General features: G+C 58.3%; 40 protein-coding genes and 2 pseudogenes (2 of these 42 only partly in view). 22 read left to right on the forward strand and 20 right to left on the reverse strand.

Features of this window, described 5'->3' with window-relative positions; genetic code table 11:
* Positions 1-403: the 5' end (the start) of a LysR family transcriptional regulator gene (locus AC3IX4_RS14545; protein WP_489256157.1), read on the reverse strand. 497 nt of this gene lie to the left of the window's left edge; the window shows 403 of its 900 coding nt (coding positions 1-403); its start codon is at positions 401-403; the stop codon falls past the left edge of the window.
* Between the two features lie 109 nt (positions 404-512).
* Here AC3IX4_RS14545 and AC3IX4_RS14550 point away from each other — a divergent pair, with 109 nt between their 5' ends.
* The 4 genes from AC3IX4_RS14550 to AC3IX4_RS14565 are packed head-to-tail and all read left to right on the forward strand — an operon-like array spanning position 513 to position 3,086.
* Positions 513-1,142 carry an NADPH-dependent F420 reductase gene (locus tag AC3IX4_RS14550; protein ID WP_489256158.1) on the forward strand — a complete coding sequence of 210 codons (630 nt, stop codon included), beginning with the start codon at positions 513-515 and terminating at the stop codon, positions 1,140-1,142.
* 19 nt (positions 1,143-1,161) lie between these two features.
* Positions 1,162-2,004, forward strand: a complete 843-nt coding sequence (locus tag AC3IX4_RS14555) for a DODA-type extradiol aromatic ring-opening family dioxygenase (RefSeq protein ID WP_489256159.1) — start codon at positions 1,162-1,164, stop codon at positions 2,002-2,004.
* Positions 1,997-2,668: an alpha/beta hydrolase gene (locus tag AC3IX4_RS14560; RefSeq protein WP_489256160.1), complete on the forward strand. Its 672-nt coding sequence runs from the start codon at positions 1,997-1,999 to the stop codon at positions 2,666-2,668. The genes AC3IX4_RS14555 and AC3IX4_RS14560 overlap by 8 nt, the downstream gene beginning before the upstream one ends.
* Before the next feature lie 16 nt (positions 2,669-2,684).
* Entirely contained in the window at positions 2,685-3,086 is a 402-nt protein-coding gene (locus AC3IX4_RS14565) for a DoxX family protein (protein ID WP_489256161.1), read from the forward strand.
* Between the two features lie 79 nt (positions 3,087-3,165).
* Here AC3IX4_RS14565 and AC3IX4_RS14570 read toward each other — a convergent pair whose 3' ends face one another.
* The 4 genes from AC3IX4_RS14570 to AC3IX4_RS14585 all read right to left on the reverse strand — a co-directional run bounded on the left by AC3IX4_RS14570 (position 3,166) and on the right by AC3IX4_RS14585 (position 6,734).
* Positions 3,166-3,645, reverse strand: coding sequence for a LysR substrate-binding domain-containing protein (locus tag AC3IX4_RS14570; RefSeq protein ID WP_489256162.1), 480 nt, complete (start codon positions 3,643-3,645; stop codon positions 3,166-3,168).
* Between the two features lies 1 nt (position 3,646).
* The gene (locus AC3IX4_RS14575) at positions 3,647-4,594 is read right to left on the reverse strand and encodes a TerC family protein (RefSeq protein ID WP_489256163.1); all 948 of its coding nucleotides are present in this window, start codon (positions 4,592-4,594) and stop codon (positions 3,647-3,649) included.
* A gap of 221 nt (positions 4,595-4,815) precedes the next feature.
* Complete coding sequence (locus AC3IX4_RS14580; RefSeq protein WP_489256164.1) at positions 4,816-5,136, reverse strand: hypothetical protein; 321 nt, start codon at positions 5,134-5,136, stop codon at positions 4,816-4,818.
* Between the two features lie 293 nt (positions 5,137-5,429).
* Positions 5,430-6,734 (reverse strand): MFS transporter, encoded by a 1,305-nt coding sequence (locus AC3IX4_RS14585; RefSeq protein WP_489256165.1) that lies wholly within the window; start codon positions 6,732-6,734, stop codon positions 5,430-5,432.
* A 219-nt stretch (positions 6,735-6,953) separates the two neighbouring features.
* Between AC3IX4_RS14585 and AC3IX4_RS14590 the strand changes: the two genes are divergently transcribed.
* Together AC3IX4_RS14590 and AC3IX4_RS14595 are read left to right on the forward strand one after the other, a co-directional pair.
* Positions 6,954-9,791 carry an AMP-binding protein gene (locus AC3IX4_RS14590; RefSeq protein WP_489256166.1) on the forward strand — a complete coding sequence of 946 codons (2,838 nt, stop codon included), beginning with the start codon at positions 6,954-6,956 and terminating at the stop codon, positions 9,789-9,791.
* 104 nt (positions 9,792-9,895) lie between these two features.
* Positions 9,896-10,873, forward strand: a complete 978-nt coding sequence (locus AC3IX4_RS14595) for an IS5 family transposase (protein WP_489256167.1) — start codon at positions 9,896-9,898, stop codon at positions 10,871-10,873.
* 653 nt (positions 10,874-11,526) lie between these two features.
* Here AC3IX4_RS14595 and AC3IX4_RS14600 read toward each other — a convergent pair.
* The 7 genes from AC3IX4_RS14600 to AC3IX4_RS14630 form a co-directional block, all read right to left on the reverse strand.
* A complete protein-coding gene (locus tag AC3IX4_RS14600; protein ID WP_489256168.1) occupies positions 11,527-13,134 on the reverse strand; it encodes a glycosyl hydrolase family 18 protein in 1,608 nt (535 codons plus the stop codon).
* Positions 13,135-13,877: 743 nt separating this feature from the next.
* Entirely contained in the window at positions 13,878-14,855 is a 978-nt protein-coding gene (locus AC3IX4_RS14605; protein WP_489256169.1) for an IS5 family transposase, read from the reverse strand.
* Positions 14,856-15,196: 341 nt separating this feature from the next.
* A complete protein-coding gene (gene copD / locus AC3IX4_RS14610) occupies positions 15,197-16,141 on the reverse strand; it encodes a copper homeostasis membrane protein CopD (RefSeq protein ID WP_489256170.1) in 945 nt (314 codons plus the stop codon).
* Positions 16,142-16,144: 3 nt separating this feature from the next.
* On the reverse strand, positions 16,145-16,528 hold the full coding sequence (gene copC, locus AC3IX4_RS14615) for a copper homeostasis periplasmic binding protein CopC (RefSeq protein ID WP_489256171.1): 384 nt from the start codon (positions 16,526-16,528) through the stop codon (positions 16,145-16,147).
* A gap of 360 nt (positions 16,529-16,888) precedes the next feature.
* Positions 16,889-17,164: a phosphoribulokinase gene (locus tag AC3IX4_RS14620; protein WP_489256172.1), complete on the reverse strand. Its 276-nt coding sequence runs from the start codon at positions 17,162-17,164 to the stop codon at positions 16,889-16,891.
* A gap of 8 nt (positions 17,165-17,172) precedes the next feature.
* A complete protein-coding gene (locus tag AC3IX4_RS14625) occupies positions 17,173-18,552 on the reverse strand; it encodes a heavy metal sensor histidine kinase (protein ID WP_489256173.1) in 1,380 nt (459 codons plus the stop codon).
* Positions 18,549-19,232: a heavy metal response regulator transcription factor gene (locus AC3IX4_RS14630; protein WP_489256174.1), complete on the reverse strand. Its 684-nt coding sequence runs from the start codon at positions 19,230-19,232 to the stop codon at positions 18,549-18,551. The genes AC3IX4_RS14625 and AC3IX4_RS14630 overlap by 4 nt, the downstream gene beginning before the upstream one ends.
* Positions 19,233-19,438: 206 nt before the next feature.
* On the opposite strand from AC3IX4_RS14630, the gene AC3IX4_RS14635 reads away from it, so the two are divergent.
* The 14 genes and pseudogenes from AC3IX4_RS14635 (at position 19,439) to AC3IX4_RS14700 (ending at position 47,815) form a co-directional block, all read left to right on the forward strand.
* A complete protein-coding gene (locus AC3IX4_RS14635; RefSeq protein ID WP_489256175.1) occupies positions 19,439-19,798 on the forward strand; it encodes a co-regulatory protein PtrA N-terminal domain-containing protein in 360 nt (119 codons plus the stop codon).
* Positions 19,799-19,959: 161 nt separating this feature from the next.
* Positions 19,960-20,520: a cupredoxin domain-containing protein gene (locus AC3IX4_RS14640; RefSeq protein ID WP_489256176.1), complete on the forward strand. Its 561-nt coding sequence runs from the start codon at positions 19,960-19,962 to the stop codon at positions 20,518-20,520.
* Between the two features lie 145 nt (positions 20,521-20,665).
* Positions 20,666-21,193 carry a cupredoxin domain-containing protein gene (locus AC3IX4_RS14645; RefSeq protein ID WP_489256177.1) on the forward strand — a complete coding sequence of 176 codons (528 nt, stop codon included), beginning with the start codon at positions 20,666-20,668 and terminating at the stop codon, positions 21,191-21,193.
* A 97-nt stretch (positions 21,194-21,290) separates the two neighbouring features.
* Positions 21,291-21,595, forward strand: a pseudogene (locus AC3IX4_RS14650) (DUF2933 domain-containing protein).
* 101 nt (positions 21,596-21,696) lie between these two features.
* Positions 21,697-21,903 carry a co-regulatory protein PtrA N-terminal domain-containing protein gene (locus AC3IX4_RS14655; protein WP_489256178.1) on the forward strand — a complete coding sequence of 69 codons (207 nt, stop codon included), beginning with the start codon at positions 21,697-21,699 and terminating at the stop codon, positions 21,901-21,903.
* Positions 21,904-22,100: 197 nt separating this feature from the next.
* Positions 22,101-23,978 (forward strand): copper resistance system multicopper oxidase, encoded by a 1,878-nt coding sequence (locus AC3IX4_RS14660; protein WP_489256179.1) that lies wholly within the window; start codon positions 22,101-22,103, stop codon positions 23,976-23,978.
* A gap of 12 nt (positions 23,979-23,990) precedes the next feature.
* Positions 23,991-24,299 carry a hypothetical protein gene (locus AC3IX4_RS14665; RefSeq protein ID WP_489256180.1) on the forward strand — a complete coding sequence of 103 codons (309 nt, stop codon included), beginning with the start codon at positions 23,991-23,993 and terminating at the stop codon, positions 24,297-24,299.
* Positions 24,289-25,350 carry a copper resistance protein B gene (locus tag AC3IX4_RS14670; RefSeq protein ID WP_489261290.1) on the forward strand — a complete coding sequence of 354 codons (1,062 nt, stop codon included), beginning with the start codon at positions 24,289-24,291 and terminating at the stop codon, positions 25,348-25,350. Before AC3IX4_RS14665 ends, AC3IX4_RS14670 begins: the two co-directional genes overlap by 11 nt.
* Positions 25,351-25,359: 9 nt before the next feature.
* A complete protein-coding gene (locus AC3IX4_RS14675) occupies positions 25,360-26,193 on the forward strand; it encodes a c-type cytochrome (protein WP_489256181.1) in 834 nt (277 codons plus the stop codon).
* A pseudogene (locus AC3IX4_RS14680) lies at positions 26,183-26,323 on the forward strand (DUF411 domain-containing protein); the annotation flags it as partial. The gene AC3IX4_RS14675 and the pseudogene AC3IX4_RS14680, both read left to right, overlap by 11 nt.
* A gap of 1,013 nt (positions 26,324-27,336) precedes the next feature.
* Complete coding sequence (locus tag AC3IX4_RS14685; RefSeq protein WP_489256182.1) at positions 27,337-35,070, forward strand: SpvB/TcaC N-terminal domain-containing protein; 7,734 nt, start codon at positions 27,337-27,339, stop codon at positions 35,068-35,070.
* A 55-nt stretch (positions 35,071-35,125) separates the two neighbouring features.
* Positions 35,126-45,127 carry a Tc toxin subunit A-related protein gene (locus AC3IX4_RS14690; protein WP_489256183.1) on the forward strand — a complete coding sequence of 3,334 codons (10,002 nt, stop codon included), beginning with the start codon at positions 35,126-35,128 and terminating at the stop codon, positions 45,125-45,127.
* A gap of 168 nt (positions 45,128-45,295) precedes the next feature.
* Positions 45,296-47,134: a Hint domain-containing protein gene (locus AC3IX4_RS14695; RefSeq protein WP_489256184.1), complete on the forward strand. Its 1,839-nt coding sequence runs from the start codon at positions 45,296-45,298 to the stop codon at positions 47,132-47,134.
* Between the two features lie 93 nt (positions 47,135-47,227).
* A complete protein-coding gene (locus AC3IX4_RS14700; protein WP_489256185.1) occupies positions 47,228-47,815 on the forward strand; it encodes a hypothetical protein in 588 nt (195 codons plus the stop codon).
* A 182-nt stretch (positions 47,816-47,997) separates the two neighbouring features.
* Here the strand turns inward: AC3IX4_RS14700 and AC3IX4_RS14705 are convergent, their stop codons facing one another.
* The gene (locus AC3IX4_RS14705; protein ID WP_489256186.1) at positions 47,998-48,624 is read right to left on the reverse strand and encodes a dTMP kinase; all 627 of its coding nucleotides are present in this window, start codon (positions 48,622-48,624) and stop codon (positions 47,998-48,000) included.
* 350 nt (positions 48,625-48,974) lie between these two features.
* Here AC3IX4_RS14705 and AC3IX4_RS14710 point away from each other — a divergent pair, with 350 nt between their 5' ends.
* Both AC3IX4_RS14710 and AC3IX4_RS14715 read left to right on the forward strand, forming a co-directional pair.
* Entirely contained in the window at positions 48,975-50,168 is a 1,194-nt protein-coding gene (locus AC3IX4_RS14710; RefSeq protein WP_489256187.1) for a Fic family protein, read from the forward strand.
* Positions 50,169-50,289: 121 nt separating this feature from the next.
* Positions 50,290-51,156, forward strand: coding sequence for a patatin-like phospholipase family protein (locus AC3IX4_RS14715; protein ID WP_489256188.1), 867 nt, complete (start codon positions 50,290-50,292; stop codon positions 51,154-51,156).
* 74 nt (positions 51,157-51,230) lie between these two features.
* On the opposite strand, the gene AC3IX4_RS14720 is transcribed toward AC3IX4_RS14715, so the two are convergent.
* From AC3IX4_RS14720 to AC3IX4_RS14750, 7 genes are all read right to left on the reverse strand, one after another.
* Positions 51,231-52,535 (reverse strand): IS4 family transposase, encoded by a 1,305-nt coding sequence (locus AC3IX4_RS14720; RefSeq protein ID WP_489261189.1) that lies wholly within the window; start codon positions 52,533-52,535, stop codon positions 51,231-51,233.
* A 115-nt stretch (positions 52,536-52,650) separates the two neighbouring features.
* Entirely contained in the window at positions 52,651-53,238 is a 588-nt protein-coding gene (locus AC3IX4_RS14725) for a TerD family protein (protein ID WP_489256189.1), read from the reverse strand.
* Between the two features lie 29 nt (positions 53,239-53,267).
* Complete coding sequence (locus AC3IX4_RS14730) at positions 53,268-54,227, reverse strand: HpcH/HpaI aldolase/citrate lyase family protein (protein WP_489256190.1); 960 nt, start codon at positions 54,225-54,227, stop codon at positions 53,268-53,270.
* On the reverse strand, positions 54,227-55,321 hold the full coding sequence (locus tag AC3IX4_RS14735; RefSeq protein ID WP_489256191.1) for a cysteine protease StiP family protein: 1,095 nt from the start codon (positions 55,319-55,321) through the stop codon (positions 54,227-54,229). Before AC3IX4_RS14735 ends, AC3IX4_RS14730 begins: the two co-directional genes overlap by 1 nt.
* A complete protein-coding gene (locus tag AC3IX4_RS14740) occupies positions 55,314-56,072 on the reverse strand; it encodes an HAD family hydrolase (protein WP_489256192.1) in 759 nt (252 codons plus the stop codon). The genes AC3IX4_RS14735 and AC3IX4_RS14740 overlap by 8 nt, the downstream gene beginning before the upstream one ends.
* Positions 56,062-57,189: a phosphoribosyltransferase domain-containing protein gene (locus AC3IX4_RS14745; RefSeq protein ID WP_489256193.1), complete on the reverse strand. Its 1,128-nt coding sequence runs from the start codon at positions 57,187-57,189 to the stop codon at positions 56,062-56,064. The genes AC3IX4_RS14740 and AC3IX4_RS14745 overlap by 11 nt, the downstream gene beginning before the upstream one ends.
* Positions 57,190-57,630: 441 nt before the next feature.
* Positions 57,631-57,671 carry the end of a hypothetical protein gene (locus tag AC3IX4_RS14750; RefSeq protein ID WP_489256194.1) on the reverse strand. 394 nt of this gene lie beyond the right edge of the window, so 41 of the gene's 435 nt are visible here — the last part of the coding sequence; its start codon lies beyond the right edge, outside the window; its stop codon occupies positions 57,631-57,633.

Here is a 57,671-nt window from a genome sequence, read left to right on the forward strand (position 1 = left end):
CAAGATCCACCAGTCGGTCGTTCAAGCTGATGTCCAACTCGACGTTGGGGTAGGCCTTCATGAAGTCGCCCCATAGCGGCGCCAGGTGCAGCACACCGAAACTGACCGGTGCATTTACCCTCAAAACGCCACTGGGTTCCGGTGCGGTGGACGATACGGCCTCCTCGGCCTGATCCATGAGCGCCAGCACTTCGCGTGCCTGGTGGTAAAACTGACGCCCCTCCTCCGTCAATGAAAGCCGTCGGGTCGTGCGGTGCAGAAGCCGCGCACCGAGTCGTTCTTCAAGGCCGCTCACGTAGCGTGAGATAGCCGCCTTCGACATTTCCAAGGGTTGTGCCGCCCCGACAAAACTGCCTTTATCGACCACGGTACAGAAGACCTGCATCTCCAACGCTCTGTCCATCATTGTCTCGATAAGTGGAACGGTTAGTCGCATTTGGCCTTATTTATCTCAGAATCTCAATCTATAAACTGAGCCCATCGAAACGCACATCAAGGCAAATGAGGTCGCGATGAAAATTACAGTAGTGGGTACCGGCAACATGGGTTCGGCGTTTGCCAAACAACTGTCCAGTGTCGGCCACATCGTCAGAATCACAGGCCGCGACATCGACAAGGCTAGAACCTTGGCCGCTCAATTTGACACTGTCAGCGCTTATCCGGCTGCCGAGGCACTGGGTGACAGCGACGTCGTTGTTCTTGCAACCGCTTACGAAGACGCCGTCAAAGCCCTGCAAAGCCTGGGCGATCTGACAGGCAAGGTAGTCATCGACATCACCAACCCACTGAGCGCCGACTATATGTCGCTGACCATCGGTCACGTGACAAGCGCAGGCGAGGAAATTGCCAAAGCAGTACCTCAGGCCCACGTCGTCAAAGCGTTCAACACGCTGTTCGCCCAAGTACTCGCCGACGGCCCGGCATTCGCCAATGACCAACGCGGCAGCGTGTTTGTCGCCAGCGACAGCGTTCGGGCCAAACAGACCGCTACCGCCATGGCACAGAGTCTGGGCTGGAACACGGTTGACGCAGGCGCGTTGGTCAATGCCCGTTACCTGGAGCCATTGGCAGGTCTGAATATCTACCTCGGCTACGGCGCTGGTCTGGGCACTTCCATCGCCCCTGTCTGGCTTAACAAGTAATCATTGAGGAGCACTCACCATGAACACTTCGTTCCCCCTGTTGTTTGTGTCTCATGGTGCTCCGATGTTCGCCATCGAGCCTGGTCTGGCGGGTCAACGTCTGGCCGAACTCGGTCGCGAATTACCTCGACCTGATGCCATCGTCATCCTCTCCCCGCACTGGATGACCCGCGGCGAAATCAGCGTTACGGCGAGCACCGCCCCCGAAACCATTCACGATTTCGGTGGGTTTCCCGACGCCTTATACCAGTTGCGCTACCCGGCACCGGGCGCTCCGGCCCTCGCCGCCCATATCGTTGGCCTGCTGCAGAATGCCGGATGGAAGTCCCGGCTTGACGCCCGTCGAGGTCTGGACCACGGCGCCTGGGTGCCGCTGCTGTATCTGGCCCCTGAAGCCGACATCCCCATTGTTCAGGTATCGATGCCTGCCGGTCTCGACACCTACCAGGCCTGGAAATTGGGCAAAGCCCTCACGCCTCTGCGCGATATGAAAGTGCTGATCGTGGCTTCCGGGAGCCTGACCCATAACTTGTATGAGTTTCGGGGTGCTGACAGCCATGGGGCTGACTACGTGAAAGAGTTTGCTGCCTGGACAGCCCAAACCCTGCAGGCAGGGAACACCGACTTACTGCTGGACTATATGCAGCACGCCCCTTCTGCCGAACGTGCACACCCGACTGACGAGCATTTTCTACCGTTGCTCATCGCCCTTGGCGCGGCCGGCGAACACTATGAAACGCGTGTTCTGGAAGGCGGCGTGAGCTACGGGGTGCTGGCGATGGACAGCTACCTGTTTTCCTCGAACCACAAGGATGGATCTGAATCCATTCAACTCAGTCAGGACATTACAGACCATGGGTGACATGACATTTTCTGAAGCGGCTCGCGAGCCGCAAACGGGCCTGTTTTTCCGCAGAGGGGGCAGTACTTCGGCGCCCAAGGGCCGCCTGCTTTTACTGCATGGCGTCGGTTCAAACGAAGCAAATCTCGCCTCATTGGCCGCATCGCTGCCAGAAGAACTGGAAGTGATTCTGCTGCGCGGTCCGCTGCAGGTTGGCCCTCAAGGCTACGCCTGGTACCAGGTGAACTTCACCAGCAATGGCCCTTCATTCAATCAAGAACAAGCTGAATCCAGCCGGCACCTACTGCAGCGTTTCATCGAAGCACTGCCCAAGTTGCCGACCGTGATCGCCGGCTTCAGCCAGGGCGGCATCATGAGCGCGAGCCTTGGGGTCACCGAGCCCGAGCTGGTTGCCGGGTTCGCAATTTTGAGCGGCCGAATGCTGCGTGAACTGGACCCCCGGGTCGCCTCCGCCGATCGGCTCAAGTCCGTCCGCGCGTTCATCGCCCATGGTCAACAGGACAACGTCCTGCCAGTGGCATGGGCGAAAGAAGCAGACGCCTGGCTGGATCGAATAGGCGTCGCCCACGAAACGCACTTTTACGACATGGCCCACGAGATCGTCGCCGAAGAACTGGCGGACTTCTCACAATGGCTGACCCACACGCTGTCACACTCCAAGTAAACAAAGGAACCGCACCATGATCGACTCACGCACCGCTCCGTATGCTGCACTCGTTATGCGCCTGGCCCTCGGCATTATGTTCATTGCTCACGGTCTGACCAAAGTGCTTGTGTTTACCCCGGCAGGCACCGTAGGCTTTTTTGAATCCATCGGTTTCCCGGGCTTCCTGGCCTACCCGGTCATGGCCTTTGAAGTCATCGGCGGCTTGATGCTGGTGCTGGGTGTCTATGCACGCTGGGTAGCTGCTCTGGCAGTGGTTCAGTTGTTCGTTGCCGCGACGGTCCACTTCGGTAATGGCTGGAGCTTCAGCAACGCCAATGGCGGCTGGGAATATCCTGTCTACCTGGCGGCGACAGCACTGGTCGTCGCGTTGCTGGGTGATGGCGCCATGGCGACAAAAGTGTCCAGCAAAGCCTAAGTCACTGCTGGCTCAAAATCTGTCGACGCTCCGGGGGCTCCCAGCGCGTCGGCAAATTTCGTTTGGTAACCGCGACGAATCACGTCAGGCGCGCTGTCATAAAGCTCACGAAGGCCTTTATCTTGGGCAACGGCTGGCGACTGGATGGCCAGAGAATGCTGAAGGTGCGATGGTCGCGAATGTAGCGATCCAATACCGGCACCAATCGTCCATCAGCGATGGCGTCCTCGACAAAAAAATCAGGGAGGCAAGCTATTCCCTGCCCCGCCTCAGCCATCGCCAATAACGGTTCAATCGCGTTGGCGGTTGCCGACTGTCCCAATTCAACACTGGCCTGCCCTTTTTTTGCCACCAGAGGCCAAGGGTCGAGTTTACCGCTGGTGGGGTATCGGTAACGCAGGCAAGCATGGCTGGACAGATCTGTTGGCCGTGTAGGAACACCCCTTAGTGAAAGATACTGTGGAGATGCCACCAGGCGATGACTGTAGCCGTTGAGCTTTCGCATCATCAGCCGCGAGTCTTCAACCTCACCGATACGCTCATCATTCTTCTCCCGCAACTCACGTTTTGCTCTTTGTCAAAGTCAGGCTCAGTATCACCGAAACCAGGATGATGCCGCCGACTATGGCCAGCGACCATTGGATCGGTATGTGGAGCCACGGCGCGGCCAACATCTTGCCACCGATGAACGCCAGCACGATGGCCAAGCCATACTTGAGCAGGTGGAAGCGGTCAGTCATGTCGGCGAACAGGAAGTACAGCGCGCGCAGGCCCATGATGGCGAAGATGTTGGAGGTGAACACGATGAAGGGGTCGGTGGTGATGGCGAAGATGGCCGGGATGCTATCGACCGCGAACACCAGGTCGCTGGCCTCAATCAGCACCACCACCAGGAACAGCGGCGTCGCCCACCACACGCCATTCTGGCGCACGAAGAATTTCTCGCCGTGAAATCCGTCGGTGATGCGCAGGTGGCCGCGCAGCCAGCGCAGCAACCGGTTCTTGTCGAGATCGGGTTTGTGTTTGGCGAAGATCAGCATCTTGATGCCGGTGATGACGAGCAAGGCGCCGAAGACATAGAGCAGCCAATCAAACTCCGACACCAGCCAGACACCGGCGAGAATCATGACGGCACGCATGACGATAGCGCCGAGCACGCCATACAGCAGCACCCGGCGCTGCAATTCCGGTGGTACGGCGAAGTAGCCGAAAATCATGACGAAGACGAACATGTTGTCGACCGACAGCGACTGCTCGATCAGGTAGCCCGTCAGGAACTCAAGCGTCTTGCGCTGGGCGACCTCAGCGTCAAGTGTGCCGTTCAGATACCACCAGAGCAGTACGGCGAAGACCAGCGCCAGGCCGACCCAGGCGATGACCCAGGCCAGAGCCTCCCGGAGCGAAACGCGATGCGACTTGCGCCCGCCGAAGACGAACAGGTCCAGCGCCAACATGGCGATGACGAAGACTATGAAAGCGGCCCACATCCAGGGTTCGCCGATGCTCATGGGGGGCTATTCCACCTCCTTCATAGGGGCATGCTCCAGCGCAGCGGCGGATGCATCATGAACAGCCGCTTGAGTCCGCTGCCACCTCCGGTGCTCCGCCGGATAGCGACCCGATATGAGCGACTGGCCAGGAACTATCTGCTGATGTTGAGCCTCGTGTCTGCCGTCGTCATTTGGCTGGACTGATTGAGAACGCCCTGTAGTAGCACCCCAACAACCGATCAATCATCGCCATCACACTTGACCTCTTTTTTGTACTCATCTCGCTTGGCTTCGATCTTGACCTTGCAACCACGCTCCCAGAATTCGTCTTTCCATTCGCCGCGACGCCAACTGGCGCCGCGGCCATCTGGGCATTTGATCTCTTCCTTGTATTCATCGTCTTTGGATTCGATTTTTACTTTGCATGGCCCGTCCCTGTACTCGTCCTTCCACTCGCCACCCTCGTGTCCGCCTCGCCGGTAATCCGCTGACGCTGGCGTCAACATGACTGAGCCAACCGCAGCCACCACCCACATACCAAGCATAGGTCTCACACTCATCTCACTACCTCTGTAATAGAAAGACACTACGCGGCAGGCCAAGTTTTCCCGTAGCCCACCGTATCAGCGTCTTGATCGTAACGGTGTGCTTGCAGGTGATACGACAATGATTTCCGGCAGGTTTCTCCTTTAACGAGAAGAAACAGCGTACTAATCGTCGGAAAGGAAAGATTATAGGTAGAGGGCTGCAGTTGTGCGGCCCTCCTATGACTTTCGACTTCTGAGAATGGCCGACTTTAGCCGAACTAAGGCAGTTGCGACAGGTGAAAACTGACCGACAGGGATAGTCCCTCTCACTGTTCGAGACTCTCGGCAGGGCTGACAGCTGCCTGCCGCCCGCGTTCGAGGTCGACACCAGCCAGGATCAGCAGGCCAACCACGAAATAGCTGCCGGTAATCAGCATCGCCAGGCGGTGATCGCCGCCGGACAACCAGTTGGTCAGGCCGTAAGTCATGGGGCCGAGGATTGCCGACAGTTTGACCGCCTGCCCCCAGAGGCCGAAAAACTCCGCCAGGCGCGTCGGCGGCGCCAGCAGACCGACTATCGCGCGGCCGGCCGATTGGCTGGCGCCCATGCACAGACCGGCGAGGTTGGCCGCCAGCCAGAACAGCCCGGGGCCGCGCGCGATCCAGACCAGACCGACCATGCCGAGCCAGCCCAGCAGGGTCAGTGCCAGCGTGGCGCGATGGCCGAGGCGATCCTGCAGCCAACCGAACAGCACGGCACCGATGGAGGCCGTGATATTCACCACGAAAATCAGCAGCAGCGTGTCCTGGGTACTGAAGCCCATGACCTGATTGGCATAGATGGCCGCCAGGGTGATCACCGCCGAGATACCGGCCTGGTAGCAGACGGTGCAGGCAAGGAAGCGCAGCAGGTCGCGATAGCGGTCGGCTTCGCGCAGCGTCTGCGCCAAGCGCGCCAGTGCCGCTTGCGCGATAGGCGTGTCGCCGCGCCCTGGCTGCGGCTGGCTGCGTTCGCGCAGGAACAGGAAGGTCGGTACGCTGGCGACGGCGAACAAGGTCGCGGTGATCAGCATGCACACCGGCACGAACTGCGCCGCAGTCTGGCCCTGCGCCTGGGCCCAGCTGACGAAGGCCAGGCAGGCACCCAGGCTGACCAGGCCGCCGATATAGCCGAACCCCCAGCCCCAACCGGACACTTTGCCCAAGGCATCTGCACGGGCGAGTTGGGGCAGGAAGGCGGCGATCAGGTTCTCGCCGCTGCCGAAGCAGAAGTTCGATAGCACGATGAAAAGGATCGCGACACCGAGCTCTCCCGGCCCGGCCAGCGCGAGTCCAGAGGTAAAGGCGACGCAACCGACCGTGCTGAACAGCAGCAGGCGCTTCTTGCAGGCGAAGGCGTCGGCGTAGGCGCCGATCAGCGGCGCGGTCAGGATGATCAGGACATAGGACAGAGCGGTGGCGCTGGTCCAGGCCAGCGTAGCCCAGGCTTCGCCCTCGGCGACCACCGCGACGAAGTAGGCGTTGAACACGGCGGTGATCACCACAGTCGTGTAGCCGGAGTTGGCGAAATCAAACATCGCCCAGGCCCAGATTTCTCGGCGTGTCACTCCGGGGGCAAGGCTGGCTGGCATGGTGATCTCTCTGTAGGCCTGTGGCGAGGGGGCTTGCCCCCTCGCCACAGGTGTGATGTTCGTCTCACAGTCCTTACCTGACTGGCATTGAGCCTAGCCCTGGCTCAGCCATCCTGCGAGCACTCCAGTCCAGGAAGGCATTCCCAGTCGCCGCGATAGGCGCATAATGGCAATGGGCAAGGATCTACACACAGAGTGTTTTGTCATGAGGGGTCGCCGATGTCTCCTCCGCCTCCAGAAACCCGCGCCGCTCCCCGTTCCGATGTGGACGCGGAAAAATTGCTCGAAATTGTCCAGCGCACCGTGGTCGAGTTGCGCCCGCAGGCGGCAGAAGGTTTGCAAGTCACCTTGCACAGTGTGCTGGATCGGGACCTGGGCGTAGATAGCCTGGCCCGGGTCGAGCTCTGGTCACGCATCGAGCACGAGTTCGGTGTGCACTTGCCGGAATCCCTGTTCGCCTCGGCGGACACCCCCGGCGATGTACTGCGCGTGTTGCACGGCAGGCAGGGCGCCGAGACGGTACACCCGCTGCCCTCCAGCGACTCCAGCGAGATCCTGGCAGCAACGGAACAGACGCCGGACGCCGCGCGGACCTTGATCGAGGTGCTGGAGTGGCATGTGCGCCATCAGCCGCAGTACCCCCACGTGCGTCTGCTGGGTGAAAGCGACCAGCCGGAAGACATCAGCTATGGCGCGTTGCACCAGAGAGCCCAGGCCGTTGCCGCGGGGCTGCAACGCATTGGCTTACAGACCGGTCAAACCGTGGCGCTGATGCTGCCCACCGGGCGCGACTTTCTCCATGGCTTTTTCGGCATCTTGTTGGCCGGTGGTGTGCCGGTGCCCATCTACCCACCGCTGCGCCTGTCGCAGATAGAAGATCATCTGCGCCGCCAGGCCGGCATCCTGCGCAACGCCGAAGCCAAAGTGCTGATTACCGTGACGGAGGCAAAGCTGCTCGCCCGGCTGCTCCGGCCGCAGGTCCCGAGCCTGACGCGCATTGCCAGCGTGGCCGAGCTGACAGGCGCGGGGCGCGAGTGCATCACACCGCCGCGGCAACCGGATGACATCGCCTTCCTGCAGTACACTTCGGGCAGCACTGGCCAGCCCAAAGGCGTGATGGTCAGCCACGCCAATCTGCTGGCCAATCTGCGCGCCATGGGTGGGGTGCTGAAAGTGGGGTCGAAGGACGTGTTCGTCAGCTGGCTGCCCATGTACCACGACATGGGCCTGATCGGTGCCTGGTTGGGCAGTCTGTATTACGGCTACAGCCTGGTGCTAATGTCGCCGTTGGCTTTCCTCGCGCGACCGGCGCGGTGGCTATGGGCGATAGACCGCTTTCACGGCACCTTATCGGCGGCGCCTAACTTCGCTTACGAGCTGTGCCTGAGCAAACTCGCTGACGACGACCTCGAAGGCCTGGACCTGAGCAGTTGGCGCATGGCCTTCAACGGTGCCGAGCCGGTCAGCCCGGATACTTTGCAGCGCTTCACCGAACGTTTCGCCAGCTACGGCTTTGCGCCCACCGCGATGGCGCCCGTCTATGGCTTGGCCGAGGCCACGTTAGGCGTGGCCTTTCCTCCCTTGGGCCGAGGGCCGCTGATCGACAGGGTGCAGCGCGAGGCGTTCCAGGTCCGCGGCAATGCACTGCCCGCCGAAGCGGACGCCAGCGCAACGCTGCGCTTCGTCTCCAGCGGCCGGTCGCTGCCGGGCCATCAGATTCGCATCGTCGATGGCCGCGGGGTCGAACTCCCCGAGCGCAGCGAAGGTCACCTGCAATTTCGCGGGTCGTCCACCACCGGTGGCTACTACCGTAACCTCGATGAGACCCGCCGGGTGCTGCGCGATGGCTGGTTCGACTCGCTCGACTTCGCCTACATGGCCGGTGGTGAGGTCTACCTGACCGGCCGCGCCAAGGACCTGATCATCCGTGCAGGACGCAATATCTACCCCTACGATGTCGAAGCGGCGGTCGGCAATGTGCCCGGTCTGCGCAAAGGCTGCATCGCGGTGTTCGGCAGTCCTGACCCGGCCACCGGTACCGAGCGCCTGGTGGTATTGGCGGAAAGCAACGAGAAGGAAGCTGGCGCGCGGCAACGCCTGCAGCAGGAGGTCAACCGCATCGTGGTCGACCTCACCGGGGTGGCGCCCGACGATATCGTACTGGCGCCACCGCATAGCGTATTGAAGACCTCCAGCGGCAAGATTCGCCGTGCCGCCAGCCGCGAACTGTATGAGCGCGGCGAAGTGGGTCGGCCGCACCTCGCCGTGTGGCGCCAGCTACTGCGCCTGGTGCTGCAGGCCGTACGCGGGCATTTCGGCCGCAGCTGGCGAACCTGCCGTGCCGCGCTGTATGCCGCTTACATCTGGCTGTTGTTCTGGCTGGTCACGCCGCTGACCTGGCTGGGCGTCGCGCTCCTGCCGCGCCAGCGTTGGTGCCGCAGCTTTACCCGGGCGGCCGCACGGCTGTTCGTGCGCTTGGCGGGGGTGCCGTTCAGCGTCACCGGGCTGGAGCGCCTGCCTGAGTCAGGGGGCAGCGTGCTGGCCGCAAACCATGCCAGCTACCTCGACGGCGTCATTCTCTGCGCGGCCTTGCCGCCGCGGTTCAACTTCGTTGCCAAGCGCGAACTGGCTGACCAGTGGATCGCCGGCCTGTTCCTGCGCAAGCTCGGCGCCCGCTTCGTCGAACGCTTCGACCTGCAGCGCAGCGCCGCAGACACCGAGCTCCTGGCCGAGGCGCTACAGGCTGGCCAGCCCCTGGTGTTCTTCCCCGAGGGAACCTTCACCCGCGAGCCAGGCTTGCGCACCTTCCACATGGGCGCCTTCGTGCTCGCCGCGCGTGTCGGCGTGCCGCTGCTGCCGGTCGCAATCTGCGGCGCGCGCAGGGTGCTGCGCGACGGTCAGTGGTTCCCGCGCCACGGTGCAATCCACGTCAATGTCTGCCCCCCGCTGGTGGCAGAAGGTCCGGACTGGGTAGAGGCAATCAAGCTGCGGGATGCAACGATAGCGGTGCTGCTGGAGCACCTGGATGAATCTGAACGGGCCCAGCGCACAGGTTAGGCGACTACTTAGGGAGACGCTGCATAAATAGCCAACCGCCCCCGACCCTTGGCACACTGCACACCTTCAGCCAGCCATCCTCTTCGTGAGCCTCGTTACCCGACATGCAGAAGACCTTCTCCGAACTCGAATACGCCGGCAAGAAAAAGCGAACTCGCCGCGATCGTTTCCTGACTGATATCGAGCAGTTGGTGCCCTGGGCGCAATTGGAGGCGCAGGTGGCGCCGTTTTACGGCGACACCACAGGCAGGCGCGGGCGCCCCGCGATTGGGTTGTCGCGCATGCTGCGCATGTATGTCGTGCAGCAGTGTTTCGGTTTCTCCGATGAAGGTACCGAAGATGCTGTTTACGACAGCCAGGCCATTCGTGGATTTATGGGCATTGACCTGGGCCGCGAGTCGGCACCGGACGCCACTACCTTGCTGCGTTTTCGCCGCTTGCTGGAAACCCATCAGCTGACACGGGTGCTGTTTGAAACGATCAACCAGCATCTGGCCAATCGTGGTCTGTTGCTCAAGGAAGGCACCATTGTCGATGCCACCCTGATCGCCGCACCGCCCTCGGTCAAGAACCGAGAAGGCAAGCGCGACCCTGAGATGCATCAGGCCAAAAAAGGCAATCAGTGGCACTTTGGGATGAAGGCCCACGTTGGCGTCGACGCCACGTCGGGGCTGGTGCACAGCCTGGTGGGGACGGCGGCCAACGTGGCCGATGTCACCCAGGTCGACAAGCTGCTACACGGTGCCGAAACCTATGTCTCGGGAGATGCTGGATACACCGGTGCGGACAAGCGAGCGGAGCATGCTGAACGGGACGTTATCTGGTCGATTGCAGCACGGCCAAGCAGCTACCAGCATCACGGCAAAGACAGCGTGCTGTACAGGGCCAAGCGCAAGATCGAATACGCCAAGGCGCAACTGCGTGCCAAGGTAGAGCATCCGTTCCAAGTGATCAAAGTGCGCTTCAATCATCGCAAGGTGCGTTACCGCGGGCTGGAAAAGAACACCGCGCAGTTGTTTAGTCTGTTCGGGTTGGCCAATCTGATGCTGGCCAAGCGGTATTTCCAGCGCATGGCGGGATAAATCCGTCTGAAAGGCGGGGTTGGCCCGCTAATTAGCAAAATGGGGCCTGAAATCGGCCCCAGAAACGTGGAATAAGACCGGTAGGGCGAAAAAACCGGTTTGAAAATGGGGCTCGGTATGAATCGGTGATTTGTTCAGCGTCTCCTTAGCCCACCACACGGGACCGTTAACGAGTGGAACTAATTAGTTTTATCCAGCTTTTAATTCCACTAATGAGTGATTAATTTGTGGAATTAACCGTAAAAACAATAGATTGCAGCGTTCCACTAGTTATCAAATGGTCATAGCTGGCCATCTGTGACCGTTAGCCATAGAAGCTAATCCTGCAATCAAAAGATACACGTAGTCGACTCGGGTACGAATCCTTGAAAGCGCTTCATGATCGATGCGCAGCAGGCTCAAGTACTTCATTTTTTGACGGCTAAATAATTACTAACTCGCTCATCCCCGATGAGTGCATTGAAAGCTAAAACAGCGGCGGTATCGTTTTTTCGGATAATTGTGTCGCTTTGCCATCTATGACTCACCCCACAGTTCAATTTATCGGGGAAGCATCACACCGCCAGCCCTGCAAGCCATGCGGTGTGACTGAAGCAGTCAACCTAATTCTTGGCGCCAAGAGGCCTTTTCATCGGGCGCGCAATTGATCGTAGCTAGTTAGAGCTATCGGAGAGGAAGGCTTTTTTTCCGGAGGTATAAAGATCAGTCATATCCACGACTGGTGGTGCTGCCAGCTCTGCTCCAAGTCCCTCTTTGGCAGCATTTGTGAGCAGGCCATTGTCAAAGTCTATCATCCAAGTAAACATGCCGCCCAAGTTATATTCTTTCACGTACTCGGCCTTGGCCCGTACGCTCCAAGGCGTATCGAGGGACATAAAAACTTTACTACTTTGGTTGTAAAGAAACTCAGCCTTAGAAATATCGTCCCTATATAATTCGAACCCGTTTATGCCATTCAGGTTTTCGTCTAGGTAAAGGCGAAGCAGGTCTGGCCATTCGGTTACACCTGGGCGAAAAGTGCCAATGGTATTATCGTTCTCCGGCTGCTGTGGGTCATAACGTCCTCCCAGAGGCGAGATGCGGCTGACGGTAGCTTGCTGTGCGTTGCGAGTGTAGCCGGCATAGCCGATAAAGATTTTTTTTGAATCTATGCCGCTCCCGAGGAGATAGGTAACAGCATCATTTACGGAGCTCAAGGTGGAGTCATTAGGATCCCGATACAAATTTGTGTGGTGCATTAATTTCTCCGCCCAGGGGGAGCCGAAAAAATCATAAGTCATTACATTAAGGCCTTCTACGCCTGCATCAATAAGCAGAGGGATGTTGGCTTGTTCCAATTTTTCCGGAGCGGCTATTGTAGCAATATTGATTTTAACATTAGGCAACTTGATTTTAATCGCCTTGATAAGCTCTGCGTAATTCTCTGCATCTTCCGGTCCATAGTCGTTGCCTTGAGCTCCTGGAATGCCGGGATACTCCCAATTAAGATCAAGCTCTTTGAACATGGGAAATGCAGCGAAAATATTTAACAAACTATCGGCGAGCTTCTCTCTGGCCAACGGTTCTTTGGCAATATGGTGAAAGGCTTCGCTCATTGTCCATCCACCCAGGCTTAAGCCGATAGACAACTCAGGTGATCTCTGATGGAGCTTAACTAGAGCCCCCAAGACACCTTGAGCGTTTTGGGCATTGAACAGTAGGGGATAGTCGTTGCTCTTCCAGGCGGCAAAGCCGCAGTTGATATAGGCGGCAACGTAAGCCCAAGGATCGGTAAAGGTAGCCTTGCCACGCTGATTAGGAAGGTCTGCTTCCTTGGTGGCAATTTTAAAGTCCAGAGCTGCTTGGTTGATTGCTAGCTCTAGTTCACCTTGATCACCGATGATCGCAGTAAATCCCACGATGATTTTGTCATAAAGCGCTGCCTGCCCAGCGGGGGGAAGTAGGCGCATAATATCTGTTCCACGCCCCCCGACACTGAAGTCCGGTCCTTCATCTCCCGCGAAGTACCCGTATCGACTATCATAAATCCCCCAATCTGACAGATATCCGAATACTTTATACAGAGGGATAGAGTGATAACTATTAAATAAGTTTTTTGCAACCCTGCCAGGTGTGAAAGAGTGTCCACTGCAAGCTGTTTTCGGGTCGAAATTGTTTTTTGTGTAGGTTTTTTCTGCTGCCCCTGCCCCCCAGACAGCCCCTGCCACATTAGTTCCTGGGTCTGGGATATGGACTAAAGAACTTTCATCAAGGTTGTGCATGCTGATTTCCTATGATTATATTTTATTGCATTGATAAACTTATCACACGTTTTCAATGATCAAAGAGCCCCCCGCCTTGTAATAAATAACAAACTCAGAGCCATTGATGAGTGAGTGTCATTGCAAGTGCAATTGTAATATCTTAGTTGTAATAATCAGGTTCTGAGCCCGCCTTGGAAGCTGCGTTTTTTTGGGGGGGGGCAAAAAACTAGAAAGACTGAGTCAGTCTAGACTGAGTGTTATTTAGCTCGGGGACGAGATGTACAGTATAAGCCATCACCATGGCTGCGGGCATGATGCGGGGAGCTAGGAGCTTATGATATGTTCGGAGAGAACATATCATTTTTTGATTTTCTATGAGTGATTGTGTTGTCATAAAACGTCCTTGCAATAAGGTCACATTCAGTGACTTTAGATATCCGCTTTCATGTTGAGCTGCACACTTAATCTAAAGCCTACTTACGTTTCCCTAGCTGAATTACAGTAAGGACGTGTGACAATGGTTTGTCAAAAAATAAATCATAATATTTAGCGTATTATGATATGTGTTTCGTTTTTTTTATTCTAAAATTGCATAGCGGAGTTTCTGTCCCTGCGTGGAGTTATGGGTTCTTTGAATTGGCCCTCCAAATCCCGGGTGGGATGTCTGACGAGTTTGTTAACGAGGGCCATTGTTTCACCCGGCGGCCGATTTCAGGCCTCATTTTGCTAATTAGCGGGCCAACCCCGCCTTTCAGACGGATTTATCCCGCCATGCGCTGGAAATACCGCTTGGCCAGCATCAGATTGGCCAACCCGAACAGACTAAACAACTGTGCCGTGTTCTTTTCCAGCCCGCGGTAACGCACCTTGCGATGATTGAAGCGCACTTTGATCACTTGGAACGGATGCTCTACCTTGGCACGCAGTTGCGCCTTGGCGTATTCGATCTTGCGCTTGGCCCTGTACAGCACGCTGTCTTTACCGTGATGCTGGTAGCTGCTTGGTCGTGCTGCAATCGACCAGATAACGTCCCGTTCAGCATGCTCCGCTCGCTTGGCCGCACCGGTGTATCCAGCATCTCCCGAGACATAGGTTTCGGCACCGTGTAGCAGCTTGTCGACCTGGGTGACATCGGCCACGTTGGCCGCCGTCCCCACCAGGCTGTGCACCAGCCCCGACGTGGCGTCGACGCCAACATGGGCCTTCATCCCGAAGTGCCACTGATTGCCTTTTTTGGCCTGATGCATCTCAGGGTCGCGCTTGCCTTCTCGGTTCTTGACCGAGGGTGGCGCGGCGATCAGGGTGGCATCGACAATGGTGCCTTCCTTAAGCAACAGACCACGACTGGCCAGATGCTGGTTGATCGTTTCAAACAGCACCCGTGTCAGCTGATGGGTTTCCAGCAAGCGGCGAAAACGCAGCAAGGTAGTGGCGTCCGGTGCCGACTCTCGGCCCAGATCGATGCCCATAAAGCCACGAATGGCCTGGCTGTCGTAGACAGCATCTTCGGTACCTTCATCGGAGAAACCGAAACACTGCTGCACGACATACATGCGCAGCATGCGCGACAACCCAATCGCGGGGCGCCCGCGCCTGCCTGTGGTGTCGCCGTAAAACGGCGCCACCTGCGCCTCCAATTGCGCCCAGGGCACCAACTGCTCGATATCAGTCAGGAAACGATCGCGGCGCGTTCGCTTTTTCTTGCCGGCGTATTCGAGTTCGGAGAAGGTCTTCTGCATGTCGGGTAACGAGGCTCACGAAGAGGATGGCTGGCTGAAGGTGTGTAGTGTGCCAAGGGTCGGGGGCGGTTGGCTATTTATGCAGCGTCTCCTTAAGCGGTTAATTGCAGCTTAGGATGGACGAGACCATACGGATTAAGTCGCAGATTATTCAAGAAGAAAATGTCAACCTGACACAACTGCAATGTTGGCCTAAGGTTTCTGATAGGTATGAGCCGTAGCGTTACATCGAGCCTTGAGCTCAGCCCCAAGAATCATCTCTTGATGTGGATTCAACGGGGCAACCAAAAACTCATCCGAGGCGTAGGCGCTTCAGGTATCTGTGGGCATTATGCGAATTATTAACTTTGCACAGTGCTCATATCCATCTCCGGGCTCAGGGTTCCTAGCCAAGCAACAAGGCACACTATGACCACTGCAACGGAGAACTCAAGGGTCATACTACGTCGTAAAGCATTGACGGCGACGGCGTGGTGTCCTTCCTTGATTGAGCGTTCTAACAGTGGACTCAAATGGAAACGATTTAGCGTCGCTAATACAATCATCCCCGCGAAGAGTAAAACCTTAAAAAAGAGAAGCATTCCATAAGTAGTGAGCATCACCTCGTCCAGGGTTGGGCCTACAATGAAAAGGTAATTTACTATTCCAGTAATGCTTAAAATCACAACGATCAGCCCACCAGCTGATTCAAATCCAGTCAGGACTCGGGAGAGAATTCGTACTTCTTGTCTGCCGTTTAGTCTCTTCGCACGCAGCAGTAAAGCGAAGGCGGCCAGAGCTCCCATCCAACCGCCGGCTGCCAAAAGGTGAAAGATATCGCTAATGAAATGTATATAACGACGACTGCCTTCGTCCATAGCGCCATGCCCTGTCCACGCTAGAGTAGCGAGAGCAATAGCACCGAAGACGGTAACCGCCCAAAGACTGAGGGTTGGGAAGCGCTTGTTAAGTGTGGCGGCGATACCTGCCAGCACCAGGGCTGCTATTCGGACCATCCAAGTGATCCCGACATCGGTGCCAGTCAGAACCATTTCGAAGATGTGCAGGTGAAGCTCCATAAACTCTGCAACACCACTCATTGCTTTCGCAAGTAACAACATAGCGGCAAGGGACAGCAGTACACCAACAACGGTCGTACCGAAAAGGAGCGACTCAAAGCTCAAGACAGCGCCGGATACCCGTTCCTTTCCCCTGAGGCTATACAAGCCAAAAATTGCTAATCCAAACAGCAGCATCAGGTCTAAATAAAGAGCGAAGCGAAGGACGATGTTGATTGAGTCGCTCATGAATCATTTCACTTTAAAAGAGAAGTTACCTGTAATGGGGTGGGTGTCGGAAGAGATCGCCCGCCATTCGACCTTATAAGTACCGGTGGTTAGCGGAGCTGCGGGCGTGATAACCATCATTTTCGGGTCGTCGCCGCCTGCGACGGCAGCCTTAACACCCATGGGGGAGTTTGGCATACCCGGCATGTCAGTCATGATCAGTTTAGCTCCCGAGAACTGAGTCGTGAGGTTCTCCGAGAAGTGCAACTCGATCTTGGCAGGAGCCGCGGACGTCGAGCCTTCCGCAGGGGTAGAAGACACCAGCTTTGGATGCGCCTGGGCGATAGTGCTCATGAGCAAACCGGCGGTAAGTGCAACAGCAACGGTAGTCGTTTTAAAGAAGGACATGGAAGACTCCTCACAGCATAAGCTGTTGGTTCGAGGTTTGGTGGGAGATATCTAGCTTTTATTTCTCAATTCCGGTTAAAACCGCAGGCGAATACCAAGCGAATACCACGTACGTGATCCCAGATAACAGATCAGGATGACCGCGTTATAGAGCCAGGACACGATGCCACATGATTGCCGACTGTTCGATTACATTTCAGTAAGCTTTGCGCGTGCTCTCTGGTCCAGAATGGGGGTTGTCATCGTGGCTTTTACTTTCACCACGTACGTTGCCTGTCCTCCCTGACTGGACCTCTCTGAGACTGAGCTCCCGAAAGACCTTGATCTCTATCTTTCCTGCTTCGCCTGACGAAAAGTCAACTATATGGGAGGTCCCGCCGCCAGCATCTTGTCGCGCAGCTCGGCGGCGCGCGCTGGATCGAGTGTGTTGACGAACAGCGCCTTGATTTCGGTGGCCTTGGCGTCGAACTGCTCCCCCAGATCCTTGATGCGATAGCCGTGACGCGTGAGGGTTGGCTCCAGATTACCAAGTTGGCGCGACAACACCGATTCCACCAACTCCGCCGAAACAGGCTTTTCGCCGGTCAGGTAGCCGGCCTCCAGGGCCAGCGCGACTCTTAACTCGTCTTTGGTCATAGCAACTTCTATGAAGGCCGCTGGGGAAATTCCATGTTAAAAGCAGTTAGCCCATTGGCTGACGTGCACCAGATCTGGCCTTTGTGGGCCTCAACGATGGATCGGGTAATGGCCAGGCCGAGCCCCGCATTGCTCAGACTGCCTTCGCGACGGGCGGGATCGACGCGATAGAAGCGGTCGAACAGCTTTTCCAGGTGCTCAGGCTTGATGGCCTCACCAAGGTTCTTAACCGTTAGGGTGACGGCGCTGCCAGTCTGACGGATCGTTACTGAGATCGTCTCCCCTTCGGGGGTATAGCGCAGTGCATTGGACAGCAGATTCGAGATCGCACGATCCAGCATCAACTTGTCACCCAGAACGCAGCCTGAACCGGATACCATGAGATGGATGCCGCGCTCGTCCGCCAGCAGTTGGTAATACTCGAACAGCTTAGCGACCACCTCGCTGAGCGAGATACGCACTAGCTCCGGAATGATCAAGCCGTTGTCCGATTTAGCCAGGAACAGCATGTCATCGATCATCCGTGACATGCGCTTCAGGTCTTCAAGGTTCGAGTAAAGGTTCTCCTCGTAGGCATCGACATCGCGTTTCTTGGTAAGCACCACCTCTGTGTGTGTCATCAGGTTGCTCACTGGTGTACGCAATTCATGAGCGATATCGGCAGAGAAATTCGAGAGTCGAACGAACGCTTCATCTAGCCTGGCAAGCATTGCATTGAACGAGGAGACCAATTGCTGCAGCTCAAGGGGAACCGGCTCCAGTGGGATACGCTCTTTCAGTGATCTGGCGGACATTGACGTAGCCACCTGGGTCACTTGCCGTAAAGGTCTCAGCCCACTGCGAGCGACTATCCAACCTAACGCGGCGCTTATTAGGGCGCTGATGGTCAGCCCGATCCAAAACCATCGCTGCAGCGTCTCAAAGAAGTGCATGTGATTGGTCACGTCGAGGATCAGCACGGCTGTGAGGGACTCGGGTTGATCAGGGCCTGACACCTGCGCAGTCATCCCGCGGTACATATGCCCGCCCTCTTGCCACTCCCACATGTCATGGTCAGGGTTAAGTCGATATTTCGCGGGGATATTGGAAGACCTCGGCTCGGCGAATAGCACTGTGCCGTCATTTGCGAGGATGATTGCCGCTAGGTCTTCATGTGCCCCCAGCAGGGCATTAAGCTGAGGCTGCACCTCAATGATATCTACGCGACCACGTGTGCCGCTCAAGATTTTCTGAGTCGATTCGAGTTTTTCAACCAGTGTTTGCCGGTCGAGCGTTTTGAAGTGATGCCGGCTGAGCTCATTGAAGCTCAGACCTGCTACTGTGAGGACGGCGATTACCGCAAGCATGAACATCAAGCTCATGCGCGCTGTCAGTGACAGATGCTTCATTCCGAATCCGGGGCATCAAGCATATAGCCCATACCTCGGGCTGTATGGATCAATTTCGGTTCAAAGTCATCGTCAATTTTTGCTCGCAAACGTCGGATAGCAACTTCGATCACATTGGTATCACTATCGAAATTCATGTCCCAAACCTGGGAAGCGATCAAAGATTTCGGTAGCACTTCGCCGCGCCGGCGCAGCAGCAATTCGAGCAACGAGAACTCTTTCGCCGTCAGGTCAATCCGCTTTCCACTGCGTACAGCACGACGTTTCAGCAGATCGACTTCAAGATCTGCTATTTTCATGATGGTCTGCGTGGGCGAGCTATTCCCCCGGCGGAGCAGCGTCCTGACCCGGGCTAACAATTCGGAAAAGGCGAATGGCTTGACCAGGTAGTCGTCTGCACCCAACTCCAATCCTTTGACGCGATCTTCGACGCCATCACGTGCCGTCAGAAACAGCACCGGGACATCTTTCCCCGCTGCTCGCACCATCCGCAGTACGTCCCAGCCATCCAGGCCCGGCATCATCACGTCCAGAATCAACAGGTCATACGCTTCGCTCAGCGCATGCTGAAGTGCATCCGTTCCCGTCATGACGCGGTCGACGTTGAACCCAGCCTCAGTGAGGCCTTGCTGCAGGTAAGTGCCTGTTTTCGGCTCGTCTTCAGCTACCAGAAGTTTCATGAGGGCAGTTTCCAAATGTTGTGTGGTCTGAGTGTGCAGCCAAATAGCCCTCCCAACCATAAGCTTACGAAAATGTAATCCTAGCTTCAGGCCTCTGTCAGGGAGCTTTGCTAGGGTTCATGCATGAGCACTAGGTTGTGCTCTCGGCCCTCGCATGAACAACAACCAGAGGTGCCGGCCACAGCTTCTTGTGAGGAGACTCCCTTATGAAATTGCTTAAACATCTGCTTCTCGTTGGTTCGCTCCTGCTGTCCTCAGCTGTCTGGGCAGAATCCGGGGGTGATCGCACCATCGAGCGCATTGAGAAAATGCGGGATAAGGCCGAAGCCGTATTGATCCAGGCGGAGAAGGCTCCCCCTGGCCAGCGCCATGTGCACATGAAGGAGCACATGAAGATGCTCGATGAGATGATGAGCGAGCTTCACAAAGGACACCCAGCTCCCGGTACATCTGCGCAAGAGCATCTCGCTTGGATGGAAAAGCACGACAAATTGGTGGATGACGCCCTCGGGCAGATGATGCGGGAGCACAAGCTAATGATGGCTGACAAAGAGTGCCATCCATAAGAAATCCCCTTCAAGGCCTTCCGTGATTGCTCCTTTGGCCTAGCGGCGCCACAACGGCGCCGCGTTTTTTCAAGCTGACTAATTTGTAGTTTTGGGGTAAGCCCCCCGGCAGGAGCCGGGGAATAGCATGAGATTTCCAACCACCTCAGTGAGGTTTCATCATGAAACGTTCACGTCTCCAACTGTTGATCGCCGGACTTCTCTTCGGAGCTGCAACTCAAGCCTTTGCGCAAACGCCTGGCAATGAAACCAGCATTGGTCGACAGGCCCAAGCAACCCCCGCTACGCGTACCGTTTTCGTCAAGATGGATGACATCAGCTACGGCCAGAAGTCGATCGATGTGAAGCCTGGCGAGACCGTCCGCTTCGTGTTGAAGAACGAAGGGGCACTGATGCACGAATTCAACATTGGCAAAGCCGTATCGCAGCTGGAACACCAACGCGAGATGGCGGCGCTATTCAAAGACGGCACGCTGACGCCGACGGGCAAGGCGAAGTCGATCGTCTGGCGGGAGCACTTCACTTCCCCTAGCGATTCCGATCCTCCGGGATATCCGGAGGTCATTGAGGCAAAACATGACGATCCTAACGCCATCCTCGTAGAGCCTGGGACGACGAAGGAATTCGTCTGGACATTCGCCGATGTGTCCAACCTGAACTTTGCCTGCACCCTGCCGGGACATTATCAGGCAGGGATGGTGGGTGAGTTCGTAATGCGTTGAATCGACGACCAGGTGCCCCGGCGCTGTGTGCCGGGCAGCACCTGATCTCAGCTAACTTCACCGATATGTAATTTTTGCGTAAGTGAGCGGGCAGCTCAGCCTGGCTAGCATCAAGGCGTTTTAAACCACTCCTGCGAGGTTCACCATGAAAGCTAAGTCCGCATTCCTGCTTTTCGTTGCCAGCCTTATGTTTTCAGCGTCTGCAGCGATGGCCAGCCCGAGCCAGGGTAATGTAGACATTGGTCAGCCAGGCGATTCTCAAAAGGTTGATCGCACCATCGAAGTGAAGATGGGCGATAGCTTCTTCGAGCCAAAGAGCATTGATGTCAAACCGGGCGAAACAATCCGCTTCGCGCTCAAAAACGAGGGTACGCTGCTACACGAATTCAACTTGGGTATGGCCGCCGCTCATGCCGCCCACCAGAAGGTAATGGCAGCCATGATACAGAAGGGAACGCTTTCTCCGACTGGCACACACGACATGAGCAACATGGGGCATGCCATGGGCGGGATAGTCGGCAAGGAACACGACAATCCGAACAGCGTTTTGATCGAGCCGGGAGCCACCGAAGAATTGGTGTGGACCTTCACCAAGGCAACCGGGCTTGAGTTCGCTTGCAATATCCCCGGTCATTACCAATCGGGGATGGTCGGCAAAGTGAACATTCGTTGAGCTCGGATTGATAGACGTCAGCAACTGGCTACCAGTAGAGCCTATCTATCTCACTGTGCCAAAAGATATCGCCTCTAACCAACCGAAGGTTCGAATCATGGACCACTCCCATCACCATTCCAGCGCTGAGCCGCCATTCTGGAAAAGTAAGATTGGCATCGCGTTGATCATGCTGGCCGTAATCGGGTTTTATGTGGCCCGAGAACATTACGGCCACATCTCCCAGGCATTGCCTTACTTGATTCTGTTGCTGTGCCCGCTAATGCATATGTTCGCCATAACCAGGGTGGCACTCTCGGCGTTTGTCGGGCAACCACGTCCGGCTACCCGACAAACGCCGGAGGCTCGACAAGAAAGAAATGGCAACCTGACAGAACTGTAATGTTCAACTCAGGTTTATGACAGGTCACTCTGGTTAATCTTACTTCGAGCCTGAAGCTCTACTCCTGATAGCAACCCAAATCGGTTGCCGGGATTATTGAACTGAATCGAGGAATATCCAGATGAAACCGATCAAAGCCCTGTTCGTAGTCGCCGCTCTTACCGCTTCTTCTTTGGCAATGGCCGAAGGTGGCGCTGACCGTACTTTTGCGCGTATGGAGCAGGCCAGCAAAGCATCGATGGAAGCTTATCAAGTGGCTCAGCAGCAAAAAGCAGAGTCGCCGGTTGCAGATCGCAAGGTCAAGTCGGCTGATCACGCTAACTGCTAACAAGTGGCCAACCTTACAGAAATGTAATCACCCAGGCGGTTGGAATATGGCACCTTCTTAAGCTCGCTGTTGAATCTATTTTAAAATAGCGGGCAGCGGGTAAGGCTGATAGGGAAAACCTCCCAGGATGAAGCTGCTCATCACCCGATGTCATGGTTGTACAGCCCTGGTTCCTCTGACTGATTGGACATAACCGCATGCAATGCAAAACCTCAAGGCGAACCTTCGTTAAAGGCCTGGCCGCCACCGGCATCCTCGGAGGCCTAGGCTTGTGGCGTACCCCCGTTTGGGCAGTGACCAGTCCTGGTCAGCTCAACGTGTTGACCGGCTCCGAGTTCGATCTGTTTATTGGTGAGACGCCGGTGAATATCACAGGTGCGGACCGAACCGCGATGACTATCAACGGATCTATTCCTGGACCAATTCTGCGCTGGCGGGAAGGCGATACCGTCACGCTGCGCGTGAAGAACCGTCTGAACGAAGACACCTCCATTCACTGGCACGGTATCCTTTTGCCGGCCAATATGGATGGCGTGCCCGGCCTGAGCTTCCACGGCATCGCGCCCGATGGCATGTACGAGTACAAATTCAAGGTCAAACAAAACGGAACCTATTGGTATCACAGCCACTCTGGATTGCAGGAGCAGATTGGCGTTTACGGTGCCCTGGTCATTGATGCCAAGAAGCCTGAGCCGTTCAGCTATGATCGCGATTATGTGGTGATGCTGTCTGACTGGACCGATGAAGATCCCGCTCGGGTCATGGCCAAGCTCAAGAAGCAGTCGGATTACTACAACTTTCACAAGCGCACTGTGGGCGACTTCATCAACGACGTGAGCGAGAACGGCTGGGCTGCGACAGTTTCGGATCGCAAGATGTGGGCCGAGATGAAGATGAGCCCTACCGACCTCGCCGACGTCAGCGGCTACACCTACACCTACCTCATGAACGGCCAGGCGCCTGACGGGAACTGGACCGGCATCTTCAAACCGGGCGAAAAACTACGTTTGCGCTTCATTAACGGCTCGGCCATGAGCTATTTCGATGTCCGAATTCCGGGTCTTAAAATGACAGTGGTGGCCGCCGACGGTCAGTACGTCAAGCCGGTCAGCGTCGACGAATTCCGTATCGCCGTGGCCGAGACCTACGACGTGATAGTCGAGCTCGCTAATCAGGAGGCCTACACGATTTTTGCCCAGTCCATGGACCGCACCGGCTATGCCCGCGGCACCCTGGCTATCCGTGAAGGTATGAGTGCTCCGGTCCCTGAAGTCGATCCTCGCCCCCTAATCGCCATGGGCGACATGGGTATGGATCATGGAAGCATGGGCGGCATGGATCACGGTAGCATGCAGGGCGGCAAGGCCGACATGGACCACAGCAAGATGGCCGGTATGGGCTCTGGTGGTACGCAAGGTGACAGGGTGGGCATGGACCATAGCAAGATGTCCGGCATGGATCATGGCGCTATGCAGGGCGACATGGCCGACATGGACCACAGCAAGATGGCCGGTATGGACCACTCTGGGATGGCGGGAATGGGCGCAGGCATGCAGTCGCATCCGGCCTCTGAAACCAATAGCCCACTGGTCGACATGCAGACCATGAGCCCGACCCACAAGCTGGACGATCCGGGTATTGGCCTGCGTGACAACGGTCGCCGCGTCCTGACCTATTCCGATCTGAGAAGTACCTTCCTCGACCCGGATGGTCGTGAGCCCAGCCGAACTATCGAGTTGCACCTCACTGGGCACATGGAGAAGTTTTCCTGGTCGTTCGACGGCATCAAGTTCTCTGATGCGCAACCGCTGCGCTTGAAGTACGGCGAGCGGGTTCGAATCACCTTAGTCAACGATACTATGATGACCCATCCCATTCACCTCCACGGCATGTGGAGTGACCTTGAGGATGAGAACGGCAAGTTCATGGTTCGCAAGCACACGATCGATATGCCGCCAGGCTCGAAGCGCAGCTATCGAGTCACCGCCGATGCCCTCGGGCGCTGGGCCTACCACTGCCACCTGCTGCTCCACATGGAAATGGGTATGTTCCGTGAAGTTCGTGTGGACGAGTAAAGGAGATTTCTGATGAGTACATTTCTGAAGCGAAAAGCCCTGATTGGCAGTGCACTCGCGCTTGGTTTGCTGGGTGCAATGCAAATGCCTGCTGTGTTCGCCGGTGAAGGTCAGGGTGAGCACGGGCACTCTTCAGCCGCATCCCATGACTCTGGAAATAAACCGGCAGTTCAGCCGCATGGGCAAACCTCAGATAGCCAGCAGATGAACCACGGCAAAATGGATCACGGCTCGATGGACCATGACGACATGGATCACGACAAGATGAAGCATGAGCACGACGCCAACAAAGCTGAAGCGGATTCGAACCATGACCACTAGGTTTTCATGTCCCACTTTCATCGCGCTGACAGTGTCGTTGTGCGCGATGACTGGCGGTTTGGCCAATGCAGCGGAAACAATGGATCATTCGATGCATCAGCCCCCAGCGGCTAAGAAAGATGCATCCAGTACCGGGAAAATGGATCATTCCGCGATGGACCACGGTTCTATGGATCACAGCCAGATGAACCAGGGCCAAAAGGGCCAAGACAAGCCGGCCGCGATAGACCATAGCAAGATGAATCACGGCGCTATGCAAGGTCAAATGGATTCCATGGATCACAGCACCATGGATCACAGTCAGATGAATCATGGTGGCGCGGAGACACCAAGGGCCACCAGCCGCACCCCCATCCCGGTTCTAACGGACGCGGATCGTAAAGCAGCGTTTCCGCCCTTGCCGGGCCATAAGGTGCACGACAGCGCCATCAACAACTTTTTTCTGCTCGACCAACTCGAATACCAGGATGCCGATGAAGGCAGCACGCTAGCCTGGGATGCGATGGGTTGGATCGGCGGAGACATCAATCGTCTCTGGCTCCGCTCCGAGGGCGAGCGCACCAATGGTGTCACCGAAGATGCTGAGCTGCAGGCCTTGTACGGGCACTCGATCGGTCCTTGGTGGGATGTCGTCGCGGGTGTCCGCCAGGACTTCAAGCCGGAGTCGCCGCAGACCTGGGCCGCCTTCGGCATACAGGGCTTGGCGCTGTATGCCTTCGAGGCCGAGGCTACTGCCTTTGTCGGCGAGAACGGCCAGACGGCAGCACGACTCGAAGGCGATTACGACATTCTGCTGACCAATCGCCTGATTCTACAGCCGACTGCTGAGATGAATTTCTACGGCAAGAACGACCCTGAGCGTGGAGTCGGTTCAGGGCTCGCTAATACCGAACTTGGTCTGCGTCTGCGTTACGAGATCGTTCGCCAGTTCGCGCCCTACATAGGCGTCTCCTGGAGTCGATCCTACGGCAACACCGCCGATTTCGCCAGCGACGAAGGGGAAGATACCAACGAGGCTCGATTTGTAGCCGGTATTCGCATGTGGTTCTAAGGGGCTGACATGAAAAGAACAATTAAGACCTTAGTGGCGGCGGGCGTCGTCGGAAGCGCTGCGGTAGTTGCCGGTGCCTATTTTGGCCTGGTCAATGTTGGTGCCGATGATCCCCACTTCCCAGCCGTGTATGCATTCCTGTCGATGGCCCGTGATCGTTCTATTGAGGTGCGCTCCCAGGACATTCAGGTTCCCAACCTCAATGGCGAGGCCATGATCCGTGCCGGGGCAGGCAACTACAACGCCATGTGTATCGGCTGCCATTTAGCTCCAGGCATTGCCGAGACCGAGCTGAGCCAGAGCCTTTATCCTGCCCCGCCGAATTTGACCAAGGTCGGTGTCGATGGCAATCCGGCTGCAACCTTCTGGGTAATCAAGCACGGCATCAAGGCCACGGGCATGCCGGCCTGGGGCAAGAGCATGGGCGATCAGTACATCTGGGACATGGTGGCATTCTTAAACGAGTTGCCAAAACTTGATGCTGAACAGTATCGAGCCCTGGTTGCATCGAGCGGCGGTCACGAGCATGGGGGCGGCGAAACCCAGATGCACAACCATGAGGGGCAGCATGAAAGCGCCAGTGCCGATCACCATGCTTCGGACAGTTCAGCAGTAAATGCCAATGCCGACCATCACGACGATGCTGCAGACAGTGCGGATCATCACTCCTCAAATACCGCTGAGCCTGCAAACGGTGCAGATCACCATGCTGCAGATAGCCCAAAGGCGAAAAGCGGTGCCGGTCATCATGACACCGGGCATGCCCATGAGGAAAAGGCCCCAGTAGCTGCCCCCAGAACTCACACCCATGCCGACGGCAAAGAGCACATACATGAAAGTTAAAAGCAAAGGGGCACGCCTGGCGGTGCTGGCCGCGTTGTTTATGGCGTCGACCGCTCAAGCAGCGAATGCCCTGACAATCGATGTGCACCGTGATGCCAACTGCGGATGCTGCAAGAAATGGATCTCGCACCCCCGCCAAGTAGCCTCTCTGCTAGATGCCGAGCACTCGACTTCCTCTCTCACGGTCGGGCGCTCGTTGTTGGGCCAGCGCGGCGATTTCGGAGGCACGGTCAACTAGGCGCTGTTCGAGCCCGCTCTTCTCACTGCCCAAACTGGCCTCTCCTGACGGTGCGCGGTGTCCTCCAGTCCCTGGAGCCGCTCATTGGCGGCTGCCAGGGTCCCGGCCAGGTTTTCTTGAGTGCTCCAAGATACGCCCTACTCCGTTCAAAAAAGATTATTTTGTACAAAGCAAGTCATTCAACCTCACCGCCCGAAAGACTAGACACCCACCGTCTAGGGGGCTACTCGCACCTGTGAGCAAGGCACGTAATACTTGTCCCCTGCCTTGCCAGTGAAGTGCCTCGCCCCCTTCTCGCTCCATCGTCGCGCCCCGTTCGTGGTTCAGTCGAATAACTTATGTGTCGCACGGCGTGGTTATTGCGCCAGGAGCAACATGAGCGATAGCTACGACGGCCAGTCCCTGGTCTATTGTTCGATACGGGAAGAGCCACACGCTCAACGCATCGAATACTTGTAAAAAAATCAATCACAATAGCTTCACTTCTTTATATTGCGAAAAAATCTAGACCTGCTTCAAGGCGGGTGATCGTTCCTTAGGAAGCCAACCTTAAAAGTTAGCCTGCTGTTTTGTATCGAAAATGAGAAAAGCCAAAATTCAGTCGTCAAACAGCGAAATGCTGCTGTTAATTGTTCTTTATAAACAAGCAGTTAAAATAGATACCTCCAAACAAAGACATGTCAATCATCGCAGCCTGACGACGACTCGCCGCATTTTATTTCAACTTTAAAGTTCAAAAAAACCACAGTCGAAAACTTGCATTAAATTTCTACTCATCTATAAAAAGCAATGTCTTTTATCAATGCTTGATACTTAACAAGTCGTTCATGGGTCAATCACTTCGTGGCGCTAAGGGTGACAGTGCGCTGTGGGGATTCGCCCCCGAATCAAGGAAGAGGTGGGAAGTGACGAGCATTCAGATGGCGGATATTTCGTTGCCCAAAGGCGGCGGTGCGATACGCGGCCTGGGCTTGGGATTACAAGCGCCTGGTTCCCTTGGCACGGCCACACTGAGCGTGGCAATCAACCTGCCCCAGGCACGTGCTTTGGCTCCCGCCCTCAACCTGGTTTATCACTCCGGAGCAGGCAACGGCCCCTACGGTGCAGGCGTCACCATCGCCCTGCCCTCGATTTCCCGGGCCACCGCAGCCGGTGTGCCCAGCTATACCCAGGCCGACACCCTGGTCTTCAGCGAAGTGGGCATTCTCGTCGCCAAGGGGGTCTGGAACGCCGGTCTCTGGGAACCTGACACACGCACAGAAACCGACGTTGCCGGCGATTCCTGGCTGATTCAGACCTATATCCCGCAACAGGCTGGCTCCCAGCCCCTGATTGAACAATGGACCCGCCTGGCGGACCGTCATTCTTATTGGCGTGTGGTCAGCAGCGACAATGTCGAGTCGCATTTTGGCCTCAGCCCCGCAGCGCGTATTTCAGACCCGGACGATCCCAGCCACATAGTCGAGTGGCTGCTCGAAGAAGTATTCGACGCAAAGGGAAATCGCGCGCAGTACCAGTACAAAAGTGACGACTCGCCTCAGCACGATGCCAAGGACCAAGCCACCGGATCAACCAACCGGTACATCCAGGCCATACGCTACGGCAACTACTTGCCTGGCACCCTGGAGAAGGAAGCCTTTGCCTATGAAGTGGTATTCGATTATGGCGAATACGACCTCGATCATCTGGACCAGCCCGGCGCCAACCCTTATACGCCGACGCGGCCGTGGCTATCCCGGCCCGACGCCTTTTCCAGTTTCCGCAGTGGCTTTGAAATCCGCACCCGCCGTCTTTGCCAAGGCGTACTGACGTTTCTGCATTTCCCCACCGAACTGGGAGCCACCCCTTGCTTGAACGCAGCGATGCGCCTGCACTACACGGAATCGCTGTACCTCTCGACGCTGGATACCCTGAAGTCAATCGGTTATGGCCGCCAGGCGGATGGCGCTTATCAGATACAGAGCCTGCCACCTGTTGCCTGGCGCTTTCGTGAGTTCGCCCCTGCGCCCGTGCCGCGCTTTCAACGCCTTTCAGTACAGCGCGCGGCCCCCCTGCCCGGCTATCTGGCGCCCGGCAGTTATCAGCCTGTGGATTTGGACGGTGCCGGCCTACCGGGCTTTCTGCAAAGCGATGGTGTGTCCACCTGCTATTACGAACCGCTGGGCGATGGCTGTTACAACGCACCGCTCACGCCTGCCGTGTTTCCGGACTGCCGCAATCTCGCCAATTCCAACCTGGCCTTGACCGATCTGGACAGCAACGGCCGCCTGGAATTGCGGGTGACCGCCGGCAGTTCCAGTGGCTATTTCCAGCACAACGACGACGGAGGCTGGTCAGGGCTGCGCTCCTTACCGCAGATTCCCACTGCCTATGGCGGTAACTCCGCCGAGCCGGTCGATCTGAATGGCGACGGCAAAGCCGACCTGCTGCTCACCGGTTTGACTCAACTGCATTACTACCCCTCCCTGGGGCTGGCCGGCTATGGTTCGGCGCATGCCACCAAACGCCCGGATGGTTTTCCTGCTACGAGCGCCAACTCCGAGAGCGTGTCCGTGTCGTTCGCGGACGTCTTCGGTGACGGCCTGTCGCATCGTGTAAGGGTGAGCAATGGTGAGGTAGCCGTTTGGCCCTGCCTGGGCCACGGTCGATATGGCGCGCGACGCGTCCTGGCCAATTCACCACACTTCGCACGGCAAATGTCTGCCGGTCGCCTCAATTTTGCCGATGTGGACGGCGCGGGCACCGTGGACATTGTGTTCGCACTGACCGACCACCTGCTGATCTTCCGGAATCAGAGCGGCAATGGCTTCTCTGAGCCGCTGCGTGTGCCGCTCCCCGTCCGGCTGGGGGAAAACGATCAGATTTCCTTTGCTGACATTCTTGGCAATGGCACCACCTCGATCGTGATCACCCGCATCTCGCCCCAGGTTGAGCATTGGTACTGCGACCTGTGTGCGTCTCAAGCGAGTACCGAGCCTGAAGTCGAGATGGCGCAGGACGCCGGTGGCAAACCCTATCTGCTGACGGCAACCGACAATGGCCTGGGCGCAACCGCGCAAATCCGTTACGCCAGTTCCACGCGGTTTTACCTCGCCGATAAACAAGCCGGTCGCCCTTGGGCCACCCGCCTGCCATTTCCCGTGCAGGTCGTGACGGAGATCGTCAGCAGCGACGCTGTGTCGCAAGTGACGTTCACCCAACGCTTTGCGTATCACGATGGGTATTTTGATCCTGATACACGCATTTTTCGCGGGTTCGGCTACGTCGAAACCTGGGACGCGCAGAGCTACGCGCCCTTCGCTGCCGCACCGGGCACACCCTGGCCTGTAGAGCGCATCGACGCCGAGTTGCAGGTGCCGCCGGTGCACACCAAGACATGGTTCTGCCTGGGCGCGTACTTTCAATCTGCAGAGCTGAGTGCGCAATACGCCAGGGAGTATTTCCAGGGTGATCCCCTCGCCGCCCCACCCTTGAGCAACGTGTTCGACGCTGCGGTTCTTGCCTCGGGTGGCAAGGCGCTGATGCAGGCCCATGCAGCCTTGGCCGGGCGGGTGATCCATGCTGAGGTGTACGCCGACGATGGCGACCCGCTACTGGCCCCCTTCCCCTATACCGTCACCGATACCAATTTCGACGTGCTGTTGATCCAACCGGCTGGGCCCGGCGGCCTGTGCGCGTTTACCGTGCGTGACCGGCAATCGATCCAGTACGACTACGAGCGTGAGCCCGCTGACCCGCGCATTCACCAGACCTTTCTGCTGGCGTCCAGCCAGTTCGATCCCGACGCCGGCAAGACCAGCTATCACGAGCGGCGTTGCATCGTGTTCCTGGGTCGGCGCAACCAGGCCGACGCCGTCGTTTACCCCGAACAACGGAGCATCAAAGCCAACCTGGATGAGTCATGGCTGACACGGGTATTAGCACCGTTTCGCTTGATCGGCGTGCCAATCGAGCAGCACTCTTTCGAAATGGGTGGGCTGACACCACCCACTTCCGGTTATTTCGACTGGGATACCCTGCATCAGCAGATCGACACAGCCCTGGCTGCGCCAATTGCCTACGGCCAACCCTTCACCTCGGGCACGCTGCAAGCGCGGCTCTCGGCGCGCAACCGCCACTACTATTGGAACCTTGCGCAAGATGCCCCCTTGCCATTGGGCCAAGTCTCTGCGAGGGTCCTGTTGCACCATGGCGAAGAAGCCCGCTTCTCGGACTATTGGCGCACCGAGACTTTTGGCTCCCGGCTTGACGACACACTGCTGCAGGATGCCGGCATGGCACCGGACGGCAGCGGTTATTGGATCGCACCCTCCGTCACGACGAGTTATGCGCCGCCTGACCAGTCATCGCTGTACTTCCAGCGTATCGGTGACCTGTGGAGCCAGCCAGGCTCTACGCTCTTTGCCTCGGCATCCGTGACCTACGACACGCCCTATGCGCTGTTCCCGGTAAGCGTTACCGAGTCCATCGACGCGCAGACCTCACTCAGCAGCCAGGCGCTGATCGATTATCAGACCCTGGAACCCTGGCAACTGACCGACGCCAATGGCGTGGTGCAGCAAGTTTTGTACGACGCCCGCGGCAACGTGTTGGCTCAATCGCAGTTCAAACCCGCCAACGGCGGCCTGCCCCGCGTGGGCGACATGGACCTCGCCGACTACATCGTTCGGGCCGACGCGACATTCGATGCCGTACTGGCAGACCCTGCCTATTACCTTCAGGGTGCCAGCGCGTTCTATTTCTATGACGTGACGCCGCGCCAGGACGCCGACTCCCAACCTGCGAGCGCCATAAGCCTGCACCGCACCCGCTTTGTGTCGGATGAGGCACCTGATGCCCCGATCGAATGCAGCATCGAGTTCACCGACGGTTTCGGCCAGGTGGCGGAGGCCAAACGTGAGTGCGAGTCCGGCCCGGCGCTGCTACACGATGCCCGTGGCATGCTGTTGCTGGATACCCTTGGCCAGCCTCGCCGCGAACTGGTCGGTCGGCGCTGGCAGGTGTCGGGACGCACCGTCTACAACAACAAGGGGCTGCCTGCGCAACAGTACCTGCCTTACTACTCCAACATCGCCACCTACGAGAACCAGCAGCTTCTGGTCAACGCCGATGTGACACCACCACCGAGCATCACCCGCTACGATCCCCTCGGTCGCGTTATCCGGGTCGACACGCCCAAGGGTTTTTTCACCCTGACAGTCCATCAGGCCTGGCAGACACTGGACTACGACGAAAACGACACCTTGCCCGACGCGCCGTACTACGTGGACTTCATGGCCAACTATCCGGCCAACCCCACCCCCGCGCAGATCGACGAAAAGAACGTATTGCTGCAAGCACTGCCCTGTTACAACACGCCGGTGGCCAGCGTGATCGACAATCTCGGGGAGAAATGCCGACTTGTGGTCTGCAACCTGGGCGAAGTTGCACCCGACGCGTTTGCCGCAATCGTCGCCGGCGGTACCGTTACCAGCGCTGAACTCTGGGCTGCGTTGGTCACAGCGGGCTACCTTGAAACCCGCGCCGGGCAGCCCGGTACCTGGGTCAGTGCCTTGTTCCAACCCTATACCGCGGGTTTCGTGTTAACACTGCCGGCCCCCTACAGCACCTATGCGCAAGCCACGACCACGCTGTTGGTACAAACCTGCCTGACCAGCTTCATCGCCGCGGATCGTTATGGCCGAGTGCTCGAATGGGTTGACCCGCGCCTCTATCTTGCCAACGTGCAGACCGGATCTGATAACGCCAATTTCCGCTACGCCTACCCAATGGCATCCAGCCAGGCCGCGCGGACGAATAGCGCCGACGCCGGCAACCGCTGGGTCCTGATGTCGGCCCTGGACACACCGGTATACGCCTGGGACACCCTGGGACGCACACAGCAAAAGTGGTTTGACGGTTTGGCACGGCTCCTACGCACCCAGGTAACCGAGGCTGACGGCACGCAACGTACCAGCGAACTCCTGACCTACGGCGAAACCGCGCCGGACGCGGCCGAACGCAATCTCAACGGCCAGCTTTACGTGCTCAAGGACGAGGCCGGAACACTGACTCATGAGCGCTACTCAATGCTCGGCCAGAGCGTGGACAGTACCCGCCAGTTTGCCTTGGACGCACGGCTGCCACCGAACTGGGGCGCCCCCGTAGCGCTGCAACCAGGCGTCTTTCGCACACAGAACAGTTACGACGCCTTGCACCGTAAACTCAGCGAAAAAACGCCGGACAACAGTGTGATCACTTGGTCCTACGCCTTGTCAGGTCGACTGCAAGGCATGACGCTGGCCAGTGGCGGCGTGAGCGGGCCGTTCATCATTGATATTGTCTACAGCGCCAGTGATCAGCGTGAACAAATCTTCTACGGCAATCAGGCCCTTCAGACGCTCGATTACGAAATCACCACCGAGCGTTTGATCTCGATCAGTGCCCAACGTCCCGCCAACGCCAGCAGCGGCATGCCACGGGACCCGACGGTCCAGCAAGTCAGTTACGTCTACGACCCGGTGGGCAATCTGGGGTTGATGCATGACCGCACCGCCGAGCAGGTGTTTTGCGGCGCCAAACAGCCGGAGGCGTTGGGCGCTTATTACTATGATCCGTTGTATCGCCTGATCAGCGCCACCGGGCTGCAACACCCGGATATCCAGGCCGACACCCACGTCAGCGGGTTCATGCAAAGCCTCTATGCCGAGCTCTGCCCGGCCAGCGGCCCACAAGTGACGCTGGAGAACTATCAGGACAATTACGCCTTTGACGACTCCGGCAATTTGCTGCAAACCCGTCATCACGCGGCCAGCGCTTCGTTCGAACGCGACAACCCGGTAACGGCCACCTCCAACCGATTGCTCGGCGTTCCTTATGACGCCAATGGCAATACCCTGCAAACCGAGCTACAAGGCGCCGTGACGCTGGGCTGGGATGAGCGCAACAACCTGGTGCACACCGGCGATATCGAGAAGGCTGACGGCGACGTCGAACGCGTCTGGCTGGCCTACGACTTCACCAATCAGCAGGTCCAGCGCGTCATGGAGCGCGCGTCGGCCGTCGGCGAACCGGCGAGGCTGCGCGAAATCCGGCTCGTTGTGGGGAGCTATGTACAGCGCCAGACCACCGACCTGCTTACCGGCCTGACCGATACCGTCAACTCGTTGCGTATCCAGGACGGTAACAGCGCCCTGCTCGTCAGTAACCAAGGTGGCGTCGGCGCGCAGCGCCGCTACCAATTGGACGACAAACTGGGCTCGGTCAGCGTCGAGCTGGATGAAGACGCGGCGCTGGTGAGCTACGAGGCGTTCTTTCCCTTCGGCGGCACGTCCATCATCGCGGGCCAGGATCAAGCACACGTCGCCGCCAAGTCGCTGCGCTACAGCGGTAAGGAAGTCGACGACAGCACCGGGTTTTACTATTACGGCGCGCGCTACTACCTGAGCTGGCAAGGCCGTTGGCTGAACCCGGATCCGGCCGGCCCGGTGGACGGCGCCAACCTGATGCAGTTCGTCAATAACAACCCGTTGAGCTACGTGGATCATGACGGCCGCGGCAAAACCAAGCCGAACGCGCCCAAACCGCCCACCCCGTACGAGCTGTTTGCGCAAGGGCTGCTCAAGACCTTCATGTTCACCATCTATAACGCGCCGCGCATTGCCTACGTCAATGCGCCCAAGCAACTCATGCAGCGCTTTTCGTTGGACGCAAACGTCAGGCAGGCCACGCGAGAAGCCGCTCTCGATCGGCGTGAAGAAAGCAAGCTGCTCTATTACAACCTGTCCCTTGCCTGGGGCGTGGATCCGGCGAAGTACTTCGATCCGCGCATCATCGACATGATCAAGTCAAACAGGGCGCCCTGGTCCCTGGTGCCGATCCCTTTCATGGGTACGACCTTGCACAGCGAACTGCGGACAAAAACCTCCACTCCCACGTTCTGGGGAAACACGACGGGCGAGTTGCTGGGTAATGTCTTGACCGTAGGCACCTCGCTGGGCTTGAGCCGCCAGCTGTTTCTATCGTCCTTGCCCAGGCCGATGAAACTCCTGCTGTCGCCCTTGCTGGTGGGGCAGATGTTAAGCATGTACGGGCATGCGTATGAGACGGAAAAGGTCTACAGCAAATTCCAGGAAGATCAGAAAAAGCTCTGGTTCTACCAACGCACCAACCGTCCTTGGCTGTCCGGTATTCCGAAGAAGATGGTCTACATGGATCACCAGGCACAGCAGGCCGAAAAGCTCTGGCAGTCCGTCTCCAATGAGCATATCGGACTGGCCGTCGGCGCCTTGGTGCTGGCTCGCCTGTTCGGGCCGATGCTGCTGCGCACAACGATGAAGAACTGGCGCAGTTGGACAAGCGGGTCGGGGTGGAACCCGTGGAACGGTTGGGGCGGTTATTCCGGCACCACAGCCGTTGTTCCTTACAAGCCCATGCCCCGCGACCTGATACTGTTGCCCCGGCGCTCGACCCTGCCTGCCGTGATCAGGCAGCCCGTCAGGGCGCTGACCATCTATCAGCCTGCGCGGCAAAACCTGCCGGTCCGGTTCCAGCGGGCCAACTGGCTCACCCTTTATCGGCCGCCGATGACGGCCCTGATGCCGCTACGGGTCAGGCAAGCCCAGTTGGTGCTGTTTGTCATGAGCAGGATTTTGAAGTAGCCCGCGTTCGTTGTATGCGGCGCCCCCCTAACGCCATCCCTTGCAGGAAGCAATCATGCCCAGAATGTTATCGAGCGATGCCAAACAGGCCCTCAGTGCCGGAGACGCCCAGTTGTTGCGTTTTCATGCGGAGCACCCCGACTTCGACCTGCTGCACTTCGATTTCTACAAGACCACACCGACCACTTCGGCCTGGCTGGAAAAACTCGACTCGGTGCTGCGCGCCCGTTTGCAGCAACAGCAACGGCTGGCACGCATTACCACCGACGGCACCTTGGGCAGCCGCTTGCAAGCCGCCGGATTCGATTCGGCGCATCGCATCGCCGGCATCCCAGAGCACCGCTTCGTGCGTGAGTATGCCCAGTTGTTCGAAGGCAATCTGGACGCGGCCCGGGCATTGCATCGGCGCGCCTGTGGTATCAAAGGCTCGGTCAAACACCTGCACGCCAACCTGCACTCCATGCTCGATTCACCGCATTTTGGCGGGATGGTAGCCAACCAGGTAAACCCGGAAATCGACGGCTACTTCAGCCAGATTCCCAGCTATCAGGACCTGTTCGGCTCGCTCAATTACTGCAAGTGCCGCGAGTGCGTATCGATTTTCGGGCCGGCCGCGTACTTCCTGGACCTGATGAGGATCACCGACGACTACATCACCGATCCCAACAGCACCAAAACCAGCGACAACATCCCGGCCGGCTACCCGTTGGCACAACGCCGCCCCGACCTGTTCGATCTGGAGCTGACGTGCGCCAACACCGATACCCCTGTCGCCACCCTCGACATCGTCAATCAGGTGTTGAGCCGCCAAATCGGCCAAGCCCAGCCCCAGGCGCAGGGCAAGGCCCAGGCGGGTGCGACAACCAGCATTACCCTGGCCGCCAGCGCCTCACCCGACAAAGACCGCTACAGCGGTATGTGGATCCTGCTGACGGCCGGCACCGGGGTTAATCAGTTGCGCGAAATCGCGGCCTACGATGGCGCGACCAAGGTCGCCAATGTCACCCAGCAATGGAGTGTCACGCCAGACGCCACAACGCAATACACCATTGCCAACGACCCCTTCCAGACCCTCGCCGCCGCGCCCTACCCGTTCAACCTGCCGGCCAACCTGCCACTGGCTGAAATCCGCAGCTATCTGAGCGCGTTGAAGACCAGCCTGCCGCAGATCTACGGCGCGCTGACTGCTCCACTGAACCAGGGCCTTGCACAGGCCGCCAGCGCTACCACGTTGACCCTGGCCGCTTCGGCGTCCACCGTCGACAACGCCTACCTGACCCTGACCCTGCAACTGGTGGCGGGCCCGGGTGTGGGCCAAATTCGCCAGATCACCGGTTACACCGGCACATCACGGCTGGCGACGGTTGACCGGCCCTGGCTCGTGCAACCAGACGCCTCGACTCAGTACCTGATCGTCGACGAATTGGCCGCCGACCGCGAAGTGGCCGGCTTGAGTATCGAGCAGTACCGCATCGTCACCACACCGCTGAGTACCCATGCGCAAATCGCGCCGTACTACGGCTACCAGAGTTTCGACCTGGCCCAACTCAGCCGCGTCGCGGTGTTCCAGGCGCGTACCACCTTGAGCTGGGATCAGTTGCAGTTCCTGCTGGTTCAAGGGCTTAGCGCGGATGAGCAAGCAGCGGGCCTGGCCAACGGTTTTTTTATCAATAATACCGGCGAAAACCTGTCGCCGATGGCGATCGTGATCGACGACAGCAACGTCGACGCGCCCTATTACCGAATCAGCAACACCTCCCTGCTGCGCCTGGACCGTCTGAACCGGTTTATCCGCCTGGCCGCTGCCTTGAGCTGGGACTACGCGGCACTGGACTGGGCCATGAAATCCGTAAATGCCCTCGAAATCGACCAGGCGGCCATCAAGGCCATGTCCGGCATCCAGCGCCTGCAAGTGTCGACCGGGCTGGACGTTGTCAGCCTGTGCAGTTTCTGGGCCGATATGAAAAGCATCGGCAAGGGCGACGGCCCTGCCCCGGCAGATCTGTTTGACCGCATGTTTAACAACCCTGCCCTGCTCAACGGTGAAAACCCGTATGCCAGCATCGTACCCACGCCCTTCGATCCAGCGCGTCCGCTGACCTGGACCATTGCCGACAACACCGGGCAAAACGGCACGATACGGGCCCGCCTGGTGGCTGCACTGGCCTGCAATGACGACGACCTGACCCGCCTCGGCCTGTTCGTCAGTGCGCTGCGGGGTGCGCCCACCGGCACCTTGACCCTCAGCCTGAGCGAGCTGACCTGGCTGTACCGGCTGGCCAAGGCCGCGTCCATCTTCGAGCTGACAATCGATGAGTATCTGCTGTTGCAGGGCTTGCTGTACTTCCCCGGCAAGGGCAGCACGCTGCCCGCCAACGGCGTGTTGCAACCGACCGTGAACGCGGCGCTGCAACAAAAGCACATGGTCGACTGGCTCAATGCCTCGCCTTTCACCGTCTATTCCGCGCTGTACGTCCTGAGCGGCGTGGTCTCGCCGTACTTCACGCCCGCGTATCGGCCCGACGATATCGCCCCGTTCGTGCAGAACCTGGCAACGGTGTCAGCCCCTTCGCTGCTCACCCCACAGGCCTTTATCTTTGGCTCGATCGATGCGCCCCGGCTCTACACCAAGCTGGTAGAAACCGGCTTTTTCAGCGCCATCGGTGTGCTGCTTAACCAGGCCTCGGCGTACCAGCAGGCAGCCGCACACTTCCCGTTGAGTGCCCAATCCTTCATCACTGCTGACATCCCGGCCGACCAAGCCAGTGTGGTGTATCAAAACCTGGTGAGCGCCCTGCCGCCGCTCTTGCTGCCGCTGGCAAACGATGCCGACCTGGCCACCGTTTCGCAGAAACTCACCGTGTCCACCGACCTCTCCTTCCTGTTTACCGGCCAGTCCGACGCGCCCAATAAACGTAACCAGGTACTCAGTGTCCTGCTGGCGACCCAAAGCACTATCTACTTCACAGAGTTCGCGTTTGCGCTGCCGATGGGGGGCGACCAATTTGTCTCCAAGAACATCGATCCCGCTGCGTCGGCCCGGTCGTTACGGCTGCTGTCTCAACAAAAGCCAGCCTTGGTTACCTTGGATCCTGCTGCGCAACAACGTCGCGACATCACGGCCTATGACGGCACCACCCACCAGGCCACTATGGCCAGCCCCTGGAACAGCGGAGCAGTACCCGGACCTTCCAGCCTCTATGCGGTCTGGAAAGCAATCACCCAAGGCGTAGCCCAGGGAGGCTCCATCACCACCCTGACGCTGGCAGCCGATAGCGCCAGCGACAATGCGGTCTACGTGGGCATGACGCTACGGTTGACTGCTGGCACGGGCACCGGCCAGCAAGCGCTCATCCTGTCCTACGACGGTGCCACGCACGTCGCGACGGTCGGCCCGGACTGGGTGACGCTGCCCGATGCCACCACCGCCTATTCGATCCAGCAATGCCTGGCCACAGGTGTGGCTGCCTCAGCCACCACCAGCACGATTACCTTGCAGGCCAGTGCCAGTGACACGCCGGACGCCTACAAGGCATGCAGCCTGGAAATCCTGCTGTCGGGTCTGCTGACCTCGTCATTCTCGCCCAGCGTCAAACTGGACTTCCTTTTCATCAGTCAGGGTGCCGGGCAAAACGCGACCATCAGCGCCTACGACGGGCCAACCCGCAGCGTCACGATCGCCGCGCCCTGGGCCACAACGCCCGACGACACCACCTGCTACCAGGTCGTGCAGCCGATTCAACAAGGCAAATCCCTGGCCGCCAGCGGCAACAGCCTCACGCTGGCATCGGACGCATCGGACGTTAATGGTGCCTACAACGGCATGACCCTGCGCCTGACGGGAGGCAGCGGGACCGGCCAGTCCTCCCTGATCTACAGTTATGACGGGGCAACACGCACGGCGACCTTGCAAGCACCCTGGACCAGCGTACCCGACGCCGCCAGCCCTTACGCGGTCGTGCAGATCATCACTCAAGGCACCGCCCGCGGTGGCTCAGCCACCACGCTGGCGCTGGATGCTGCCGCCTCGGCCGAGACCGGTGCCTATCTGGACATGACCCTGGAACTGCTAGCGACACCGGCCGCTGACGCCCGGCGCGGCGAGGTCAAGCAAAATCTGCTGGGCCAGGCGCAAAGCATCGGCCATACCGCTCAGACGATCGTCAGTTATGACGCCCTGCAGCAAGGCAACGCCATGCAAGCGCTGGGGGATTTGCTGGGTACCAGTGCCGAACGGCTGGCCGCGCTGATCCCGGTAGCCACTCAGGCCACCGACCTGGACGACTACCTCGACGACCTGTTGACCCCATTGATCGATGGCCAGGTGGAGCCCGGGCTACCGCCCTTTATCGCCAGCCTGGCACGCGGCGTGGTGACCTTCGACTCCCTGGCCTTCAACACCGCCGAGATCCTCGCGGTGGGTGCTATTCCACAAGCCTTCGGTATCAGCGACCCGCAACAACTGACGCTGGATGATCTGGCCACGTTCTCGCTGTTCAAGGTGCTGGTGCGCCAGTTCGATAACAAGAGCGCGAGCCTGATCGACTATCTGCGTCGTCCGCCTGACACCACCCTGCCCGGGCCAACCACATCGGCCCTGTCGACGTTGAGCCACTGGCCGGTGCCGCAGATCGTCACCCTGGAGCGCCGCTTCTGGCCCCAATTGCCGGCCGCCACCCCCATGGGGCCTGGCACGGTGCGGGGTATCGCACGGCTCAATGACTGCTTTGTGATTGGCGCGACCACCGGGCTGGAGATTTCCACCTTGCTGCGTATCGACGGGCTGGGCTACCTGCCCGCCGCCGATGCGAAGGGCATCATTGCGGCCAACTGGCGGGTGTATACCGATATCGCACGCGCCACACAGGCTGCGGTCAACGCCAAGTTCGGCAACGGCGATTTCGGCAACGTCAACAGCGATTTGTCCAGTGCCATAAGCCAACAGCGCCGGGACGCGTTGCTGGGTTACACCCTCTGGTTATTGCAACAGACTTATCCGCAAATCGATTCGCCCGATGCGCTCTACAAGTACCTGCTGATCGATGTGCAGATGTGTGGCTGCGACACCACCTCGTACATCGCCCAGGGCATCGCCGCCGTGCAGCTCTATATGCAGCGCTGCCGCCTGATGCTGGAACCGGGTGTCACCGATTTGTCGAACATCCCCGATGTCTGGTGGCAATGGATGTCCGCTTACCGCGTCTGGGAAGCCAACCGCAAGATTTTCCTGTACCCGGAGAACTACCTCGAGCCGGCGCTGCGCAGTAAACAGACCCCTGAATTCAAGGACCTGGTGGATGCGCTAATGCAAACCGACATCTCGGAAAAGTCCGTGTCGCAGGCCTATCAGGGCTACTTCCAGGGCGTCAACGCGGTAGCCGGCCTGACCAACGCCTCGGCCTACAGTTGCCGCCTGCAACTGCCCGGGACCTCAGTGGTTCACAACCAGGGCACCGCGACGGGCGGCGCCAGCAACACCATCAATCTTTCGACGGCGGCCTCACCCTATTTTGGGGCCTACACCGGGATGCGCATCGTCATCACCGCGGGCAAGGGTGCCAATCAGATCAACCTGATCTCGTACTATGACGGCATGGGCCAAGCCACCGTGGCCCAGCCCTGGACCACGACGCCAGACAACACATCGGTCTACGTCATCACCGGTCGCGGCGAACTCGACACGCTGTTCCTGGCGGCCCGCAGCAACACTGAGCCGGCGCTCTACTACACCCGCAATCATGACGCGGTGAACGGCTGGACACCCTGGCTACAGGCCAAGATCAGCATCGCAGCGCCCTATGTCACGCCGATCTATGCCTTCAATCGCCTGAATCTGTTCTGGGCCGAGCAGCAGATGGTGGACGGTTCACGCATCTCATCCGAGGGGGGCAACGCGACCTCCACCACCATCACTGACGTGTCGGCCAGCCTCAAAGTGTCGTTTCAGGACAGCAGCGGCGGCTGGATAGCGCCGCAGACACTGGCAAGCAATATCGTCATCACCTACAACGAGGCCTACAAGCTCGACAAGTACGTGTCCGACGTGATGTCCGGCTACACGCCGTTGTTCAATCCCAAACTGATTTTCTGGAAAAAGCCTTATCCGTTGTACGTGCCACCGGTCAAATACACCCAACCGACCGTCCACCCCAACGGTGAGCAGATCTTCCTCAACTATGGCTTCGGTGTGTCCTTTGCGGCCGGTGGCCCCCTGCCCCAGACTACCGCCCCCAGCACCGCCATGCCGGCCAGCAAGTACCAGATCGAGTCCAACGCCTACTCGATGGTACAGCGCTTCAACAACATGGTCGCCGCGCCGATCCAGTACATCACCGGCTACCTGCCGTTCCAGCAGAGCCTGACCCTGAGCAGCTCAATGGTACAAAGCCGGCTCAACACCGCACTGATCAACAACCCACCCGGCGTACCCGCCACCTTTCCGCAACCCTATGTGCCCGCCCTCGTGCGTTCGAGCGGCAAGTTCGGCGTCAGCAAGTCGAGCACCTGGAACATCATGCAGGATAACTATCAGTGCGATGATTATCCCGCTGCGCCGCTGACCACCAGCAGTTGCGAAGTGTCGTTGCTCAATACCGTGTTCGGCGCCACCGCCAGTGTGGTCACCGTCAAGAACAGCCCGGGCGCCTATCTGTTCGACAACGGCGACGAAGCCTTCCTGGTACGCGCTGGCGACCCAGGCATCCAGCCTATTTCCGATGTGCTGTTGGCCCAGGCCAGCAACGTTCCTTTCCCCTCGGACGAGTTCTATCTGCAGACCCAGGCCTACACGGCCACTCGTCCCGCTCCGGCGCTGGACAAGCTGCGTTTCGCGTTTGACCGGATCACCACCACGCTCTTGCGGACGTTGAACCAGCGCCTGCTGCTCGGTGGCATTCCGGAATTGCTGAGCGTTGAATCACAATTGACTCCAGAGCCGCCCTTCAGCCGACTGGGGCCCAATGCGACCAATGTCATTGCACCGCCCAGCGACAGCCTGGATTTTTACGGTGCCTATGGCTTGTACTTCTGGGAAATCTTTTTCCACGCACCCTTCCTCGTCGCTGACAGTCTGCACAACAACCAGCGCTACGCCGAAGCCAAGCAATGGTACGAGTACATTTTCAACCCGACCCAGCAGCCCGAAGGCAATAGCGGGGCCGACGCCGAGCGGTTCTGGCGGTTCCTCCCGTTTCGCACGATGGACCTGCAGACACTGACGCAGATCCTGACCGATCCGGCGCAGATCGCCGCCTACAACAATGATCCCTTTGACCCTGATGCCATCGCACGGCTGCGCACGGCGGCCTATGCCAAGGCGATTGTCATGAAGTACATCGACAACTTGCTGGGCTGGGGCGATTTCCTGTTCGCCCAGGACACCCGAGAGTCAATCAACCAGGCCACCAATCTGTATGTTTTGGCCAACGAACTGCTGGGGCATCGGCCCGTGGCAACGGGCACCTGCGCCGCACCCGAGCCCATGAGCTACAACGACGTCAAGCAGGAGTACAACAACCGCACCATCGCCACCGGCACGGTCGTCAGCGCCACCATCAACACCCTCACGCTGGCGACCACGGCGCCCACCACGCCGGATGCCTACGCCGGCTACTACGTGACCATCACCGCAGGCGCCGGCATCAATCAGACTAGCTACATCACCGGCTACGCGGCGGCCACACGCACCGTTACCGTGGAGATGCCCTGGAATCCGCTGCCCGACAGCACCTCGCAATACCGCGTGTTCGCCAATGGCATCCCCGAATTCCTGATCCGCCTGGAAAACACCCCCATGGCACTGGCGCCGCAGGTTCAAGGCGCACTGCCCGGGTACGTGGCCTATAGCGATGTACCGTTCAACGACATCAACAGCTACTTCTGCATTCCGGAAAACAGCGAGCTGACGGCGTACTGGGACCTGGTGGACGACCGTCTGTTCAAGATCCGGCACTGCATGAACATGGCGGGCCAGGTCCGTACGTTGGCCCTGTTCGAGCCACCGCTCAATCCCCGCGACCTGATTCAGGCGGCCCGCGCCAGTGCCGGCTCGTCGACATTGGCCGCGCCATACAGTATGCCGATCCCGTACTACCGGTTCGCCTCACTGATCGAGCGTGCCAAGGGGCTGACCGCTGCGGTCAGCCAATTGGGCGCCCAACTGCTGTCGACCCTGGAAAAGCGCGACGGCGAGGCCTTGGCGCTGCTGCGCAACTCACAAGAGAACACGCTGCTGCAAATGACCACCCTGATCAAGCAGCAACAGGTGACCGAGTCCTCCCAGGCCGGCCAAGCCCTGGGCCAGAGTTTGCTCAGCGCACAAAAGCGCCAGTCCTGGTACACCGACCAGATCGGCCGGGGGCTGTCCTCCAACGAGATCCAGAACATCGTCTACATGACCCTGGCCACGGTCTTCAATACCTCGGCGACCGCCGTGCGCACCATGGCCTCCATCGGCTATGCCGTGCCGCAGGTCGGATCACCCTTTGCCATGACCTATGGCGGTGCGCAGCTCGGCTCGTCACTCACCGCAGCCTCCGGAGTGCTCGACGGCCTGGGCATTCTGGCCAACTTCGGCGCCCAGCTCAACCTGACCATGGCCCAGTACCGCCGGCGCGAAAGCGAATGGCAGTTGCAGTCTGACCTGGCCGGCTACGACGTGGCGCAAATCCAGTTCCAGATCGCCGGCAATGCGGCGCAGCAGAAAATTGCCGCCCGCGATCTGGAAGTGCAGCAGACCAGCCTGGCGCAAAACGAGGTCATGGACGCCTTCCTGAAGAACAAATTCACCAACGAAGAGCTGTACCAATGGATGGCAGCACGCCTGTCGGTGCTGTACTTCCAGACCTATCAACTGGCCCTGGAGCTGTCGCGTTCGGTACAGCGGGCCTATCAATACGAGCTCAACAGCGATACCAGCTTCATCAACTTCGGCTATTGGGATGGCGGGCGACGTGGTCTGCTGGCGGGCGAAGGGTTGATGCTGGCGCTGAACCAGATGGAAAAATCCTATCTGGATCGCAACGGCCGTACGCTGGAAATCGAAAAGACCGTGTCGTTGTTGCAACTGAACCCGCGGGCGGTGCTGGACTTGATCGAAACCGGCGAGTGCCTGTTCGAGCTGCCGGAGAAAATGTTCAGCGACGACTTCCCCGGCCACTACCTGCGCAAGATCAAGACCCTGGCGGTATCCATTCCGGCCATCACCGGTCCCTATCAGAACCTGCACGCCACGCTGACCCAACTCAGCAGCCAGATCCTGGTCAAGCCCGATGTCAACGCGGTCAACTACCTGCTGGGGGCCAGCGACGCCACATTGCCCGACAGTTCGGTGCTGCGCAGCAACTGGTGGGCCAACCAGAGTGTCGTGCTGTCGCGCGGCATGTTCGACAGCGGCCTGTTCGAGGGCTCTGGCGCGGATGATCGCTTCCTGCCGTTCGAGGGCACCGGTGCGGTGTCCACCTGGCGGCTGAGCCTGCCGCGCTCGACCAATCTGTTTGACTTGCGCAGCATTACCGACGTGCTGCTGCAACTGCGTTACACCGCCGTCGACGGCGGCGCCAAACTGCGCCAGGACGTGGTCCGCCTGCCCTCCATGCGCAGTTACTCCGGCAGCGATTTCTTTGCCTGTGCGCAGCGTTTCTCCAGCGATTGGTATCAGTTCCTGGAAGCACCCACCTCCACCACCAAACAGGCACTGGCCATCGCCCTGACGGACCTGACGCCCGATCACGTCACCAAGGCCGTACTGACCGGTTTTTACTTGCAATTGGTTACGCCAGCGGACGTCGACCCATCGTCCAACACGCCCTATATCCAGGTCCAACTGGGCCAGGGCAAGCCGGTGAACCTCGCACTGGACCGTCAGGGCAAAGGTGCGCACTTCTTCCCGGCAGCCCCGCGCATGACCGATATCGAAGGCCCCGCCAGCATCACGTTCGACCTGGCGCTCACGCCGCCGTCGCTCAAGGTCAAGACCGGCCCGCAGCGGCTGGCCCCGGCAGTGGTGCAGAACCTGGTGTTGATTCTGTTCTACGAAGGAGAGATTCGCTGGTCCTGATCCCCCGTTCTCACAGCAAGCAAAGGAGATAGATACACGCGGTAGGAAGTCGGTGGCTGACAACCACCGAGCAAGGAAGAAACGCCGTACTTCGCAATAGCCCGCCAGGTGACGGGGGACGCGATCCGGCGAAAGAGGTGGTACCTGAACCCATAAAAGGAGATAGATATGGCCGATCCATGGTGGCTTCCAGGCTGTAAAATCAACGTATCCAAGATCCCGAATGGCAAGTTGTGCTCGGATCAGCACTGTACCGAGGCCCAGAACCAGGGGCATTCGGTTTGCTATTGCTGCGACCCCTTCCAGAATGGCTGTACGGGTCAGACACCGCCGGCCAAATGCGGCGATGCCTGGCCCTCGTCGTGTTGTTCCTACACGGCGGAAAGTCCGTTCATTGTCTTCATGCCCACCGGCAACTGTTATTGCTGCTGCGGCTGCCTGGCCTATGACACCAGTATCACCGTGGCCGTAGGGGAAAGCCGTCCGATTCAGGAAATCCGCGTTGGCGACCCGATCTACGTGGCGATGGACGCCGGGCTCAAGACGTGGGCCCAAGTCCCCATCCAATTCAGCTCCGGCACCGGCGGAGACTCGAAAAGCTCCATGATCCAGATCCGCTTCGGCGACGGGGTCAAGCCCGAATCGGTGATCTCCACCCGCAACCAGCTGTTCCTGTTGCCGGGAGGCAAACTCAAGCGTGCATCGACCCTGGTTCCGGGCCAGGACGTGCTGGTGCGACCGGATGGCACCCAGGCGCCAGTGCTGGACCTGGTGTCCGGTTTGTTCAACAAGGGCGTGCACATGATCTCGACCAGCACCGCCACGACCACTGACCTGGGCGGGCACCTGATCGTGGCCAATGGCGTGGTCTGCGGCGACTACTCGTTGCAACTGACTCACCTGGAAGAAGCCAGGCCGGAGTTGATGGCTGGCGGCAAAGACGAACTGCCGGAGTTCGGCACCAAGCAATACGGGCAACGCTACAAGCACCTGTTCGCCGACGCGTTCAAGGCGCACGTAGCGACGACCCAGTTAAAGGTCGCAGGCGAGGATGAGGAAGGCGGTCATGAAGGCTTCACGCCTTATGCGTTGATCGCTCCGCTGTCGATTCCCGAGAACGCCACTGCTTTCCTGACCCTGGAACAAGCCCGCGACATCGAGGCCAACGCCCCGCGTGCCCCCATCCACTCTGGCGCCGGCAAGGACATCGTCACCTACCTGTTCAAGCTCTTCAAAGGGTTCTACCCCACCGTGCACTTCTACGTGGATGACACCACCGAGTTGCCTAACGCCTACTCGTTCATCAACTACGACATTCCCATTGTGGTGATCAACGGTGGGCTGATCCGCACGGTCGCTGTCCAGTACGAATCGCTGGCGTTCATCATTGCCCACCAGTTGGCCGTGCTGTACGGCGGATCACCCAAGGGTGACGATGGCTATACCTGCAAGGGCCAGGCGGACTACGCCGCGCTGGTCGCCATCTTTCCCTACGTGTGGTTCGGCTACTACACCTCCCCCATGCTGCAACCGGCGATTGAGCAGACCAAGGTCTTGTATGACTTTATCGACGCCAAGCACCGTCAGGGTGCGCCGGGCAACTTCTGCAACCTGATCTCCATCGACTGCCGCATCAGCGCGATGGAAGCGGCCGTCAGCTTCATGCCTTTACCCGAATGCGCGGGCGGCCCGCTGACGGCCACCCTGAAGGTGCTGAATGCGGTCGCCGAGCTTGCCGGTGAGGACCTGGTCAACGTCACGATCACCTTCAATGAAAAACTCGATGTGGAATCGGCGCAGAACCTGGGCAACTACGGTTTCAACCCGTTGGCGCCCTTGCTTGGGGCGGCTGTTCCCTCCACCGACTACACCAAGGTGGTCGTGCAGGGTCGCCTGACGCCGGACACCGATTATGTCGTCAGCGTCCAGGACGTGCTGTCGAGTACCGGGCATCCCCTGGTTCGCGGCAAGAACAGTGCATTGTTCACCACGCCCAAAACGCCTTAGGCCGGCCTGAGGCTGCGTAATGTCTGCGGTCGCTTGATGGCGGCCGTAGACGCAGCAAGGACAGGATACTCATCAAGCATGCAGGAGCTTTTCATGATTCAGACATTGCTCAAAACAAGCGAAAACACGCCGATCCCTGAAATGTGCAAACAGCTCGGCCAGGTACTGGGCATGGACAAACCGGTGCCGATGCCCGTACTGCTTCGCGCGATCGAAGACCCTGGCTTCGCCGCCGACCTCATTACCTCGCGCGGGCAACCGGGTTTTCTGACAGCCCTGTTCGACGACCAGCGCACTCGCGCCTATGCACCGAAAACGCCGGTTGCGGATTCCCTTTCCGCCGCGGGCCTGGCCGGCAAAGCGGCCGCGGCCATGTTGCGATGGGGCAAGGCCGGTTTCTCCACCGTTGATACGGAGGTTCTGGCTCGGCGCGAAAACGCGTGCCTGAGTTGCCCTCATCTGAGCGACCCTGAAAGTGCAATGCAGAAGATGGTGCCCACAGGTCCGGTCACGGATAAAGTTGGCAGCCGTCTGGGTGGCAAGGTCTGCAACCAGTGCGGTTGCGTGGTTCACAAGAAGATCCGCCTGCCCAGCGAAGCCTGCCCCGAAGCACATCCGGTGCGTATCGATGTCACCCGCTGGAACGAACCCTTGCTGTTTGAGGCCGTCCAACAGTCCTGAACCCGCCAAAGCGGAGGGGCTACGGCCCCTTCGCCCAGGCTTGCCATCAGTCCTGCGGTCAATGGTTTTTAAGAAGACTAGGATTTCATCAAATTTTAGAGTTTCTCTTCCGGGTGCTTTTGCCTTTTAGGCTCTTGTGGGAGCTGGCTTGCCAGCGAGATCAGCCGCTACCGCTGCAGCGACTAATCACCTACGGGGCGTCGAAGCACTCTATAGATCTCAGAAACCACCTGCATCGTTGCATCTTCGATCGTTCCTTCATTACGGCATAAAACCCAGCCGTGATCTGCAATCGCTCGTTCGAACGCCTGGGTACAAGCGACTTGCTCTTCCAGGTTATGGATCACAGTACTGCCCAGCCCACGCGATCGTGCCGCTGCCCTCGCCCATGAAATATCAGGGGCGGTGACAACCCCGACATGCAGGTCTGGCACTCGCACGTTTCGATCAATGTTCAACCGTAGAATCTCTGCAAACGGGACTAGCCGGCGAAAAGCGGCATCAGACGGGTACCAGCGATCGATCAAGATGATGCTGTCCGGTGGCTGTTTAGTCAGCACGTGCTGGGAAATCCAAGTACGGCTATCAGCAAAGCGCTCACACACCCCCAACTCCAAATCCCGGGTGGGATTTCTGACGAGTTTGTTAACGAGGAGCATTGTTTCACCCCTATAGGGATCGCTTTTTTTCTCGCAAAGTCGGATTACTTTCTTGTTGTCGGCCCTCAGTACTTTCGTAACGGCCTCCAACAGTGTGGTTTTGCCGGTTCCCTTGGGCCCATCTAGAGAAACAAACAGCGGACGATTCATTCTTCAAATTACGAGTGATAATTGATGAGCATTCTAACCTAGGTTCTGGCTAAACCTGAACCGACTGCCCCGTTTCAGGTTTATTTGGCTCGCGCCGCCGGGATTGTCGTGCGAGCAGGATCAACAGCGCTATTTCGTTCGGAATCGTGAATTCCTAACAGTTCTCTCCCCTGCCCCTAATCCAACGCGTACCAGGGTGCGCCGAAGGGTGAAAAAATATGTGAAAATAAATGTGAAGTCTTGGCGTACAAATGCTCACCAAAAATCGCGCGAAAGCCTTGCAATCCAAGGGTTGCAGATCGATTTAATATGTGAAATAAAATGTGAAGCAAATCACTACGGCGCGCCCAATGACTCTCATCAAATCGAAGCACTGGCTTGACCCCATTCTGCCCGATACTCTGCCTCCTTCGATCATCGCTGCAGCGGATGCGTTGCCACGGAAGACGCAATTCCTTGCCGGGCGATTACCCCATGAGACAGCCGTTCGTTTGGGCCGCCTTCTTCAAATCACCAACACCTATTACACCAACCTGATCGAAGGCCTATACACCGAGCCTGCAGAAATGCAGAGGGCACAAGCTGCCCCGCGCAAAGAGCGCAAGGTACTCAACAACCTGGCAGTTAAGCATATGCAGGTTCAATCCCTCTTTGAGCGGTTGATGCGTTCGGTTGGAACCCCTCCCTGGCCTAACATGTTTGCGCCCGAGTTAGTGTGCCGTCTGCATTCGCGGCTCTTCCGAGATTCCTCGGAGCAAGAACGGACCCTATCAGACGGTTCGGTAATGCAGCCTGGGTTACTGCGCTCAGTCACGGGGCAGAACGTCATTGTTGGCAACCACGATGCACCGGACGCCAATGTGGTCGAAGACATGCTGCGACATCTGCAGACCGGCTTGGGCCGGCAGAAAGATCCGCGTCGGCAACTCATCGCGTCTATGGCTTATCACCACCGGCTCGCGTGGGTGCATCCGTTCGCCGATGGCAACGGACGGGTAGCCCGACTGATCACGCACCTACAGCTAGTAACCCTGGGGCTTGCACCAACGCTATGGTCGCTCTCGCGTGGACTGGCGCGCCGGCATGAGGACTACTACCGCGTCCTGGCCATGGCTGATCGCACTCGAGAAGGAGACCTGGACGGACGAGGCCAAATGTCACAGAAGCGATACTTCGAATTCATCGAGTTTATGCTCGATGTGTGTCACGACCAGGTCGACTACATGACCGCTGCTGTAGACCCGTCCCAGCTACGGGAGCGAGTCATTCGCGCCTTCCGTTACAACGAGCGAATCTTGCAACAAGGCATTAACCCCGAGAGCGCACCTGCGATCATTGCGCTGCTCACTCAGGGCAGCCTGCCGCGCAATGAGATCAAGACCTTCACGGGCCTGACGCCACGCCCGGCAATCGATGAGCTATCGAGGCTGATCAAAGTTGGGCTAGTGGAGAGTCAGACCCCGAAATCTCGCGTTGTAACGCCTGGTCTACCTGCTTGGTTCGCTCAGGACATCTTCCCGGATTTACATCGGCGCTTTCAGTAGATTCACACCAACCTGAGTATGTTCTGCGACCGCCAGAAAATGACATGACAGGCCCCCTCGAAAATGACGCAGTTCCGTCAGCTACACTGACTCGACGCATGGCCGCACCGAGATTTCGAGCATGGCAACCAATACTGCAATCGTATTCGCTGGCGGTGGCAGCTTGGGGGCGGTCCAGGTGGGCATGTTGCGGGCCTTGGTCGAGGCCAATGTTCGATTCGACATGGTGGTGGGCGCTTCGGTGGGCGCCATCAACGGTGCCTACTTTGCCGCAAGGCCCGATTCGGAAGGTGTCGAGGCGCTCGCCGGTTTCTGGCGCGGCCTTCGTAAAACGGACATTTTTCCCCTGTCCTGGCTTGATACCTGTCGAGGTCTGATCAAACGACGTGGCTTCCTGTTGCAGCCAGCGGCCTTGAACCAATTGCTGGGAAAGGCACTGCCCATTCATCGCATTGAGGATGCGGTGTTGCCTCTGTACATCGTCACTACGGACCTGCTCAGCGGTGCCGAGACCGTTCTGTCCAGTGGCGAACTCGGGCAGGCGTTACTGGCCAGCGCTGCCATCCCGCTGGTGTTCCCCTGCGTACAGATTGCCGATCAGTTCCTGATTGATGGTGGCGTGGCAAGCAATACACCTATTTCAACTGCCGTAGCCCTGGGAGCCACCACCGTCGTGGTGGTTCCCACCGGAGTGAGTTGCGCCCTGCCACAACCGCCTCGAGGTTTGGTCGCCTTAGCCCTGCATACCGTCAACCTGATGAGCATGCGCCAGCTAGTGAGCGACATCGAACACTTCCGCACCCTCACCAGCCTGCACATCGTCCCACCTTTATGTCCCGTGGATGTCTCGGTGTTCAACTTTGCCCAGACCGAGTCTTTGTTGCAGCGCGCTTATGAGCAGACCCTCCGGTGGCTGGACGCTGGGGGGCTTGAGCGCACTAAGGTACCGGGTGCCCTGACGATTCACTCACATGCCCATGAGCATTAAGGATGATTGTAATAACAGCGCTCAACGATTTAACCGCCCTGCAAGCCAGCATTTCGCTCTTAAGGTCAGCCCTTTCAAGGTCTTTCATCTTTTTTGGCCTTGAGCACCCGGTCCGTCGATACATGAGCACGCGCAGCTTTGCCCTCGAGCCATTCCTTGGGTTTATCTACTTTGGGGCCGCGTTTGCTTTTAGCGACCTGTCGGGGCTGGATATTCCTGGCCAGCGCCAACAGACGCTCCGCCAGAGTTTCTGAGGTCGTTTGGAGTGATAGGTAATCCGAGGGCAACGCGATCTGCATCCCCTCATAACTGCTGCGCACCTGCACCGCCAGGTGGAAGATCGAAGCTTCCCAGCCCTCGGGCTGCGTCTGGCGATGGGCCTGTTCAACACTGCGCTTAAGGACCGACAAAACGTTGTAGGCCAAGATCGCCGAGGCAAAACCGAGCAAGGCCGCTCGGGGGTTGCCCAGGCTTGCGATTTCACTGTCCAGCACCGATTCCAGGCGTTGGAACATCCCTTCGATACTCCAGCGACGACGGTACAAATCAGCGATCTGCTGAGCACTGATGCTGTCGGGCAAATTGCTCCAGAATAAGAGCGTGGAGTCACCCGACTCAGTGGGCGTTCGCAAGCTCAGTTCAATTCGCCGCCAGCAGCGTCCGCCTTTCAATTCGATGGTTTGTTCACGCACCGTTCCAGCCTCGACAGACACGGGTTCTTGCCAGTCGTTTTCCTGGATCAGGCGTGGATGGTGACTCTGCTGACGAATAATGAACGAGGCGCCCGACTCCTCGCAGGCTTCCATGACGGGGAGCGTGCAATAGAGCCGATCGGCCATCCACAGCTGTCCCGCCCTCGCACTCGCCAGCAACGGCAGTACGCTGACGCGTTCACTGGCGTAGGCATCTTCGCAGGGCTGAAGGTCAACGACCTGATCCAGGTCGGGGTCATAGACCACGACCGAAAAACCAGGCCGCGCGGCGCCTCGTTCACGCCGCAAAGCCCCCAGACGTTTTTCGGTAGAAGGCAGGTGGTTGCCGTCGACGATACGCAGTTGCCAGCCGGGCAAAATGGCTGAACAGCCCAACGCTTCTATGGTCGGGGTCAACCGCTCTGCGCTGCCGGTGACCAGGGCCCGCAGCAACGCGGGTTCTGTGCGGCTGACCTTGTCATAGAGCGCTGCCAAGGTAACCGGAAGGTCCTCCATCTGACGTGCAGCGGCATGCAGTGAAGGTCGTAAACCCAATGAAACAAGGGACATCAGCTCAACGATGGTCGAAAACAAAAGCTCACGCGGGTACTGGCGTTGGCGATGGTTTTCGAACACCTGATCGACCCACTCGGCCGGGATGGCCTGCTCCAACGCCAACTTGGCCATGACGCTGGCCGGTGCTTTTTTTTCAAACCGCGCTAAGACTTCTTCCCACATCGTTTCGTCATCCTGGACCGTAGATGGGAGAGAGTTTAAACGAAGACCTTGAAAGGGCTGGCTCTTAAGGTCGTAGCGCCTGAACCGCCAGGTTCACGAGGTCGTCAGCGGTTCTACCTTGGGTGGCCTGGCCGATTGCCTTGAATTCCCAGTCACCCTTTTGGCGAGTCAAGGACGCCATCACGATACCGGTGTGTCCGCCTTTCTGCGAAAGGTTGAAACGCGCCAGCTCGCTCTGGTTGCCGGCATTCACAATGCGGCAGTAGGCGTTTTCTACTTTTTCGAAGTTCTGGCCGGTGAAGCTATTCACCGTGAAGACCAAATGCTTGACGGATGCTGGCAGGCGTTGCAGGTCGATGTGGATGGTTTCGTCATCGCCATCGCCCTCACCGGTTAGGTTGTCGCCGGAGTGTTTGATCGAACCGTCTTGGGATTTCAATTGACGGAACCAGACCAGGTCAATTTTTTGCAGGTCGCTGTTGAGCAGGATGCAGGAGGCATCCAGATCGATATCGTTGCTACCGCCCAATATTCTGCCGAGAAAACCGGTTTTTACCGGGTCCCACCCCAGGCCCAGGCTGATGCTGGACAACGAGCTGCCGGCGGTCTTTTCCAGGGAAATGGATTGCTGCTTGCTCAAAGTAAGTGTCATCGTCATGTTCCTTGTGGGTCATCCGTGTTTTAAGACGCGATCTGAATGGTTCGTCGCTGCAGATGGGTGTGCGCTGCGATGCTCACGCCTAAATCTCGCACCCCGTGCCACTCTGCTCGTTCAAGAATTTTTACTGCCCACTTGTAATGTGTCGCGGGCTCACACATTGCATCGTTGTGCTTGAACACCGCCGGTGCTTTGTCGCTGACGATCATCTTGGCGCTATTGAAATCTTCAAGACTCACGCGCAGCGTGTCCTGGATGGTGTTGATCTGCGATGGATGAATGGCAGTCTTGCCGACTAAGCCGTGGGAAATGTCGAGCTCCAGCTCTTCCTTCAGCAAAAGCGGTGTCGCAAGCTGCTCAAACACCGGAGCGGTCAACGCGAAGTCTTGTGAGCCCATCACCCCCGCCAGCATCGCAATGACGTAACCCATCGGGGTGCTATAGAGCGTGGTGAGCGGGTTGCGGCGAAGACCAAGGCTTCCCATCAGATCGTTGCCGCCGATGCGCAAGGCGATGATGCGTTTGTCCAGGTTGGCCTTCAGTGCCTGCCCCAATTCGACCATGGCACCAGGGTTGAACACCTCGGTGGTTTCCAGCGTCGGCATGAGGTACAGGGCCGGGTTGGTGACTGCCTGTTCCCACTTCCCGAGATTTCGCAGCGTCAGCTTGGGCACAACGAAGCCATCGACGTGGTCCATCAGCGGCCAATCATTGAGCACCGCCGCCATCACCGAATCTCGGGGACGAACGAACAACAGCGGTCCATCAGACGGACGTCCACCACGCCCATCGATCTCAGCCAGCAGGCTGTTCAGGTTCCGCAAGGCGGTTTCGACATCGATCTCGGCAACGGCGTCTTCCAGGCAAACCACCAGGGAACGAAGCTCCGGCAGTTTGTGGCGAAATACGACATCCAGCAGATCCGCGCGCGTGGCCGGCATGTAGAGCGTGGCCCCAAGGGCATAAGGTGAAAGTGTCTTCATCAACTCACGCTCCGAATGATCGTCACGGCCCGGTATGGCCCCAATGCGGTACCCACTTCCTCGACAGTCACGCCCGCACTGTCTGCCAGATGCATCAGCAACTGAACATCACTGTCGCTACGGCTGCGGACCAGCACATGATCAGGGACTCGGCGCAGGACAGCCCGAGTTGCCTCGGCGATGCCTGGCTTCACCCGATTCAGATTGGTAATGCCAAAACGGCTGGCCAGCGACATGACCACGTGCATGGCTGCGCCCTGAAGTTCGATTCGTTGGGTGTCTGTCCATGGCGATGCCTGGAGGACGGTCCCCAAGGTTTTACGTTCAGCCTCAATCTGCTCAATGAACTCGCAGGTGACGTCGTGCTCAAGCAAGTGGTCGTAGACCACGCAGCCGTGCAGACCACCGTCGACAGGCAATATGGAGCGGGAAACCAGCCCTGACACCGTTGCACCCAAGATGCCGGACGGGATAAGCCAGTCCTCTGCCGAGGCAGATAGCCAGGCTTGGCCGCAAGGATCCAGCAACACCACAAGACGTGGGACTTGTGGAAATCGAGAGTCGCCATTAAGGCTTTGCTGAATCTCACCCGAGATCGCGCCCTTCCCTGTCCACCCGTCGACGAAGACAATGTTTTCGGCACCGTGCGCCTGAATGATTGCTTCCAGGGCGACTTTATCGATCCCGCGATCCCGAACGATGCTGATTCCGTAATGGTGCGCGTCCCAGCCCATATCGAGCAGGGCTCGGCGTAGCAGCACGCCCAGCGGCAGGCCGGCACGAACGAAGGACACCAGCACTATCGAAGGGCCCGTGCATGCTTCGCCCAAGGCCAGCGCAAGGGACTGAACATCCTTGGCCATGCGGCTGCCGTTTTGAGCAAGAGCTCGCTCGTACAGCGCTTTATGCACGTCGCTTGGAGCGCTCTCCAGGCTGATCATCTCGGCGTAATGCTTGTGATTCGACTGAATCAGACGCTCTTTTTCCTCGACATCAGTCGGGTCCAATACCACAGCCTGCAACAGGAACTGGACGTCATCCGCCGCATAGCTGCCACTGCCCACAGTCACCAGGCCTGCAATAGTCTTAGTCATTGATTGAGCCCGCCACCCACCTGGCCAATTGGCTCTGTGCGGGGGTCGCCCACAGATGACACTCCCCCATGAAACCGAGATCGGTGAGGCTGTCACCGAAGCCCAACACCGGGCGCTCGCCGTTGACTGCTCGATCGCGACGCAACAACTCCTGAACGGCCACTTGTTTTGATAGACCGAGCGGGAGGAAGGCCAGATTGTTGGCGTTGGCGTGGATGTGCAGCCCTTCCAGCAAACCCAGGGCCTGGACTTGGGCCAGTACGGTGTGCAGAACGCTGTCGTCGGATTCGTTGTGCTTGGTGACCACGTAGTAACGCAGCCCTTCTTCTTCAACCACCCACCCGCGCAATGAAATGCCAAGCGCTTTGCCGATGGCCAGTGTTGCTTCACTCAGAAGTGGCAGGCGAGCTTGGTAACTGGCAAGCACATCGGACATGCGTGCTCGCCATGCTGGGTCAACCTTTCCATCCGCACCGAGAATCACGCCTCCATGGGAACAGACAGCGCCCTGTTTGAAAGGCAATTGCACCCGGCTGAATGCCTCCACGCTGCGCGCTGTAACCGGGACGACATCAGTCGAGGCCAGGAGCCATTCGACGAGGGACAGTTGAACCGAGCTCATGTAACCATTCGGCTGCCCTTCGACATCAAGTGTCGCGGTGAAGCGAGGCGCGCCCTCGGGCATCTTGCGAACCGTTTGGAACAGGGTGTCGTCGAGATCGACCAGGGCGAGGGGGCGATTATTGACCATCAACGATCACCTGCGCATTCAGGGACTCAACCAGGGTGGCGGATACGGCCTGTGCAGGGGTTTCCGAGCAGATCAGGACACGGTCAAACTGGCCGCCGCTCACGTTGTACAGAAAATTGGGGATGCCGAGGCCGTAGTTGTCGGCGAAGGTCATGGCGTGACCGATGGCATGGCCAAGTGCGATAGGCGAACGACTGGTCGAGCTGAAATGTACCTGCGCGCCAGCCCGCTCCAGGCGTTCAGCAAGCAGAAAGGGTCGCCAAACGAATTCACTGGTACCCACCACGAGCACACGCTCACCGACCTTGATTTGCAGATCGGGTGCCAGGGTATCAGCGACAACGCGAACACCATGGCGTCCCCAATCATTGTCCGTTGATAGCGGCCACTCTCCGGCTTCAATCGTGCCCACAACCGGCATTTCCGGTAGCGGCGCGCCAGCGTCTTCATGGAAAGTGTACGCACCCTGCAACAGGGAAACCTGGTGGACGTAATTGCCGATGGTTTTGCAGACGGCGTTGCGGGACCAATCCGTCAACACACACGTCACCACACGCTCAACCTGGGTCAGGCCAGCATCAACCAAGGCGCGATAGAGATTGATGAAGGTGTTACCGGTGGAAGCCTCATCGTCGACCAGCACCAGTGAACGGGCGTTCAGCATCATTTCCTGAATGTCTGGACAGATCGGCAAATGGATCAGGTGAGCGCTGGCGTGACTGTGCTCTTCTTCAAAACGGGCGAAGAGTTCATTACCCGTCGGATGACGGGTGCTGACCATGTAAATCGTGTCAGGGCGCGTTGCGCTGTAACTACGATGCACACCCGCGCCCAGCCCTACAGCCGTCTCGGCCATGCCGATAACCAGTACAGGACCTGGCAGGTCAGAAGGGATTTGGTCCGCGAGGCGTTGGGAACTCGCGTTCATGATCGAGGGGCGCACCGGGATATGACGGCCCAGGACCTTGGACACGAACAGAAAAGCACGCTTGGGATTTCGACGCTCGGCAAAGCCGAACAGTGATTGCGGGGCGACAAGTGAACCATCGATTGTGACATCGAGTCGCCCGCGCATCAGTTGCGCGCTGAGCGCTCGTGTAACGGCGTTATTTTCCATGCACAACATTCCTAGGGTGGCCCGCAAAACTCATGCTTTGAGCATCAGGCATTGTCAACGTGACCAAGCCGACTACAGCGCCTGATGAGTCAAACAAGGGAGAACCGCTGATATAGCCTGAGCAAGCCGAATTTTCGGAGCACCCTAACAAGGCGCAAAAAAAATTGATGTAGGAAACATCCTTATAACTAGTGCGGATTTTCGTTTTCCAGGGCGACTCTTCAGAAAGCGAAACGGTAATGCGAGAAAGAGCGGCATAGCAAGAAGGCTGATGCGACAACTACTTTGCAAAACGCCAAGGTGGGTACCCGTTTAACCACACAAGGTGTTTGGGGAGGACGCTTATGTACAAACCTAAATCCGCCCTAACAACCCTGTGTGGGCCGGTCACGAGTCATCTCTAACCGTTAAGTCCAGTGATATTCAAGCGTATTGACCTCATCAACGTAATAACAGGCCCGCCGCTCGAGCGCGCAATGCCA

The organism is Pseudomonas sp. KH_021, from assembly GCF_057838865.1.

What these genes read in the sequence shown, in the direction of transcription:
- AC3IX4_RS14550 (WP_489256158.1), top strand. Translation starts at nt 513, where the DNA reads ATGAAAATTACAGTAGTGGGTACCGGCAACATGGGTTCGGCGTTTGCC.
- AC3IX4_RS14555 (WP_489256159.1), top strand. Translation starts at nt 1,162, where the DNA reads ATGAACACTTCGTTCCCCCTGTTGTTTGTGTCTCATGGTGCTCCGATG.
- AC3IX4_RS14560 (WP_489256160.1), top strand. Translation starts at nt 1,997, where the DNA reads ATGGGTGACATGACATTTTCTGAAGCGGCTCGCGAGCCGCAAACGGGC.
- AC3IX4_RS14565 (WP_489256161.1), top strand. Translation starts at nt 2,685, where the DNA reads ATGATCGACTCACGCACCGCTCCGTATGCTGCACTCGTTATGCGCCTG.
- AC3IX4_RS14575 (WP_489256163.1), bottom strand. Translation starts at nt 4,594, where the DNA reads ATGAGCATCGGCGAACCCTGGATGTGGGCCGCTTTCATAGTCTTCGTC.
- AC3IX4_RS14580 (WP_489256164.1), bottom strand. Translation starts at nt 5,136, where the DNA reads ATGAGTGTGAGACCTATGCTTGGTATGTGGGTGGTGGCTGCGGTTGGC.
- AC3IX4_RS14585 (WP_489256165.1), bottom strand. Translation starts at nt 6,734, where the DNA reads ATGCCAGCCAGCCTTGCCCCCGGAGTGACACGCCGAGAAATCTGGGCC.
- AC3IX4_RS14590 (WP_489256166.1), top strand. Translation starts at nt 6,954, where the DNA reads ATGTCTCCTCCGCCTCCAGAAACCCGCGCCGCTCCCCGTTCCGATGTG.
- AC3IX4_RS14595 (WP_489256167.1), top strand. Translation starts at nt 9,896, where the DNA reads ATGCAGAAGACCTTCTCCGAACTCGAATACGCCGGCAAGAAAAAGCGA.
- AC3IX4_RS14600 (WP_489256168.1), bottom strand. Translation starts at nt 13,134, where the DNA reads ATGCACAACCTTGATGAAAGTTCTTTAGTCCATATCCCAGACCCAGGA.
- AC3IX4_RS14605 (WP_489256169.1), bottom strand. Translation starts at nt 14,855, where the DNA reads ATGCAGAAGACCTTCTCCGAACTCGAATACGCCGGCAAGAAAAAGCGA.
- copD (WP_489256170.1), bottom strand. Translation starts at nt 16,141, where the DNA reads ATGAGCGACTCAATCAACATCGTCCTTCGCTTCGCTCTTTATTTAGAC.
- copC (WP_489256171.1), bottom strand. Translation starts at nt 16,528, where the DNA reads ATGTCCTTCTTTAAAACGACTACCGTTGCTGTTGCACTTACCGCCGGT.
- AC3IX4_RS14620 (WP_489256172.1), bottom strand. Translation starts at nt 17,164, where the DNA reads ATGACCAAAGACGAGTTAAGAGTCGCGCTGGCCCTGGAGGCCGGCTAC.
- AC3IX4_RS14625 (WP_489256173.1), bottom strand. Translation starts at nt 18,552, where the DNA reads ATGAAGCATCTGTCACTGACAGCGCGCATGAGCTTGATGTTCATGCTT.
- AC3IX4_RS14630 (WP_489256174.1), bottom strand. Translation starts at nt 19,232, where the DNA reads ATGAAACTTCTGGTAGCTGAAGACGAGCCGAAAACAGGCACTTACCTG.
- AC3IX4_RS14635 (WP_489256175.1), top strand. Translation starts at nt 19,439, where the DNA reads ATGAAATTGCTTAAACATCTGCTTCTCGTTGGTTCGCTCCTGCTGTCC.
- AC3IX4_RS14640 (WP_489256176.1), top strand. Translation starts at nt 19,960, where the DNA reads ATGAAACGTTCACGTCTCCAACTGTTGATCGCCGGACTTCTCTTCGGA.
- AC3IX4_RS14645 (WP_489256177.1), top strand. Translation starts at nt 20,666, where the DNA reads ATGAAAGCTAAGTCCGCATTCCTGCTTTTCGTTGCCAGCCTTATGTTT.
- AC3IX4_RS14655 (WP_489256178.1), top strand. Translation starts at nt 21,697, where the DNA reads ATGAAACCGATCAAAGCCCTGTTCGTAGTCGCCGCTCTTACCGCTTCT.
- AC3IX4_RS14660 (WP_489256179.1), top strand. Translation starts at nt 22,101, where the DNA reads ATGCAATGCAAAACCTCAAGGCGAACCTTCGTTAAAGGCCTGGCCGCC.
- AC3IX4_RS14665 (WP_489256180.1), top strand. Translation starts at nt 23,991, where the DNA reads ATGAGTACATTTCTGAAGCGAAAAGCCCTGATTGGCAGTGCACTCGCG.
- AC3IX4_RS14670 (WP_489261290.1), top strand. Translation starts at nt 24,289, where the DNA reads ATGACCACTAGGTTTTCATGTCCCACTTTCATCGCGCTGACAGTGTCG.
- AC3IX4_RS14675 (WP_489256181.1), top strand. Translation starts at nt 25,360, where the DNA reads ATGAAAAGAACAATTAAGACCTTAGTGGCGGCGGGCGTCGTCGGAAGC.
- AC3IX4_RS14690 (WP_489256183.1), top strand. Translation starts at nt 35,126, where the DNA reads ATGCCCAGAATGTTATCGAGCGATGCCAAACAGGCCCTCAGTGCCGGA.
- AC3IX4_RS14695 (WP_489256184.1), top strand. Translation starts at nt 45,296, where the DNA reads ATGGCCGATCCATGGTGGCTTCCAGGCTGTAAAATCAACGTATCCAAG.
- AC3IX4_RS14700 (WP_489256185.1), top strand. Translation starts at nt 47,228, where the DNA reads ATGATTCAGACATTGCTCAAAACAAGCGAAAACACGCCGATCCCTGAA.
- AC3IX4_RS14705 (WP_489256186.1), bottom strand. Translation starts at nt 48,624, where the DNA reads ATGAATCGTCCGCTGTTTGTTTCTCTAGATGGGCCCAAGGGAACCGGC.
- AC3IX4_RS14710 (WP_489256187.1), top strand. Translation starts at nt 48,975, where the DNA reads ATGACTCTCATCAAATCGAAGCACTGGCTTGACCCCATTCTGCCCGAT.
- AC3IX4_RS14715 (WP_489256188.1), top strand. Translation starts at nt 50,290, where the DNA reads ATGGCAACCAATACTGCAATCGTATTCGCTGGCGGTGGCAGCTTGGGG.
- AC3IX4_RS14720 (WP_489261189.1), bottom strand. Translation starts at nt 52,535, where the DNA reads ATGGCCAAGTTGGCGTTGGAGCAGGCCATCCCGGCCGAGTGGGTCGAT.
- AC3IX4_RS14725 (WP_489256189.1), bottom strand. Translation starts at nt 53,238, where the DNA reads ATGACACTTACTTTGAGCAAGCAGCAATCCATTTCCCTGGAAAAGACC.
- AC3IX4_RS14730 (WP_489256190.1), bottom strand. Translation starts at nt 54,227, where the DNA reads ATGAAGACACTTTCACCTTATGCCCTTGGGGCCACGCTCTACATGCCG.
- AC3IX4_RS14735 (WP_489256191.1), bottom strand. Translation starts at nt 55,321, where the DNA reads ATGACTAAGACTATTGCAGGCCTGGTGACTGTGGGCAGTGGCAGCTAT.
- AC3IX4_RS14740 (WP_489256192.1), bottom strand. Translation starts at nt 56,072, where the DNA reads ATGGTCAATAATCGCCCCCTCGCCCTGGTCGATCTCGACGACACCCTG.
- AC3IX4_RS14745 (WP_489256193.1), bottom strand. Translation starts at nt 57,189, where the DNA reads ATGGAAAATAACGCCGTTACACGAGCGCTCAGCGCGCAACTGATGCGC.